This is a genomic window from Symplocastrum torsivum (assembly GCF_059505465.1).
Map to the genome: position 1 here is coordinate 274,280 of NZ_JCACKQ010000045.1, position 56,563 is coordinate 330,842.

The 56,563-nt window shown below is 46.5% G+C and carries 60 protein-coding genes and 2 pseudogenes (1 of these 62 only partly in view); 25 read left to right on the forward strand and 37 right to left on the reverse strand.

Annotated elements, in window-relative coordinates:
* Positions 1-286, forward strand: a 286-nt coding sequence (locus AC5JL3_RS14955) for a hypothetical protein (RefSeq protein ID WP_496075221.1), incomplete at its 5' end; no start/stop codon positions are given.
* Positions 287-409: 123 nt separating this feature from the next.
* Here AC5JL3_RS14955 and AC5JL3_RS14960 read toward each other — a convergent pair.
* From AC5JL3_RS14960 to AC5JL3_RS14990, 7 genes are all read right to left on the reverse strand, one after another.
* On the reverse strand, positions 410-583 hold the full coding sequence (locus tag AC5JL3_RS14960; RefSeq protein WP_496075222.1) for a hypothetical protein: 174 nt from the start codon (positions 581-583) through the stop codon (positions 410-412).
* Between the two features lie 185 nt (positions 584-768).
* Positions 769-1,272 carry a DUF4214 domain-containing protein gene (locus AC5JL3_RS14965; RefSeq protein WP_496075223.1) on the reverse strand — a complete coding sequence of 168 codons (504 nt, stop codon included), beginning with the start codon at positions 1,270-1,272 and terminating at the stop codon, positions 769-771.
* 508 nt (positions 1,273-1,780) lie between these two features.
* Entirely contained in the window at positions 1,781-2,035 is a 255-nt protein-coding gene (locus AC5JL3_RS14970) for a hypothetical protein (RefSeq protein WP_496075224.1), read from the reverse strand.
* A gap of 17 nt (positions 2,036-2,052) precedes the next feature.
* The gene (locus tag AC5JL3_RS14975; RefSeq protein ID WP_496075225.1) at positions 2,053-4,353 is read right to left on the reverse strand and encodes a heavy metal translocating P-type ATPase; all 2,301 of its coding nucleotides are present in this window, start codon (positions 4,351-4,353) and stop codon (positions 2,053-2,055) included.
* Between the two features lie 190 nt (positions 4,354-4,543).
* Complete coding sequence (locus tag AC5JL3_RS14980) at positions 4,544-5,287, reverse strand: DevA family ABC transporter ATP-binding protein (RefSeq protein WP_496075226.1); 744 nt, start codon at positions 5,285-5,287, stop codon at positions 4,544-4,546.
* A gap of 84 nt (positions 5,288-5,371) precedes the next feature.
* On the reverse strand, positions 5,372-6,538 hold the full coding sequence (devC, locus tag AC5JL3_RS14985; protein WP_496075227.1) for an ABC transporter permease DevC: 1,167 nt from the start codon (positions 6,536-6,538) through the stop codon (positions 5,372-5,374).
* 53 nt (positions 6,539-6,591) lie between these two features.
* The gene (locus tag AC5JL3_RS14990; RefSeq protein WP_496075351.1) at positions 6,592-7,374 is read right to left on the reverse strand and encodes a hypothetical protein; all 783 of its coding nucleotides are present in this window, start codon (positions 7,372-7,374) and stop codon (positions 6,592-6,594) included.
* A 9-nt stretch (positions 7,375-7,383) separates the two neighbouring features.
* Here AC5JL3_RS14990 and AC5JL3_RS14995 point away from each other — a divergent pair, with 9 nt between their 5' ends.
* The 3 genes from AC5JL3_RS14995 (at position 7,384) to AC5JL3_RS15005 (ending at position 8,907) form a co-directional block, all read left to right on the forward strand.
* Positions 7,384-7,641, forward strand: coding sequence for a calcium-binding protein (locus AC5JL3_RS14995; protein WP_496075228.1), 258 nt, complete (start codon positions 7,384-7,386; stop codon positions 7,639-7,641).
* A gap of 342 nt (positions 7,642-7,983) precedes the next feature.
* Positions 7,984-8,376, forward strand: a complete 393-nt coding sequence (locus tag AC5JL3_RS15000) for a hypothetical protein (RefSeq protein ID WP_496075229.1) — start codon at positions 7,984-7,986, stop codon at positions 8,374-8,376.
* 312 nt (positions 8,377-8,688) lie between these two features.
* Entirely contained in the window at positions 8,689-8,907 is a 219-nt protein-coding gene (locus AC5JL3_RS15005) for a ring-opening amidohydrolase (RefSeq protein ID WP_496075230.1), read from the forward strand.
* Between the two features lie 139 nt (positions 8,908-9,046).
* Here AC5JL3_RS15005 and AC5JL3_RS15010 read toward each other — a convergent pair whose 3' ends face one another.
* Entirely contained in the window at positions 9,047-9,418 is a 372-nt protein-coding gene (locus AC5JL3_RS15010; protein ID WP_496075231.1) for a hypothetical protein, read from the reverse strand.
* 428 nt (positions 9,419-9,846) lie between these two features.
* Between AC5JL3_RS15010 and nrtS the strand changes: the two genes are divergently transcribed.
* Entirely contained in the window at positions 9,847-10,086 is a 240-nt protein-coding gene (nrtS, locus tag AC5JL3_RS15015) for a nitrate/nitrite transporter NrtS (protein ID WP_496075232.1), read from the forward strand.
* A 58-nt stretch (positions 10,087-10,144) separates the two neighbouring features.
* On the opposite strand, the gene AC5JL3_RS15020 is transcribed toward nrtS, so the two are convergent.
* The 3 genes from AC5JL3_RS15020 to AC5JL3_RS15030 all read right to left on the reverse strand — a co-directional run bounded on the left by AC5JL3_RS15020 (position 10,145) and on the right by AC5JL3_RS15030 (position 12,476).
* A complete protein-coding gene (locus AC5JL3_RS15020) occupies positions 10,145-10,267 on the reverse strand; it encodes a hypothetical protein (RefSeq protein WP_496075233.1) in 123 nt (40 codons plus the stop codon).
* Between the two features lie 40 nt (positions 10,268-10,307).
* A complete protein-coding gene (locus AC5JL3_RS15025) occupies positions 10,308-10,832 on the reverse strand; it encodes a DM13 domain-containing protein (RefSeq protein WP_496075234.1) in 525 nt (174 codons plus the stop codon).
* A 207-nt stretch (positions 10,833-11,039) separates the two neighbouring features.
* Positions 11,040-12,476 carry a sensor histidine kinase gene (locus AC5JL3_RS15030; RefSeq protein ID WP_496075235.1) on the reverse strand — a complete coding sequence of 479 codons (1,437 nt, stop codon included), beginning with the start codon at positions 12,474-12,476 and terminating at the stop codon, positions 11,040-11,042.
* A gap of 291 nt (positions 12,477-12,767) precedes the next feature.
* Between AC5JL3_RS15030 and AC5JL3_RS15035 the strand changes: the two genes are divergently transcribed.
* Positions 12,768-13,823 (forward strand): DMT family transporter, encoded by a 1,056-nt coding sequence (locus AC5JL3_RS15035; RefSeq protein ID WP_496075236.1) that lies wholly within the window; start codon positions 12,768-12,770, stop codon positions 13,821-13,823.
* A gap of 51 nt (positions 13,824-13,874) precedes the next feature.
* On the opposite strand, the gene AC5JL3_RS15040 is transcribed toward AC5JL3_RS15035, so the two are convergent.
* From AC5JL3_RS15040 to AC5JL3_RS15055, 4 genes are all read right to left on the reverse strand, one after another.
* Positions 13,875-15,233, reverse strand: coding sequence for a GAF domain-containing sensor histidine kinase (locus AC5JL3_RS15040; RefSeq protein ID WP_496075237.1), 1,359 nt, complete (start codon positions 15,231-15,233; stop codon positions 13,875-13,877).
* A 179-nt stretch (positions 15,234-15,412) separates the two neighbouring features.
* Complete coding sequence (locus tag AC5JL3_RS15045) at positions 15,413-15,568, reverse strand: hypothetical protein (protein WP_496075238.1); 156 nt, start codon at positions 15,566-15,568, stop codon at positions 15,413-15,415.
* 278 nt (positions 15,569-15,846) lie between these two features.
* On the reverse strand, positions 15,847-16,575 hold the full coding sequence (locus AC5JL3_RS15050) for a DUF4079 domain-containing protein (RefSeq protein ID WP_496075239.1): 729 nt from the start codon (positions 16,573-16,575) through the stop codon (positions 15,847-15,849).
* A 127-nt stretch (positions 16,576-16,702) separates the two neighbouring features.
* Entirely contained in the window at positions 16,703-17,173 is a 471-nt protein-coding gene (locus tag AC5JL3_RS15055) for a DM13 domain-containing protein (protein WP_496075240.1), read from the reverse strand.
* Positions 17,174-17,371: 198 nt separating this feature from the next.
* Between AC5JL3_RS15055 and AC5JL3_RS15060 the strand changes: the two genes are divergently transcribed.
* Positions 17,372-18,046, forward strand: coding sequence for a response regulator transcription factor (locus AC5JL3_RS15060; protein WP_496075241.1), 675 nt, complete (start codon positions 17,372-17,374; stop codon positions 18,044-18,046).
* Positions 18,047-18,092: 46 nt separating this feature from the next.
* Here the strand turns inward: AC5JL3_RS15060 and AC5JL3_RS15065 are convergent, their stop codons facing one another.
* Positions 18,093-20,081, reverse strand: a complete 1,989-nt coding sequence (locus AC5JL3_RS15065; protein WP_496075242.1) for a heavy metal translocating P-type ATPase — start codon at positions 20,079-20,081, stop codon at positions 18,093-18,095.
* A 208-nt stretch (positions 20,082-20,289) separates the two neighbouring features.
* Between AC5JL3_RS15065 and AC5JL3_RS15070 the strand changes: the two genes are divergently transcribed.
* Together AC5JL3_RS15070 and AC5JL3_RS15075 are read left to right on the forward strand one after the other, a co-directional pair.
* Positions 20,290-21,408, forward strand: coding sequence for a precorrin-8X methylmutase (locus AC5JL3_RS15070; RefSeq protein ID WP_496075243.1), 1,119 nt, complete (start codon positions 20,290-20,292; stop codon positions 21,406-21,408).
* A 292-nt stretch (positions 21,409-21,700) separates the two neighbouring features.
* Positions 21,701-22,939 (forward strand): DUF4336 domain-containing protein, encoded by a 1,239-nt coding sequence (locus AC5JL3_RS15075; protein ID WP_496075352.1) that lies wholly within the window; start codon positions 21,701-21,703, stop codon positions 22,937-22,939.
* Between the two features lie 69 nt (positions 22,940-23,008).
* Here AC5JL3_RS15075 and AC5JL3_RS15080 read toward each other — a convergent pair whose 3' ends face one another.
* Both AC5JL3_RS15080 and pyrG read right to left on the reverse strand, forming a co-directional pair.
* Positions 23,009-23,428 carry a hypothetical protein gene (locus AC5JL3_RS15080; RefSeq protein WP_496075244.1) on the reverse strand — a complete coding sequence of 140 codons (420 nt, stop codon included), beginning with the start codon at positions 23,426-23,428 and terminating at the stop codon, positions 23,009-23,011.
* Positions 23,429-23,504: 76 nt separating this feature from the next.
* Positions 23,505-25,217: a CTP synthase gene (gene pyrG, locus AC5JL3_RS15085; RefSeq protein WP_496075245.1), complete on the reverse strand. Its 1,713-nt coding sequence runs from the start codon at positions 25,215-25,217 to the stop codon at positions 23,505-23,507.
* 237 nt (positions 25,218-25,454) lie between these two features.
* On the opposite strand from pyrG, the gene AC5JL3_RS15090 reads away from it, so the two are divergent.
* Entirely contained in the window at positions 25,455-26,000 is a 546-nt protein-coding gene (locus tag AC5JL3_RS15090; RefSeq protein WP_496075246.1) for a pyridoxamine 5'-phosphate oxidase family protein, read from the forward strand.
* A gap of 164 nt (positions 26,001-26,164) precedes the next feature.
* Complete coding sequence (locus AC5JL3_RS15095; protein WP_496075247.1) at positions 26,165-27,934, forward strand: N-acetylmuramoyl-L-alanine amidase family protein; 1,770 nt, start codon at positions 26,165-26,167, stop codon at positions 27,932-27,934.
* A gap of 161 nt (positions 27,935-28,095) precedes the next feature.
* On the opposite strand, the gene AC5JL3_RS15100 is transcribed toward AC5JL3_RS15095, so the two are convergent.
* The 4 genes from AC5JL3_RS15100 to coaD form a co-directional block, all read right to left on the reverse strand.
* Positions 28,096-28,824, reverse strand: a complete 729-nt coding sequence (locus AC5JL3_RS15100; RefSeq protein ID WP_496075248.1) for a DUF3891 family protein — start codon at positions 28,822-28,824, stop codon at positions 28,096-28,098.
* A gap of 433 nt (positions 28,825-29,257) precedes the next feature.
* Positions 29,258-30,601, reverse strand: a complete 1,344-nt coding sequence (gene gor / locus AC5JL3_RS15105) for a glutathione-disulfide reductase (RefSeq protein WP_496075249.1) — start codon at positions 30,599-30,601, stop codon at positions 29,258-29,260.
* 152 nt (positions 30,602-30,753) lie between these two features.
* Positions 30,754-31,455 (reverse strand): F0F1 ATP synthase subunit B, encoded by a 702-nt coding sequence (locus AC5JL3_RS15110; RefSeq protein WP_496075250.1) that lies wholly within the window; start codon positions 31,453-31,455, stop codon positions 30,754-30,756.
* Positions 31,362-31,916 carry a pantetheine-phosphate adenylyltransferase gene (coaD, locus tag AC5JL3_RS15115; protein ID WP_192217268.1) on the reverse strand — a complete coding sequence of 185 codons (555 nt, stop codon included), beginning with the start codon at positions 31,914-31,916 and terminating at the stop codon, positions 31,362-31,364. The genes AC5JL3_RS15110 and coaD overlap by 94 nt, the downstream gene beginning before the upstream one ends.
* 326 nt (positions 31,917-32,242) lie before the next feature.
* On the opposite strand from coaD, the gene AC5JL3_RS15120 reads away from it, so the two are divergent.
* Together AC5JL3_RS15120 and AC5JL3_RS15125 are read left to right on the forward strand one after the other, a co-directional pair.
* The gene (locus tag AC5JL3_RS15120) at positions 32,243-34,345 is read left to right on the forward strand and encodes an ATP-binding protein (RefSeq protein ID WP_496075251.1); all 2,103 of its coding nucleotides are present in this window, start codon (positions 32,243-32,245) and stop codon (positions 34,343-34,345) included.
* A gap of 169 nt (positions 34,346-34,514) precedes the next feature.
* Positions 34,515-34,895 carry a hypothetical protein gene (locus AC5JL3_RS15125; protein ID WP_496075252.1) on the forward strand — a complete coding sequence of 127 codons (381 nt, stop codon included), beginning with the start codon at positions 34,515-34,517 and terminating at the stop codon, positions 34,893-34,895.
* 219 nt (positions 34,896-35,114) lie between these two features.
* On the opposite strand, the gene dpsA is transcribed toward AC5JL3_RS15125, so the two are convergent.
* Positions 35,115-35,669 carry a DNA starvation/stress protection protein DpsA gene (gene dpsA, locus AC5JL3_RS15130; RefSeq protein WP_496075253.1) on the reverse strand — a complete coding sequence of 185 codons (555 nt, stop codon included), beginning with the start codon at positions 35,667-35,669 and terminating at the stop codon, positions 35,115-35,117.
* A gap of 302 nt (positions 35,670-35,971) precedes the next feature.
* On the opposite strand from dpsA, the gene AC5JL3_RS15135 reads away from it, so the two are divergent.
* The 5 genes and pseudogenes from AC5JL3_RS15135 to AC5JL3_RS15155 all read left to right on the forward strand — a co-directional run bounded on the left by AC5JL3_RS15135 (position 35,972) and on the right by AC5JL3_RS15155 (position 38,939).
* A complete protein-coding gene (locus AC5JL3_RS15135; protein WP_496075254.1) occupies positions 35,972-36,220 on the forward strand; it encodes an Asr1405/Asl0597 family protein in 249 nt (82 codons plus the stop codon).
* A 153-nt stretch (positions 36,221-36,373) separates the two neighbouring features.
* Entirely contained in the window at positions 36,374-37,489 is a 1,116-nt protein-coding gene (locus tag AC5JL3_RS15140; protein ID WP_496075255.1) for an ABC transporter ATP-binding protein, read from the forward strand.
* A gap of 162 nt (positions 37,490-37,651) precedes the next feature.
* Positions 37,652-37,813 (forward strand): annotated as a pseudogene (locus AC5JL3_RS15145) (DUF29 family protein); the annotation flags it as partial.
* A gap of 83 nt (positions 37,814-37,896) precedes the next feature.
* Positions 37,897-38,655: a PAP/fibrillin family protein gene (locus AC5JL3_RS15150; RefSeq protein WP_496075256.1), complete on the forward strand. Its 759-nt coding sequence runs from the start codon at positions 37,897-37,899 to the stop codon at positions 38,653-38,655.
* Between the two features lie 20 nt (positions 38,656-38,675).
* Entirely contained in the window at positions 38,676-38,939 is a 264-nt protein-coding gene (locus AC5JL3_RS15155) for a hypothetical protein (RefSeq protein WP_496075257.1), read from the forward strand.
* Here AC5JL3_RS15155 and AC5JL3_RS15160 read toward each other — a convergent pair.
* The 6 genes from AC5JL3_RS15160 to AC5JL3_RS15185 all read right to left on the reverse strand — a co-directional run bounded on the left by AC5JL3_RS15160 (position 38,929) and on the right by AC5JL3_RS15185 (position 42,959).
* Entirely contained in the window at positions 38,929-39,090 is a 162-nt protein-coding gene (locus tag AC5JL3_RS15160) for a hypothetical protein (RefSeq protein ID WP_496075258.1), read from the reverse strand. The genes AC5JL3_RS15155 and AC5JL3_RS15160 overlap by 11 nt on opposite strands.
* Before the next feature lie 57 nt (positions 39,091-39,147).
* Positions 39,148-41,007 carry a tetratricopeptide repeat protein gene (locus tag AC5JL3_RS15165; protein WP_496075259.1) on the reverse strand — a complete coding sequence of 620 codons (1,860 nt, stop codon included), beginning with the start codon at positions 41,005-41,007 and terminating at the stop codon, positions 39,148-39,150.
* Between the two features lie 188 nt (positions 41,008-41,195).
* Positions 41,196-41,810 (reverse strand): PAP/fibrillin family protein, encoded by a 615-nt coding sequence (locus tag AC5JL3_RS15170; RefSeq protein WP_496075260.1) that lies wholly within the window; start codon positions 41,808-41,810, stop codon positions 41,196-41,198.
* A gap of 41 nt (positions 41,811-41,851) precedes the next feature.
* Complete coding sequence (locus tag AC5JL3_RS15175) at positions 41,852-42,196, reverse strand: hypothetical protein (protein WP_496075261.1); 345 nt, start codon at positions 42,194-42,196, stop codon at positions 41,852-41,854.
* Between the two features lie 269 nt (positions 42,197-42,465).
* A complete protein-coding gene (locus AC5JL3_RS15180; protein WP_496075262.1) occupies positions 42,466-42,675 on the reverse strand; it encodes a hypothetical protein in 210 nt (69 codons plus the stop codon).
* Complete coding sequence (locus AC5JL3_RS15185) at positions 42,672-42,959, reverse strand: hypothetical protein (RefSeq protein ID WP_496075263.1); 288 nt, start codon at positions 42,957-42,959, stop codon at positions 42,672-42,674. Before AC5JL3_RS15185 ends, AC5JL3_RS15180 begins: the two co-directional genes overlap by 4 nt.
* A gap of 194 nt (positions 42,960-43,153) precedes the next feature.
* Between AC5JL3_RS15185 and AC5JL3_RS15190 the strand changes: the two genes are divergently transcribed.
* Complete coding sequence (locus AC5JL3_RS15190) at positions 43,154-43,525, forward strand: helix-turn-helix transcriptional regulator (protein ID WP_496075264.1); 372 nt, start codon at positions 43,154-43,156, stop codon at positions 43,523-43,525.
* A gap of 42 nt (positions 43,526-43,567) precedes the next feature.
* Here the strand turns inward: AC5JL3_RS15190 and AC5JL3_RS15195 are convergent, their stop codons facing one another.
* Both AC5JL3_RS15195 and AC5JL3_RS15200 read right to left on the reverse strand, forming a co-directional pair.
* Entirely contained in the window at positions 43,568-44,809 is a 1,242-nt protein-coding gene (locus tag AC5JL3_RS15195; protein WP_496075265.1) for a 5'-methylthioadenosine/S-adenosylhomocysteine nucleosidase family protein, read from the reverse strand.
* A gap of 211 nt (positions 44,810-45,020) precedes the next feature.
* Entirely contained in the window at positions 45,021-45,155 is a 135-nt protein-coding gene (locus tag AC5JL3_RS15200) for a nucleotidyltransferase family protein (protein WP_496075266.1), read from the reverse strand.
* Positions 45,156-45,306: 151 nt separating this feature from the next.
* Here AC5JL3_RS15200 and AC5JL3_RS15205 point away from each other — a divergent pair, with 151 nt between their 5' ends.
* Both AC5JL3_RS15205 and AC5JL3_RS15210 read left to right on the forward strand, forming a co-directional pair.
* Entirely contained in the window at positions 45,307-45,600 is a 294-nt protein-coding gene (locus tag AC5JL3_RS15205; protein ID WP_496075267.1) for a UPF0175 family protein, read from the forward strand.
* A complete protein-coding gene (locus AC5JL3_RS15210) occupies positions 45,597-46,079 on the forward strand; it encodes a PIN domain-containing protein (protein ID WP_496075268.1) in 483 nt (160 codons plus the stop codon). The genes AC5JL3_RS15205 and AC5JL3_RS15210 overlap by 4 nt, the downstream gene beginning before the upstream one ends.
* 51 nt (positions 46,080-46,130) lie before the next feature.
* On the opposite strand, the gene AC5JL3_RS15215 is transcribed toward AC5JL3_RS15210, so the two are convergent.
* Both AC5JL3_RS15215 and AC5JL3_RS15220 read right to left on the reverse strand, forming a co-directional pair.
* Complete coding sequence (locus AC5JL3_RS15215; protein WP_496075269.1) at positions 46,131-46,280, reverse strand: hypothetical protein; 150 nt, start codon at positions 46,278-46,280, stop codon at positions 46,131-46,133.
* Positions 46,281-46,416: 136 nt separating this feature from the next.
* Entirely contained in the window at positions 46,417-47,706 is a 1,290-nt protein-coding gene (locus AC5JL3_RS15220) for a DEAD/DEAH box helicase (RefSeq protein ID WP_496075270.1), read from the reverse strand.
* A 94-nt stretch (positions 47,707-47,800) separates the two neighbouring features.
* Between AC5JL3_RS15220 and AC5JL3_RS15225 the strand changes: the two genes are divergently transcribed.
* The gene (locus tag AC5JL3_RS15225) at positions 47,801-47,944 is read left to right on the forward strand and encodes a hypothetical protein (RefSeq protein WP_496075271.1); all 144 of its coding nucleotides are present in this window, start codon (positions 47,801-47,803) and stop codon (positions 47,942-47,944) included.
* A gap of 205 nt (positions 47,945-48,149) precedes the next feature.
* Here the strand turns inward: AC5JL3_RS15225 and crtO are convergent, their stop codons facing one another.
* The gene (gene crtO, locus AC5JL3_RS15230; RefSeq protein ID WP_496075272.1) at positions 48,150-49,844 is read right to left on the reverse strand and encodes a beta-carotene ketolase CrtO; all 1,695 of its coding nucleotides are present in this window, start codon (positions 49,842-49,844) and stop codon (positions 48,150-48,152) included.
* A gap of 415 nt (positions 49,845-50,259) precedes the next feature.
* Here crtO and AC5JL3_RS15235 point away from each other — a divergent pair, with 415 nt between their 5' ends.
* Complete coding sequence (locus AC5JL3_RS15235; protein WP_192217295.1) at positions 50,260-50,586, forward strand: STAS domain-containing protein; 327 nt, start codon at positions 50,260-50,262, stop codon at positions 50,584-50,586.
* Positions 50,587-50,616: 30 nt separating this feature from the next.
* Here AC5JL3_RS15235 and AC5JL3_RS15240 read toward each other — a convergent pair whose 3' ends face one another.
* Entirely contained in the window at positions 50,617-51,762 is a 1,146-nt protein-coding gene (locus AC5JL3_RS15240; protein ID WP_496075273.1) for a PP2C family protein-serine/threonine phosphatase, read from the reverse strand.
* Positions 51,763-51,999: 237 nt separating this feature from the next.
* On the opposite strand from AC5JL3_RS15240, the gene AC5JL3_RS15245 reads away from it, so the two are divergent.
* Positions 52,000-52,428, forward strand: a complete 429-nt coding sequence (locus tag AC5JL3_RS15245) for an ATP-binding protein (RefSeq protein WP_496075274.1) — start codon at positions 52,000-52,002, stop codon at positions 52,426-52,428.
* A gap of 64 nt (positions 52,429-52,492) precedes the next feature.
* On the opposite strand, the gene AC5JL3_RS15250 is transcribed toward AC5JL3_RS15245, so the two are convergent.
* Together AC5JL3_RS15250 and AC5JL3_RS15255 are read right to left on the reverse strand one after the other, a co-directional pair.
* On the reverse strand, positions 52,493-53,875 hold the full coding sequence (locus tag AC5JL3_RS15250; RefSeq protein ID WP_496075275.1) for a cytochrome P450: 1,383 nt from the start codon (positions 53,873-53,875) through the stop codon (positions 52,493-52,495).
* Between the two features lie 91 nt (positions 53,876-53,966).
* Positions 53,967-54,305, reverse strand: a pseudogene (locus AC5JL3_RS15255) (cytochrome P450); the annotation flags it as partial.
* Between the two features lie 302 nt (positions 54,306-54,607).
* Here AC5JL3_RS15255 and AC5JL3_RS15260 point away from each other — a divergent pair.
* Positions 54,608-56,563: the 5' portion of a phosphoketolase family protein gene (locus AC5JL3_RS15260; protein ID WP_496075276.1), read on the forward strand. The gene runs 243 nt beyond the window's last position; only the first 1,956 of its 2,199 coding nucleotides appear in the window; its start codon is at positions 54,608-54,610; the stop codon falls past the right edge of the window.

A 56,563-nucleotide genomic window follows, 5' to 3' on the forward strand; every position in this document is an offset into this window, starting at 1 on the left:
GCAGACTGCCAATGATGATGACCAGGATGATGACCAGCAGACTGCCAATGATGATAACCAGGATGATGACCAGCAGACTGCCAATGATGATGACCAGGATGATGACCAGCAGACTGCCAATGATGATAACCAGGATGATGACCAGCAGACTGCCAATAATGATGACCAGGATGATGATGAGACAGTCGCTGCTTATGAGCTAGTTGGTCCATCTAGTCGGTGTTTCCCTGGTTTAGTCGGTTTGCAGCAAATTCCTGATTCTGAAGTTAACAATATCGAGCAGTAAAACTTTGACAATCCAACGGGATGACGAGCCAGTCTAAGCCTAGCCAGCTCAGGATTGAAGTAAGTTGTAGTAGAAGATGGGTTGGGTTTAATCAACAAGACCCATCTTCATAACAAAGCTTCTCTATTTGTGTTCGACATCAGCGATCGCACCCTTCCCCAGACCGTAATTGGAAGTTGTTCCAGGTCTTGTTGATGAAGGTGAAGCGATCGCTTTTTCTTGCACAGGTATAGCAACCAGACAAAGACCCAGAAGAAAAAACCCGCAACAGACAGCTTCTGCGGGTTTTTCGTTCATTCGATATGATGAAGAGGCTTTCCTCAAATCCTCTTGGTCTAAGCCTAATCAACCCATGTGACGAGCGCGTGACAACCAGATAACAATGTAGCGATCGCTTTTTACCAAGCTAAGTCAGAAAGAGAGAGGAACACTTATCACCCTTTTAGGGAGTCAAGTGAGTAAGCTTTAAATATTGTTGCTCCTTAAGGATTTCTACTCCTCGCTTCATCACTTTCCTGAATCTCACGACGAACATCGTCTAAACTTTCACCATCTTCTAAAGCGCCAGTCCAGGTTTTAAGACCTTCAGGCTCAGCATCTCGACCTAGTACATCCCGATAGATGTCGTTAATCCGATTTTTCGCCTCGTCACTATTAGCAATGCCTTCACGGACATCATCAAGTGAATTACCTTGGCGTATTACCGTCCTTGACCAGTCTCTGAGTCCTCGCCTGTCTGCATCACGACCTAGCACATCTTCATAAACGTCTCTGACTTCCTGACGTACTCCTACCCTTACGCGAATAGGTTGCCTTACGCGAAGAGGTCGTCGATTGTACCGATAATCATCTCTGTTTGTACAACTAACTTGGTTGTAACGAGTCACAACACAAACTCTCTGTGCTTGTGCAGGAGCAGCCAAGGACATTAAACCAGAAACAGTGAGAACACTAAGAAGCACTGAAGTTCTCAGGGTAGTTTTCATAGATTGTTCCTCTCTTTCTTTGACTTATACGGCCTGTTGAACAATTATTAAGGTAAAAGATATATCAGCAAGAGACTTCGCCTCATTAGCTCACCTAATTGGATGAATCGAGGGATATGAATATAGGGTAGTCATTTCCTTCAATTAGCTCGTGGTGGTAGATATTATCCAGTTATTTTCAAAGACGTTAATCGGTACTAAATAGTTGCAAGCTATTCAAGCGGTCTTTCCTTCGCTACTGAATTGATACTTGAGTACAATCTAGGCGATCGCTCTGTTGAAATGAAAATACATTCATTAGTTGTATATGTAGTTTATGATAACGAATCTAAGTCTATTGATAATTAATTCATTTAGATTTTCGATTTTTGTCATATCCTTAGTCAAAGTTAAATAGGCGATCGCTTAATTATGTTGCGCTGCACTACCTTTAGAAGACAGTGCAGCACTAGTTTGTATGGTTTTCTGGAAAACCCCTATAAAAACCAACTGTGAACTGCGAAGATTATCAATCAGCATCCTCATTTGCTCTAGTTGGGGAAGCTCTACTCAGTAAAAACCACCATAGCTCTAATCCGATGAGTGCAGCCCCTCCCAAAGTAACACCAAGTTTTAGCCCCCAAGGCTGCTCAATTTGCCGAAATTGACTTGTTTGTCTAGGCGCTTCTGCTGCGGTAGCTGCCTTTACTGGAATACTGGAAGTGATTGAAATTAATAAGCTTAGCCCAATCAGGCGACCCAAAAATTGACTTTTTTTGAACATGATTTTTACTCCTAGAATTATCTACTGAAGGAAGGTTTAAAGTTTCGCAGTCGTAAGGCATTAGTAACAACCGAAACTGAACTAAATGCCATTGCTCCACCTGCAATAATTGGGTTCAGTAACCAACCTGTAAAAGGAAATAAAATTCCAGCAGCCAGAGGAATTCCGGCAACGTTGTAGATAAAGGCAAAGAAGAGATTTTGGCGAATGTTGTTAATTGTGGCGCGACTGAGTTGTATCGCTGTGACAATACCACGCAGATCGCCAGAAATTAGAGTGATGTCACTGGCTGCGATCGCAACATCTGTCCCTGTCCCAATCGCTATCCCAACATCAGCTTGAGCAAGTGCTGGGGCATCATTGATTCCATCCCCCACCATCGCAACAATTGATTTTTGATTGGATTTCTCCTTCTTCTCCTTCCTTCCTCGTTTCTGTGCCTGAAGAGATTGGATAATTGCTGCCTTTTGATCGGGACGAACCTCAGCAAAAACACGCTTGATGCCAACTTCACTTGCGATCGCATCTGCGGTTTGCTGATTGTCACCTGTTAGCATCACCACCTCTAAACCTAACCGTTGCAATGCTCTCACTGCCTCAGTTGAGGAAGATTTGAGGGCATCAGCAATTCCTACTATTCCCTCAAGTTCTCCATTCACCGCAATCAAGGCTGTTGTTTTACTCGCCGCCTCCCACGTACCTTGATAACGGTTTAATGCTTCAGTACGAATCCCCAGTTGCTGCATCCAGCGAGAGGTTCCAATTTGCACGAATTGGTCATTTACAATACCCTGAACACCAGCACCAGCAACGGCTTCAAAGTCTTTTGCTTCTGGTAATGGAAAATCGACACCTTGCGCTTTGGCGTACTGCACAACAGCTTCAGCAAGAGGATGTTCAGAGTTGCGTTCAATCGCTGCCGCAAGTCGCAGGAGATTGATTTCATTACTGTAGGCGGTTCCTCTAATCGTCACATAGTCCGTTACAACAGGCTTGCCCTCAGTCAAAGTCCCGGTTTTATCCAAAACAATCACTTGAAGATTGTGAGCAATTTCCAGACTGTCCGCCCCTTTAATCAGAATGCCGTTTTGAGCGCCAATCCCCGTACCTACCATTACGGAAGTGGGTGTTGCTAAACCCAAGGCACAGGGACAGGCGATAATTAGCACCTCTACTGTGGTAATCATTGCCAGAGTTAGATTACCTGTAAAGTTAAACCAAATCACGAAAGTTGCGATCGCGATCGCGATTACTACTGGCACAAACCATCCCGTTACCCGATCAGCTAATCGTTGAATCGGCGCTTTCGCACCCTGCGCCTGTTGTACCAACTGAACAATCTGCGCCAATACAGTATCTTTGCCTACCCGTGAGGCTTGGAACTTAAAACTGCCAGACTTGTTAATCGTCGCGCCAATTACCTCATCCCCTGCCTGCTTTTTCACGGGTATACTCTCACCCGTCACCATGGATTCATCGATTGTGGAGGAACCGTCTAGCACTTCGCCATCAACAGGAATTTTCTCTCCCGGACGTACCAGCACGACATCACCAACTTGGACTTCTTGTAGCGGTACATCGACTTCTTTACCCTTGCGAATCAGACGCGCCGTTTTCGCTTGCAACCCAATAAGTTTACGAATTGCTTCAGAAGTCTGTCCCTTTGCCCGACTTTCAAACAGTCGCCCTAGCAGAATCAAGGTAATAACAATTGCAGCCGTTTCATAGTAAACCGCTGGTTCCAACCCTTGCGCTCTAAAAAATCCCGGAAAAAGTGTAACAAAAATTGAGTAAAAATACGCCGCACTGGTACCTAGTGCAATTAATGTATTCATATCAGCCGCACGGCGTTTCACTGACTTAATCGCACCCTGATAAAACGACTGTCCACACCAGAACTGTACAGGTGTCGTCAAAATTAACTGCAACCAAGGGTTATGCAGCCACATAGGAATAAAGGGAATATGCAGCCCTGTCATCATCGGTAGTGAACCCACGAACAAAACTAGACTGATGATGCCTCCCACAATTAGCTTGGTTGTCAGGATTTGCTGTTCGGCGCGACGGGTAGCTTGTTCAGCCTCGTCTTCATTCGTACCGATTTCCTGAAGTGGCGATGCACCGTATCCCGCATCAGTAACCGCTTTTTGAATAGCTTCTAAGTGCGTTTTTTTGGGATTGTATTGAACAGTTGCTTGCTCTGCCCCAAAATTGACATTGCACTCCTCCACACCAGGAACACCTTGAATTGCTTTCTCTACGTTGGACGCACAGGAAGCACAAGACATCCCTCGTAGCTTAAGAGTCAGAGTATCCATATTGACTAGCTCCGGATCGTAGTTACCCTATCTGTAAGGTAAAGTATCTAGTTGACTGGAGAGTCAAGGGGCTAAGCAAAACAGAGTGTACTATTTTCCAGAACTAAGGGTTTCGTCTCGTTCATCGGTCAAGATAAATTGCGATATGTGGGTTAGATAGTGAAGAGCGATCGCTTTCGCTTATTGATCGCTATTCCACGAGTGCAACAGCATCAGGGTTGGCGGCCAAGCGACCATCTTCCATATAAACAATGCGGTCGGCAATATCCAAAATCCGATTATCATGCGTCACTAGCAAAATAGTGGCGCCCTGTTCCTTTGCCAATTTCTGCATCATTTCTACCACATCTCGACCTGATTTTTTATCCAGTGCAGCGGTAGGTTCGTCTGCTAGAACAATTTTCGGATGACTCACCAAAGCACGCGCGATCGCAACCCGTTGCTTTTGTCCTCCAGATAGATTATCGGTGTAGTAATCCACACGATTTCCTAAACCGACTGTCTTAAGAATATCGGTTGCTATCTCATCCATATTTTGGTCTAGATAGCGATCATGTAATTCTAGAGACATTCGCACGTTCTGCTTAGCTGTAAGGAAAGTCAACAGGTTGTGTGCCTGGAAAATATAGCCAATTTGCTGTCGCACTACCCTCATCTCGTTTTTACTCGCTCCATTCATTTCTTGCCCCAGGATTTTCAGGCTACCTTCTTGTGCAGAACGCAAGCCTCCCATTAGTGTTAGTAATGTCGTTTTGCCAGAACCCGATGGACCAGTCATAATTACAATTTCTCCAGAATGGATGTCGAGATTGATGTCAAATAGCGCTTGTTTTCGTAGTTCTCCTTCACCAAAATAGTGATTGAATTGATGGATAGAAATAACAGGTTGAGTGCTTGAAAACTGAGTAGAATTTGAGGAATTTAAAGTATGCATAGCAGCTTAGTTGGAGTTACGGTAATCGTTTGAACTACAAAAGCAAAAGTTGTATGAGGGGTTAAGGGTATTGAGCGTGTGAAGTTAGAAAATATCAGCTGGGTCAGCAGACTGTAATTTCCTCATTGCGATCGCTCCCGATGCAATGCACATCACAAGCGTCAAAGACAGCACGAGTACCAGACGCTCAAGCGACATTTTGACGGGAAGTAGCGTCGCTTGTGCTATTAGTCCGTAAAGCCCAAGTGAAATCCCAAATCCCGGAATAAAACCCAGTATTGCTAGAATCAAAGCTTCTTGAAGCAGAATTCCAACTAGGTAACTATCGCCATAGCCCATTGCTTTGAGGGTGGCGTATTCAGGTAAGTGATCGGAAACATCAGAGTAAAGAATCTGATAAACAATTACCGTCCCCACCAAAAAGCCGACGACAGTTCCGAAGCCAAAGATAACGCCGATAGGACTAACTTGACTCCAATAGTTTCTCTCCCGTTGGATAAATTCTTCTTTTGTCAGAACCAGCACATCATCCGGCAATTTGGCTTTTATATTTGCTTGCACTTGCTTGATGTCTGCACCTGGCTTCAACGTAATTAGACCGACATCGATATCATCGGCTTGGCGTTCTGGAAACAGACGCAAGAAAGTAGAGTCACTCACAATCAAATTGCCATCAGCCGAGAAAGAGGCTCCCATTGTGAAGACACCAGTGACTTGAATTTGTAAGTCATTCAGTTGAGCTGGAAGCGGTTTAGATTGCTGAAGTTGACTAGCAACATTACCCAGATCGGGTCGCGCCGCCTGGTCATAAAGTACATAATTCAACATCTTGAGTTTATTCAATTCAGGTGCAGCATCTGGCACATCCATTGCTGGGTCACTGGGGTTGAAACCATAGATTTGTACTTGCCAGAAGGTTCGATTAGCAGGATTACGCCATCTTCCAATTCCTAGATAGAGAGAGTTGATAGAAGCTACACCATCTGTACCTGCTGCTTGAAATAGCCTAGAACGTGAGAAGGGTTTGATGGTCTGCACGTTATCAGATAGAGAATTTAGCAAGAACAGGTCGCTCCGCAATCTGTAGTGCATTCCCGTAGCAGAAGCGTAGGCAGATTCCATCAGTCCAAGCTGGAAAAACATAAGGATATCGGCGAAGCCAATTCCAGCTAAGGCAACAAAGAGGCGAGTTTTTTCTCGCTTCACCTGAAGCCATGCCAGTGGTGTTTTGCGAAGTAGTTTACGTAGCATAGGTTTCACCAGAGGTGTCACAAAAAAAAATGATATCGGGCAACCGTTATCTTTTACTTCAAACTCATTTCCGGTTGAATGGCTACCTGTACCTGCAAGTTGGTTAGGCTTGCCACTTGTTGACTATCCTTTGAATTGAGGCGAATTCTGACTTCAACGACGCGGCGATCAAGGTTCTGTCCAGGCTGATTGCTGAAGACTTTTTGCTGGCTGACTTGCAACCCAAGTTGACGAACGGTTCCCCGCAGTTCTCCAGAAATCCCCTCACCAGTAACGATCGCTGATTGACCGCTGCGAATCTTGCCAATGTCGCTCTGGTAAATTTCTGCAACCACTTCCATTGGGTCAGTCTTTCCCAGGTCAACAATACCTTCGTCTGCGATCGCCTCGCCGGATTGGGTGTAAACTTCCAAAACTTGCCCTGTGATCGGTGCGCGAATGCTTGCCTCTTTCAACTCAGCCTCAGCGCGTTTAACGGCTGCAATTGCCTGATTAATCTCGGTTTGCGCCACTCGGACATCTTCAGGGCGAACTTCGACAATCTGGTTTAGAGTAGCTCTGGCTCGATTGATTTGGGCACGCAATGGGCCAGCCGTGCGATTCCGATTAGATTTGACTTCGTTGAGTTGTGCTTGAGCAGTTTCCAATGTAAGCCGCCTTTGGTCGAGGTTGGAAGCTGCGATCGCTCCTTCCCGATACAAGATTAGGTAGCGGTTATAGTCGGCTTGTGCGACGTTAACCTCGGATTGCCGACGAGCAATGATGGCGGTTTGACTCGCAATTTCGCCCTGCAACTCTTCTTCAAGATGAGTAATTTCGGCTTCTTGAGCTGCAATTTCCCCAGATTGCCATTAGACAGAAATGACTTTATACTCGGCTACTATGGCAACGACCTTCTCAAGGGTTCGTATGACGATGATGCCCTTTTCGGGGAAGAAGGCAGTGACTGGCTCGTTGGCAGCGATGGGAATGACTACATCAATGGCGGTGGCTCTAGCTACAACAGCAATGAGTACGACATGTTAATTGGAGGCACTGGCGCAGACACGTTTGTCTTAGGTAATAACGCTCCTTTGTCTTCAGGACAGTCCTGTTTGTCCTAGACAATTGGCTCAAGAGACGTGATCTGTGCTTCGCCGCAGCGCTTCGCTATCGCCTTTTTAGTGTCTCTTGTTAGTCTTATCTCAGAACTGAATAGCAGAAGAGATGATCATGGTCAAAATCAGTTGGTGATGGAGAGGGCAAGGGAAACAAGGGGACAAGGAGGAGTTTTCCTTCCAACCAACTACTGATGACCACACCCTGCTGCAAACCGCTTTATTCCCAAAGTTTGATTTATGCCACCCTTCAAGAGCAAACCCCAGAAAGTTTCCTACTATTAAAGAATAGCCTTTCAATTTTTCAAAATCTTTTTTTTATCCTCACTCTCAATACTTTTTACAATTATGTCTCTTAACCCTCAACAAGAAAAAATCCTTACAGCTTTTGTGACCGCCCTTGAAAAGATAGATGAATCTTTGCCACTGGGACTACAAAAGCAGCTCAATGCCATCGGTCAGAACTTGGAAGCTAGGGTTGTGGAACTACCTACCATCGCAGCCAGCCTGCCTTCTTTAAATCAGGCTTACCAGGTAGCTCTAGGAGATACACAAACGGACAAAGGCGGGCATGGCGCAACACTCGTTTCTATGAATCAGGATGGCAGCGCCAAACTTCGCGAACACGCTGCCCAAATTCTCACAGATTCAGACCCAGTTCAAGCTGCTCAGCGAAACCCATATCGAGGGTTAGGGCAAATTGCTACAAACCCACTCAAGCGCTTCTTTGGCAGGGGTTAGGAAAGCAACAACAGAGTTTGCCACTTTGGCTCTCGCAAACTCTTCAATTGGCGGCAGAAATCTTACTAATCAATCCAGAATCCCTCAAATCGCGGGAAGACAGCGCTGTGTACTTAACTGTGTGATGAATATTCACATGACCCAACTACTGATGAAGCTAATTATCGCGGAACTGGTAACGAAGAGTATGGTTTGTCAGGTTCTTAGGGACGAGAACCTTTAGGAGAATACCGTGAAGAAACTACTCCTGTAGATCATTTTGGCATAGCCAATGCGTTTGGCTTATGTGATATGCACGAAAATGTGTGAGTTTTGGCTTGTCGCCACACGATGCTCGATGACTCAGACATCAACGATCCTCGCATGGCAAGAGCCGTTGTAGGAGCTGTTGTGGCATCAGTGGTGCAGAACCCGATGGTTTATGTATCGGGTGGAAGTGAGCATCAAGGTCCACCCGGAGGCGGTTCTGTAGTTGCGATCGCACAATGCAACACAACAGCCTCCTTCGCTTCTACGAATGGAAGTAATTAATTAATGGGGTTGGGATTAAAGTTTGTCGCCAATCTGGTGCAAGAGACTCTATGAACTGCCGTACACAACTCTCTATATGAAAGTCTCTTTGCCCCAATCACCAATCACCAGCCCCCACTCTCAAAACAGATCTCGCATTCTAATTGCGTCCGTCTCGAATTCTCAAGGAGAACATCTCATTACGCATACTCATCATTCGCTCAGTCATTTCATTGGTATTTCTAAGCATCTCCATTGCCATTCTTCTAATTTCAGGATTATCAGACTGAAGTAATGGTAAGGCGGCATCCATCATCTCCATTTGTTGTATGACCATTCGATTGAGTGAGCGCAACTCCTCAAATTGCTTGGCATCAATTTCTCCAGTATCTTCTGCAATCAGGAGCGGCTGGGACTGGACTTGACGAGTCTTCAATTCATTAGACTCAATCGGTTCGACCGCTTTGGCATTGGTCACTAAGGCAAGAGTGAAAAGAGTAGCTAATGCAGAGCTTTTTAGAAGTAAGTTCATGGTAGATTATTCTCTCAATTAGGGTGTTTTGGAAGAGACGGATTCTTGGAAATCTTTCGACTTCTGCTTTAATGTTTAGATTAGGCAGCAAATCTGAGAAATTCCTGAAGATTAGGCTATAAACTTCCTGAGAAAATAGTTAGCTTTAATCCGGCTAAGTTAAAGTGAAATACGAGAAAGCTCTACAGTCCAAAGCGGATGGCAGTAGGTCATTATGGTTGCTTGAGGTATCTCACAACCTTCCTTTTGGGCGAAATAACCCATCCCTCAACTAAGTTACTGGGAGAAAGACGGCTCTTCAATTGACATCAAAAAATATTTGTACCCAAAGGACTATTATGTACATCTCGAACTAACTGGAATGCAATTATCTGCCTATCCTTTAGAGAAAGCTGAACAGGTAGTGCAACTTATAAACTAATCAACAGATGAAAAGTCTAAAAGGGTATGTTGCCAGTCTATTTGATAAAGAATTCATCTCAACAGGTTTAAAGACTTCTTTTTTTGTAGGTTCTCTGCTCTTTTTAATCAATCATGGTTTTGCCTTTTTGCGAGGGGAGATGAATTATGAGCGTTGGATTTCTGTATTGATGACTTACATCATGCCTTACCTGGTCAATGTTTATGGTCAATATTCTTATCGTCGTAAGCTGAGTAAGCGCAATTGAGCTTAACACCTTGACGATAATCTCCCTAATTTGAAAGTGAGGTGAGTTCCTTATCCCTTTAGGTGGAACGGGAGAATATGCTGAATGCTGTACTTTCCGTTGTGACCTTGCCTAAAATGCGATCGCGTCCAACGAAGAGAGGAAAATTGATAGCGCGATCGCACTCATCATTCAACAGCATTCAGCAACTATTCGCAGCTCTACAAAAACTTTGATTTAAGTTACTGAGCGCTAGCATTACTAGAAGGACGCAGGGGGGCGTAGCCAAAAGTGGCATTAGCCATACGGCACCAAATAACGACAGATTTGAAGGAACTCAAATCGACATTGTCAGGAATTGGGTAACGTTGAGCACCATTGTAATCGTGTAAGCTACCTAGGTTGATCGCACTACCTAGATTTTGATAAGTCTGCGGTGGTTGTTCAGGAGTATCCAGGAGAACGTGCAGATCTGGACCCTGATCACTTGTGCTAAAAGCCGCATCAATCTCTAAATAGCGATGCCCATTTTCTGTAACAATCCGAGCCTCGCCAGTAGTAGGCTTTTCCCCAGCCACAAAAGTTCCGGACGCTAGGGCTACAGGCTGACTCTGCACCACAGTCGTACCAGAGTTACTTTGGGTAGAAGTTGGACTAACGGCTCTTGAAGGTGAATTGGCTGACACTCCTGCTACATAGTCTGAGACGGATAAAGCACAGACGGCAAATGAAGTAGTTCCCAGTAGTAGCAATTGATTAAGCTTCATGCTTTCTAACTCGCTTAAGATAATCTTTCTTGAACTCAGTTATGAGGTGAGTTTCTAGGTTCCAAACAAGTTTGAATGAATAAACGTGGTAGAAAATGATTTTTATCTGAGAGTTTTAGTGAAAATCCTGAGAGGAAGCTGAGTTTTTCTTATCTAAAATGTGTATTAAAAGCTTTCTTAAAGCCGTTCAATAAGTTCTTTTCAAAGTTATGTAGGTAAGGTGATTGTAAAGGTACTGCCTTCACCAGGTTTGGATCTCACCGTAATACTACCGCTCATGCCTTCTACCAGAGTCTTCACAATGGCTAAACCCAAACCCTGACCCCCCGTAGAACTGGAACGAGCTTCATCCACTCGGTAGAAGCGGTCAAAAATGCGGCTCTGGTTCTGTAGCCCAATCCCAACGCCGCGATCACACACTTGAATGATTGCCTGTTTATCAACACGCTCTAATTTCAAAACAATTGGCTGTTCGGGAGCTGAGTATTTTACGGCATTATCAATGAGGTTAATCAACACTTGTTTGAGACGATCGCGATCGGCAATCGCCTCAACATCAGTGGTTGTCGTAACTGTAAGCAATCGATTGCTAAACTTTTGTGCCATGCCTGCTACTTCTGCAACCAAATCGTTGAGTAGCACTGATTCCAGATGGAAGTGCATATAACCACTATCGGCACGCGCCAAATCTAGCAAGTCTTCTAGCAAACGCACGGTGCGTTCAGCTTCGGAGGCGGCAGTCTCCAAGGCTTCTCGTTGATAGTCGTTAAAGTTTGTCCCTCGTCGCAGCAAGCTTTGCAAATAGCCTAGTACGACCGTCAACGGCGTTCGCAATTCATGAGAGACATTACTAACAAACTGGCGTTGCTGTTCCCAGGCATCGGAAAGTCGAGACAGCATCATGTTGAAGGTTTGAGCTAGTTCTTTCACTTCACTAGGGGCATGGCTTAATTGCAGCTTAGCCTTGCTTAAACCTTCTGCCGAGATTGCCCCGGCCATCTGGCTCATCTCCTGTAAAGGTTGGAGTGAACGCCGAATCCGAAATGCGATCGCACCCATCGTTACAATCGTTACCAAGATACAAACAATAGCAAGGCTGCGAGTGGCTGCAATTAACTGACGCTGATCGTTCGTCACATCTTGAGCCATGTACACCTTACCGAGGAGTGTTCCCTTGATGATTACCGAACCTTGGCGCAACACTAGGTACTGCTCACCCACTTGGTAGACTTGGGGCTTAAGTGGCATCTCGGCAAGGGACATTAATTGAGCCTTTGGGACAAAGGAAGCATTTAATCCTACTGATTGAGCCAGTAGCTGACCGTCTGAATCTTTGACCCAGATGAGCAAACCCGGCACCGATACATTATCAATCGTCTTTTGCAGTCCGGTTTTTATGGATAGCATTTCGCTATAAAGCTCCACATCGCGGGGAAAGCGAACCGCAATGTATTCAACACTTTGCGTATGCGTCGCAATCAAGATCTGCTGCATTTTCCAGCTTGTCCAAACAGCAACACTCCCTAAGCTCAAAACTGAAACAGCCGCAATTTCTAGCGTTAGACGAAGCTGTAGCGAAGATGGGTCGAGATGTCTTCGCTTGATTTGATTGATTGCTTCCCAGAGTTTGCGGCTTAGTTGCACATGATGCCTTCAGAAGCTAGCAGTCATTTAGCATAAACAGGTTTCGCCCATTCGTTCAATTTTATGTATGAATTCTGTTGAGGCGATATATCCACTCTAGTTGAAGTGCTTTATTGCAGAATGATGTAGCTCTAATGGAAGCCTGAGTTTTTACTGAGAAAACTGAGAGCAGATACGTTCTATCATTTTGTCTCAGCCTACATTCAAGATTCTCTCAACCTAATCTCATCTGCCATCTGTTACAGATTGGTAAGCTCAGAGAGATTAATCACGTCTGTACACAGGAACATTGTGACTCGCCAAGGAAAACTGCATCATTTAACTAACAGAATTCCAGGGCAAATCTATCTCTGGCTTGCCATCCCGATCTTTGGTGCTTCCAGTGCAGTAACGCGAAGACTTACAGAGATTGGTGCCCAAAATTTTGTGAATGGGCAAAATCCAATTTCTCTATGTAATGTTTTATTTGTGGGCAATCTCTGCGCTTTGATGGTTTTGATGTTACTTTACGGGCGAGAGTGGCAGCGGAGAACCTTAAGGCAACTGTCGAGGCAGGATTGGCTCAGTTTAGTTATCGTGGCAATTTTATCTGGCGCACTTGCCCCTGGCTTAATTTTTCAGGCGCTGGCATTAACACAGGTCAACAATGTAGTTTTGATTGGCAGGTTAGAACCCCCACTGACGCTTGCCTTGTCTATTTGGTTCTTAGGAGAACGGGTGAATAGGTGGGAAATTGTGGGTGCGATCGCTTCTTTTATTGGTGTTGTCCTGACCATCTTCCTGCAACCGCCTGAAACAAACATGATGCAGGTGGGAGGATTCAGCATCGGGGTTGGTGAATTGTTAGTTGCGATCGCAGCGCTGGCGCTTGCCGTCTCTACGATTATTGGCAAAAAACGGCTCTCCAAAGTACCGTTAGGAATCTACAGTATTGTTCGGACTGGCTTGGGAACGGCAGTCTTCTTCGTGTCTGCTCTGGTACTTTACGGCAGTCACCATTTTATGGATGTCCTTTCACCGTTTCTGTGGCAGTGGATGCTAGCGTATGGTGTAGTAATTGTCGTCGTCGGTCAATCGTTGTGGACGGCTGGCTTGAGAGCCTCTACGGTTTCTACCGCATCGATCGTTAGCTCCTTTACGCCAGTTGCAGGTATCGTAGCTGCTTATCTCGTTTTGGGAGAAGTCCCAAGCGCCGCTCAATATCTTGGCGGTAGTGTAATTTTAATCGGCATCATTGTGAGTCAAGTTGGTATTCATAAAAAGACCTCACGTAGAGTTACCGAAACAGTGAACTCTATGCAAGCGGAGCAAGCGATCGCAGGTAAAGTTGGATTCAAGGGTATTTGAACCACTCTTATGTTTTTATCAGTGTTGATGAGGCATGAACACTGATAAAAATCAGTTGCCTAGCCTCGGTAGCTGAACGCTGACAATAGTTCCGATGCCTACTTCAGACTGAATTATTAACTCACCAGCATGGGCTTTGACAATTCGTTTAACAATCGCCAATCCTAATCCGTTACCACAGGGCTTGGTGGTAAAAAACGGCGTACCGAGCTGGGAGAGGATGTCCATGGGAATGGGAGTGCCTGCGTTGTGAATGCTGATGCAGACTCGATCAGGACTTATGCCAAAATCAGTACGCCAAGTGATAACTTCGTCGTCAGCAACAGCTTCGCAAGCGTTTTCGATTAGGTTGATAAATACTTGTTTGAGTTTGTCGCAATCACCGAAAATCCAGGCTGAAGGCAACATTGAAACAAGTTCAATTCTTCGTCCTTTAGCGGCGGGAAGTGTACGGATCGAATCAAGCATCCCAGCTACAAAATCGTTTACCTCCAGTGCCTGACATTCAAGTACCTGGCGTTTGGCGTAGAGCAAAATTTCATCCAGTAAACGCTTCAGTCGATCTGCTTCTTCAAGAGCTAGTACCAGACGGAGTTGGGCGTGTTCCGGGAGTTCTATCCGTCCTAAAGCACTCAGCCCCATCAGCACAGTCGTCAAGGGATTGCGAACCTCATGCACGATCATCGCCGCCAGCTCTCCAATTTCAGCTAAACGGGCAATCTCTTGCTCAGCCTGTTTGCGCTCATTCATTTCCGCTTGCAATTGCTCATTCGTCTGCCGAAGTTCAGCCGTTCTCTGTTCGACTTGAGCCTCCAATCGATTATTGGCTTCAATCAGTTGCGCCTGAGCCATCTGTAGTTCTTTGGTTCGTTGGGCAACTTCTGCCTCCAAGATTTGATTGAACTGACGCTGCTGCTGATAAAGCTGATAGTTGTCGATTGCCATCGCTGCTCGCTCAGCAAAGATTTCAGCTATTCGTACTTCTTGGTCTGTGAAACAGCGGGGCTGTCGCTGGAACGAGCAAATTGTCCCAATGACTTCTCCTATAGATGTCCGCAAAGGTACACCTAAATACGCTCGGTAGCCCTCTGGAGCTTGCCCATAATCTGTGCAGGCTTTGGCATCTTCAACGACCAGAGGAGCGCCAGTTGCAATGACAGTCCCTGTAAGCGTACCGTGCAGATTATAAGCCCGATCTCCGGCTTCACCCAAATCGAGCGTACTGGATAGGATTCGTTCTTGCCCGTCCTGACAAAGCGTTACCACAGACCAATCTAGCCCAATTAGTTCACTCACTCCTCGCGCCACGGCTTGGAGGTAATCCTTGAGTTCATCTGTCCGGTAACTCAGAGAGGACAGAACCTCTAATGCGTGCTGCTCTTGCTGCCAACGAAATGTATCTAGAGACACGACAACTCACTCCTCGACAAACTCGCGGCAATAGAACTCTGGGAAGTCGTTCACTCACTTTCACTTTCCCACATCGGCTATCGATACTTTAAACATGAATTTGTTAGGCAGTTTGTCAAACTGCTAACCAGACTGCAACAAACATGGCTACCGATGTACCAATAAAGTTGAAGCTCAGATTAATGTTGGTTTAAGTCTGTAGAATGCCTAGCGGCTTCTGTTTGTTGTTCCTGTTTTACTCTACGAGAAAGTTGGGCAAATGTGGCTTCTAACAATTCGAGTTGTTGAGTAATTTGCTTGAGGCGTTGAATGAGCAGGTCGAGAGGCGGTTTCATGTTAATAATTGTTCCAAAGTTACTTCATCGTTGAGAGAACGGTTTTTGTTGGCATAGTTCTAGGATGTACCTCAAATTTTAAGATTCTCCGATTAATAACTGACAATCTTCTCAATGAGAACCGCTATAGGTACTTTACCTATTTGGGCAGTTGGCTAATTTTCTACAGAAATTATGTATCTTGAGTCTTAAGTAATAGACTTGTCTTGAAAATAAAGGCTGAAACGACGGAAAATAGTTCTCATTTGGAACTATTTTTATCCTTGTGTAGTGGTTAACTAAGGTGCTTTATGAACAGCAGGTGCCTGAATGGTGCAAGGCTTCATCTCACACTGCTGTTCATAAAGCTTCTGCACGTAAGGCTCCTGCCAACTCAGTGGAACTTCCAACAAATCTCGTGTTCCAGTGATACCTTGTCCAAGAAATAGTAAGAGGGCAAGACAACTCACAGCGATGTGAACGCTGCGCCAGCGATTTTTCCGGTCTTGGTAAATGTTTTGTACGATTGCTAGGGAAAAAATCATCAAGAGCGCAGCTATCATACCGTAATAGTAGTGAGAAATGTACCACTGATCGGTTTTACGATAGATTCCATCTTGACAGCCAAGCACAACTAAAGCTATCCCAGTTAGTGTGGCAAAGATTCCCCGCCATAGTGCTGGCTTTGCTTGGTAGAGCAGGACAAGGGAGGAAATCGCCACGGCAAAGATTAGTCCGATCAAGGCTACTTTGAAGGGTTCTTTACTCCAAACTTGGTTGTCTAAAATACTGCCACTAATATCGACAGCTAATGCCACTAAAACAATACCAACAACAGCACCTGTGAGCCAACGACCAAGCTGGACATGATCCTGTCCCACAACTGGCGGAATCTTACTTTTTCCTTGGAGGGTTTGCAATCGCCGCTGTCGAACTTGCCAAGCGCGGTTCACGACAACTCCAATCAATGGAAAGACTACAACTACGGCAAAGAACGGATGCAGTAATACAAGCAAATCTTTGTTCATCTGAAACCTCTAGCAGAAGTGGGGACTCAAGGCAGCATGAACTAGGCAAAGATTAGGAATGTTGAACCTAGAAAATGAAGCAGATCGTGTGACAAATCTGCTGAGTAGTCGTGGAACTGAGCAAAATTTACGAGCTAAGCGCAGCGTATCCAAAGGTGGCATTGAATTGGCGGCACCAGATGGACACAGACTTGTAATCCTCTAGTTTGACATCGTCAGGAATGAGGTAGCTCTGAGCACCATTGAACTTCTGTAAGCGGCCCAAACTTACATAATCTCCCTCTTCAATGGAAGCGGGTGGTGCTTCGGTGCGATACAAGATCACGTATAAATCGGGTCCTTGACTAGAAGTTTCAAAGACTTGATCAAGCTCCAAAACCTGCTTACCATCGCGAGTCACGATTTGCGCTGTGCCAGTAGTCGGATGCTCAGCTTTGACGAAAGTCCCAGATCTTATTGCATTCTGATTCTGTGCAATCGGTTCAGCCGCTGTGGGTTGTTCCGCCTGAGTCAAGGGCTGATTGGTCAGTGTTGCTCCACAGCTACTCAAAGTCAACACCAAGACAGCACCAAGCATTGTGAAATAGTTCAATCTCATTAAGACACCATCTAGAAGTCATCCACTTATTTGTCATCATGAGCGCTGTCACTGAAGTGCATCTGAAACTAAACTAGACTTTCTCTGAATTTAATCCTTAAGAAGATTTAGCCTAATCTCAGGATTCTCTCAGGCAACTGTGGTGTTGTCATGTGACATTAAGTGCATTTCTCGAAAAAGTTAGAGTCGTTTATTGTTATGACTGCACATATTCTCTTGGTCGAAGATGAAGTCAAGTTGGCTCGGTTCATAGAGTTGGAACTGCACAGCGAAGGCTACCGCGTCAGTGTAGCGCACGATGGGATGGCAGGGTTGACGCTAGCGCGAGAGTCAGCGCCGGAGTTGATGATTCTTGATTGGATGCTGCCAGGGTTATCTGGAATAGAAGTGTGCCGTCGCCTTCGAGCAACCGGAAACAACGTCCCTGTGATTTTGCTAACGGCAAGAGATGAAGTGAGCGATCGCGTGGCGGGTTTGGATGCTGGTGCTGATGATTATCTGGTTAAACCTTTCAGCATTGAAGAACTGTTAGCCAGAGTCCGCGCTCATCTGCGTCGCACTCAGGAAGTTGACTTGGATGTGTTGCAGTTTGAAGACTTGAGCTTAAATCGCCGCACCCGTGAAGTTTTTCGAGGCAAACGGGCGATCGAGTTAACTGCAAAAGAATTTGACTTACTCGATTACTTACTCTCGCATCCCCGGCAAGTGTACACGCGAGACCAAATTTTGGAACGGGTCTGGGGTTACGACTTTGGAGGTGATTCCAATATCATTGAAGTCTATGTTCGCTACCTGCGCCTCAAGCTCGAAGAAAACAACGAAAAGCGCTTAATTCACACTGTGCGTAGTGTTGGATATGTATTAAGGGAGTAGTAATATATCCTTTGCATAGAGTGATGAAAGAGGGTTAGTCTTCAATTCAATTTCTCAGTAATCGCAAACCACTTAAGGTTACGAGTACTGTAGACCCTTCATGTCCAATTACACCTAAAGGCATGGTGATACTACCAGCAAAATTAGCTATCAATAGTAAGACAATAAAACTCAAAGCAAAGGTAATATTTTGTTTGACAATGCTTTGTGAACGTCGTCCTAAGCGAATTGCGTGTTCTAGTTTTTCCAAACGATCTGCCATTAAAACAATATCAGCCGTTTCTAAAGCAACATCACTACCCGCTACTCCCATTGCAATGCCGACAGAGGCTTGAGCGAGAGCTGGTGCGTCGTTGATACCATCTCCTACCATGGCAACAGTTTGATATTGCCGTTGTAAGCGTCGAATCACACTGACTTTATCTTCAGGCAGGAGTTCAGCATAAACTTGGTCAACTCCTAGTTGTTGGGCAACGCTTTCGGCTGTACGCTGATTGTCACCTGTTAGCATGACAATCTGTTCAATACCTAGCTGTTTTAAGCGCTTAAGGGTAGTGGCAGCACTAGGTCGAATTGTATCTGCGATCGCAATAATTCCGAGCAGTTGTCCTGCATAAGCGACCCAAATAACCGTTTTTCCTTCTGCTTCTAGTTGCTGTGCATGAGTGTGGAGAGTTGAAGACGGTAGATTTTGTTGAGAAGTAATTTGTTTTCCAGTAAGAGTATTTTCTAAACCTGCTCCTACATGAATTTTCTGCTTCTCTACAAAAGCCGCTTTCCCTGCTAGAACTAGTTGCCCCTCAACCTCACCACTAATCCCTTGACCAATTTCGGCTTTGACGTTGGCAACTGGTGGTAATTCTAGCTTTGAAAGCTGAGCCGCTTGGGCGATCGCTTGTCCGATAGGATGTTCTGAATATGATTCCAACGCTGCCCCAATTTGCAAGACACGATTTTCTGTTTGCCCTGCGGCTGGGATAATTTGAACGACTTGGAGATTGCCAGTTGTCAGCGTACCAGTTTTATCAAATGCGATCGCTTTTACTCGACCCATCATCTCCAACTGAGCGCCTGTTTTAAATAAAATCCCTTGTCGTGCGCCATTGGCAATTCCCGATAGCAGTGTCGGCATAATCGAAGCCATCAACGCGCAAGGTGACGCGACTACCAGAAAAATTAAGGCTCGATAAATAGTCGTTTCCCAATCCCAATTCAGCAAAAGTGGCGGTAGAGTTGCTAGCAGTATCCCAGCAATTACAATAACCTGAGCATAGCCTCGCTCAAAGCGTTCTATAAACAATTGAGAAGGAGGCGCTTCAGTTTGCGCTTGCTTCACTAGTTGAATTACCCGTTGAATTAAGCTACTTTCTGGTGGTTGATGCACCCTCAGCCGTAAAGCACCAGTACCGTTAATCGTGCCAGCAAAGACTTCATCTCCTACCGTCTTCTCCACAGGTAGAGACTCACCCGTAATTGATGCCTCGTTCAAAGCGCTGTACCCTTCTACAACAATCGCATCTGTAGGAATCAGTTCTCCTGGCTTGACTAATACTTCGTCTCCCACTTGGAGTTTTTCAACAGGAATCATCTGTTCAGTCCCAGGCAGCAATACCCTTGCGGTATCGGGCGTTACCGCCATCAAGCTGCGGATATTGCGCTCCGTTCGCTGCATTGCGTAGCCTTCTAATGCACCACTAAAGGCGAAGATTAAAATTAGCACTGCGCCATCAACGATTAAATAGTATTCCTTTCGCCACAATCCTAAAGAAGCTGCTCCCAGTGCAGCGACAATCATTAATAGGTCAACATCAAGTTGTTTTTCTTCAAAAAGGGTAGTGAGTCCCTCGCGAGTGCTTTCATAGCCTCCGATGACGTAAGCGGCTGGGAGAACTAGCAACGCCAGTCCAACCCAATTTAGGTGTAGTGCAAGCCAGCCAAGGAGGACAAGAATTCCACAAATAGCGGCGGCTACAGCATCGGGATGTTCTTTGAGCAGTTGGCTGAGGTGGGGGGTTGAGACAGAACGTTGAGCCATCGGAGGAGTAGGTGCAATCTGACGACTCCCTCAGCCTAAACCTTGACATCAGTGTTAATGTCAAGGCATGAGCGTCATTTGTAGGGGCGCACAGCTGTGCGCCCCTACAAGATCTGGCGGTAGTGCGTAGTCCTGAGGGAAAACCCTTTCCCTTTTCCCTAAAACCGATTCGTTGAATAGGCGACTTAAATGCACAACAGCTTAGCCCATGCAAAATCAGTACTTAACGATTAAAGAACTTACCGAAGCGGTTGGTGACGGGATTACTCCTAGAATGGTGCGGCATTATCATGCGTCTGGATTGTTGCCTCCAGCCGTGCGATCGCAAAGTAACTACCGTCTTTATTCCCAAGATGATGTCAGACGCCTGCAACGGATTGTTGCCTTGAAAAAGCAAGGCTTTCAGTTATCGCATATTGGGAATTTACTTGATGCAGATTCAGATACTGCTGTTGACACCCTGACTACTCAACTACAGCAGCAATATCACTTAGTGATTCAGAAACTCGGACGACTGCGGCGCACCGCCTCAGCGCTGGAAGGATTGCTAGGACGCGATCGCCATTGCCAAGAGGTTCAAGCGGAAGCACTGGCTCAACTACGACACCTTGATGTTGAGAGTAAAGATGCCTCTCTAGAAGATGGATTAGATGCATTAGAGCAACTTTGGGATGGCTTGGATGCAGCGACTGACGCTCACCCGGAAGCCTTTACCGAATCGTTGCAACAGCTTTTACCTGATTTATCCGACCGTTCGGAGATTGAAGTAGACTTGCTCTCAAAACTGGTATTAGCGACGGGAGATGTAAGTTTAGTGCAGTTTGTACGAATTGGCGAAGGTGCGATCGCCGCCTCGCGTGAAGCTCTCAAAGCGGGTTGCCAAGTTATTGCTGATGTTCCAGCAGTCGGGAGTGCCATTGACCAAACTCGCCTCGCTCATTTAGGCTGCAAGCTAGAAACCCTAATTGCTAATCCTCACATCACTACAGCAGCAGAAGCCGAAACTACCTTCTGGCATCATGACCAATGGCAAGAACGATTGCAACACTTACCATCAGGCTGTGTTTTGGTAGTTGGGTATGCTCCTTCTGTTCTCATGTCAGTAGTTGTTGCAATTGAAAAAGGTCAACTACAACCCGCCTTGGTGATTGGGATGCCAATTGGGTTTAGCCATGCACCAGCCGCAAAGCGACGGTTGATGCGTTCAGGCGTTCCTTTTATCACGATTGAAGGAAGCTTAGGTGGCGGATTGCTTGCAGCGGTTTCCCTAAATGCTTTAGCTGAATCTTTGATCGAGAAACCAGACTGTCATTGTTATTTAAAGTGAGTTTGACGCGAGGCTCATGATATTAGACTTCTTGCTGTCTTTTTCCCCAATCCCTCTCCCCTACCACCTACCACTTATTTTCTAGATAGATCTACCAAAGGGTGATGCATCACCTTTACCTAAAGTCTAATTATTATGAATGTCTAGAGTTTAGATATCAGGCAGGTTATCAAGTCAAAAATCTGCTTTCCTCCAGCATCTAGAGAATAGACAAAAATAGGCGTGAGCATTTGTGAATCAGGAGGGGGTCGTGGAGTGGATAGAGCCACTAAAGAAAGCACACCAGACGCATATGTTGAGGACACAGTTAATTCCGCAGGAGCAACAGGATAGTCCGAGTATCAGTCGTGGAGACTGGTCATGGCGTTTTTGGCTGGCTGTGCCACTCTACCCATACAATAGGCGGCGGACAGTTCGCAAAGAAGTAGTTAAGGACACAATCTGGACGTTCGACCAGTTGCAGGGCATCCTCTACACTGTTGTACCAATTCGCATGAGTGTCGTGAAGCTCGAAAAAGGAGGACTCCTTGTCTATGCGCCAGTTGCGCCGACAAAAGAGTGTATCCGGCTGGTTAAGGAGTTGGAAGCGAAGCATGGTGAGGTGAAGTACATCATCCTGCCAACTGCCTCTGGCTTAGAACACAAGGTCTTCGTTGGCCCTTTCGCCAGACAGTTTCCTGCTTCACAGGTTTTCGTGACGGCAAACCAGTGGAGCTTTCCGCTAAATCTGCCACTTAGTTGGCTCGGTTTCCCCACTAAACGGACTCAGATACTCCCGGAGGCTAGCGGTGATACCCCTTTTGGTGATGAGTTTGACTACGAGGTGCTGAGCATCAATCTCGGACGGGGTTCTTTTGAAGAAGTGGCATTATTTCATAAGCGATCGCGCACTCTACTAGTAACAGATTCCGTGCTTTCTGTGCCGGAGAAACCACCAGAGATTGTCCAAGTTGACCCATACCCCTTACTCTTCCACGCCAGAGACAATGCATTCGAGGTGGTTGAAGACACTGAGGCAAACCGCCGCAAGGGATGGCAGCGCATTTCACTGTTTGCTTTGTACTTCGGCCCAAGCAGGTTGGAGACGATTGGGCTGGGGCAGGCATTTCGGGAGGCTCTCAAAGCGCCAGATCGATCTAGAAGGGCGTATTTTGGTTTGTATCCATTCCGATGGAAGAGCGACTGGAAGCAGTCATTCCAGGCGCTGCGAGGAGGCGGTCGTCCCTTTGTCGCACCGATTCTCCAGATGTTCATTTTCACCCAAGGACAGAGGGAAGTACTCGACTGGGCGGATAAGGTGGCGAAGTGGTATTTCAATCGGATTATCCCCTGCCACTTTGATGCGCCCATTGAGGCAGGACCGCATCACTTCCGGCAGGCGTTCACTTTTCTTGAGAAGAAGCCCTCCGGTGAGGACACGTTGGGAAGTGGAAGTCAGCCTCTACCTGAGGAGGACTTAGAATTTATAAGGAAACTCGAAGAGAACCTGACCAAGAGGGGCATCACGTCGCCAGCGAAGGACAATGTATGAGGCGGTGATTTTTTGCGATCGCTTTCCTGCTCGTCTAATAATGGCATGAAAGACAGCTTTAGGGAACCCTTAAGTTAGGATATGCCCGGTCTTGCGCTTAATGTAATCTAGGAGTTTTTGGTAAGTATCTGGGTCTTTTTGCTCATTAATAATGATTGGGATCGAACTATCTGGCAACCAAAATGTTAATCGACCACTAGCAGAGTGACAAAAACTACTGATGCGGTTGAGGTCAATGACATAATCATTGCGCTCATAACTCACTTGTAGCCAAGACCCCGATAGTGCGTGTGCTGATACATTTTGGATGTAGTCAAAAACTTGTTGATAATCCTCTGGGTCAGTTTGCTGGTTGATGATAATCGGGATTCCACTGTTGGGCAACCAGAACGTTATCTTGCCATTTGGGGCGCACACAAACGCACTGAGACGGTCAAGATCAACGACATATTCTTTGCGATCGTAATTAACTCTTATCCAGTACGCCACAAAACCTCCTCACTTACAAAGTGAGTTCTGGCAGAACAAACGCTTTTGGTTGCCCAATCACAGGAACAAGCATGGTTCAAGATACCTCTGCTGGAGATGGTTGTGTTGAGACGGTGCTAGAGTGGGCAACACTCTCATCCATAAGCGACTTCTGTGCCTCTTCGCCATGTGCTGTGCCTGACGACACCCCTTCGGCAAGGCGAATTGCGGCTTGCACAAACCCCTGGAACAAAGGATGGGGAGTACTAGGGCGAGAGCGAAACTCTGGGTGGAACTGAGTCGCAATGAAGAAGGGATGACTAGGAAGTTCAATCATCTCTACTAAGCGACCATCCGGTGATGTTCCACTAATCACATAGCCAGTATCCAAAAACAGATTGCGATAAGCGTTATTAAATTCATAGCGGTGGCGGTGACGTTCGTAAACCACCTCATCCTGATACAGCGAGAACGCCAGCGTATTCGGCGCTACACGGCAAGGGTATAGACCTAATCGCATTGTGCCGCCTAAATCCACGACATCTTGCTGTTCTGGTAACAGGTTAATCACCGGATTTGCCGCATTAGGAGCAAACTCTGCACTGTTTGCCTCTTCCAGTCTCGCGACGTGCTGTGCCCATTCAATCACAGAACACTGCATCCCCAAACACAAGCCAAGGAAAGGAATTTGATTTTCACGGGCATATTGAATCGCTGCAATCTTACCATCAACCCCACGGACACCGAAGCCACCAGGGACAACAATACCACTTACACCAGCCAGAAAATGTTCAGCCCCGTAAGATTCAAGCTCTTCAGAACTTACCCAACGCACGTTTAGGTCACTTCCCATTGCGATCGCAGCATGGCGTAAAGCTTCCACAACCGAAAGATAGGCATCACTTAACCTTATATATTTACCAACCAGCGCAATCTCAATCTGGCGCGTTGGAGAATAAAGACGCTCTACCAGCGTTTGCCACTGCCTCAAGTTGGGTTCGCGTTGCGGTAGATGTAATAACTGTAGGGCTTGCTGTGCCAGTCCTTCTCGCTCCAAAATTAGGGGGACTTCATATATACTCCTGGCATCCGGAGACGTAATCACTGACTCGACGGGGACATCACAGAATTCTGAAAGTTTCTCTTTTAATCCAGGATGTAAGGGGCGATCGCATCGGCAAACTAAAATATCTGGTTGAATACCAATTGAACGCAGTTCCTTCACCGAGTGCTGCGTCGGCTTGGTTTTCATCTCACCTGCTGCCGGAATCCAGGGAAGCAGCGTCACATGGGTATAAAGCACATTATCACGCCCAACATCCTTACGAAACTGACGAATCGCCTCCAAGAACGGCAAGGATTCAATATCACCCACCGTTCCGCCAATTTCTGTAATCACCACATCTGGATTCGTATTCCTCGCAACCCGATGGATACGCTCTTTAATTTCATTTGTAATATGGGGAATGACTTGTACCGTACCCCCCCTGTAGTCGCCGCGACGCTCTTTATTGATTACCGCCTGATAAATCGAGCCTGTAGTAACACTATTGAGGCGCGACATGGATGTATCTGTAAAGCGCTCATAATGCCCTAAATCCAAATCTGTCTCCGCACCATCTGCCGTCACAAACACTTCCCCGTGCTGAAAGGGACTCATGGTACCGGGATCGACATTAATATAGGGGTCTAGCTTAAGAATCGAAACCGAATAGTCCCGTGACTTGAGCAAACGTCCTAAGCTGGCGGCAACGATCCCCTTACCGATGCTAGAGACAACGCCCCCTGTTACAAAGACAAACTTAGTCATAAAATTTTTAAGAATACAAGACTTTTAGAGATTCACCCCGTCAATTGTGCCACACTCTTCAAGAATTGTTGGTTGCTGGTGGTACGCTCTGCCCTAGCAATTGGGCAAAAGGGCAATTTTATGCTTCTCCCTTTTACGTTCGACGGCAGACAGACGATAATCACCGCTATTCTGAACGTTAACAAATCGCTGCTGACTTTTACGAAAGTATTACATTCTTTTTAAGCAGGTTACACAATGGCTAAGTTTTACCCAGATATCACTGCACCGTTGCAAGATTTCATCAAAGACCAAAAGGTTTTTTTTACAGCAACAGCACCGCGACAAGGTCGCATCAACTTATCACCTAAAGGTATCGATACATTCCGCTGCATTGATAACAAAACAGTCGCTTATCTTGATTTAACGGGCAGTGGTAATGAAACAGCCGCTCACTTAAATGAAGATAGTCGAATGACTATTATGTTTTGTAGCTTTTCAGAAAAGCCTTTAATTCTACGTCTTTATGGTCAAGGGAAAGTAATTCATCCAAGAAATGAAGATTGGCAATCCTTCTATCCACTATTTAACCCTGTGCCAGGAGAACGCCAAATTATTGTCATGGACGTTGATTCGGCACAAACGTCTTGCGGATTTGGTGTACCGCTTTATGAGTTTAAAGAAGAACGAGAAACTCTTATCCAATGGGCGGATAACAAAGGAGAACAGGGAATTCATGAGTATTGGAAAACTAAAAATCTGAAAAGTATTGATGGTCTACCGACTAAACTTTTGGAAGATTAAGGATAAGTTCCAAATACATCGAATTTGTCTAATTAATTAATAGATTTTTGTTGATATTTGACGTTAAGTGTTGACTGATGAATGATTAACATTTAACCTAAAACAACTGAATCTATAAATTTAGAAGAAGTTATCTGGATTTTAAATAATTTGTCGGGTTAAGAATGAGAACTATTCTGGGATTGGCGTTGTTAGGAACTTTCATTACCTCTCCGGCTTGGGCAGAACAACCGCTTTATGTTGCCTATCCTCCCACTAAACATCAGACAACTGCCGATCGCATTTTCCTAATTGGCACAGCACCAGCAGCAGGAGAAGTGTTGATCAATGGTTCTCGTGTTTCCCGGAGTGCAGCAGGAAATTTCGCACCGAGTTTCCCGTTGCAACTGGGAGAAAATTTGTTCACGGTACGCTATCAAAACCAGGAGATTCAGCTTCGAGTCACGCGGCAATCCACTCAACCAGAAGTACCAGTTGGCTTGACATTTGGTAAAGATTCGCTGACACCAACGGTAGATATTGCCAGACTACCAGGAGAACTGATTTGTTTTGGCGCGATCGCACCTCCAAATGCTACGGTATCCGTCAAGTTAGGTGAACAAACAATTCCCTTGCCGCAACAATCCCAAGCGGTTCAGCTACCACCTAATTCAGCAATATTGACAGCACAAAATCGACCAACTGAAACGTCAGCAAGTGGTCAATATCAGGGTTGCGCCACAGCTTCGGCAGCCGTTAACTTAGGACAACCGCAATTTCAGCTCACATTGAATGGTAAAACAACAACCCAACCTGCACCAGGAAACGTGTCGATTCTCTCTCCGGCAAAACTAGAGGTTGCAGAAGTAATTGCCGAAGCGGGTGCAGCCCGAACAGGCCCAAGTACAGATTACTCTCGCCTAACACCCTTACCAAAAGGTGTTCGGGCAACGGTTACAGGACGAGAAGGGGAATGGGTACGCCTTGACTATGGTGCTTGGATCAAGGCATCAGAAGTCCGTATTCTGCCAGGTGCGGTGCCGCCGTTGTCACTGATTCGCAGTATCAGCGCCCGTCGGGTTGAAGGGGCAACAGAAGTCGTGTTTCCGCTACAAACACCTGTACCCGTAAGTGTCCAGCAAGGCGATCGCACGTTTACCCTAACGCTTTACAACACGACTGCCCAAACCGATACAATTCGCCTAGATGATGACCCTGTAATTTCCCGTCTGGATTGGCAACAGGTGAACCCGACGCAGTTGCAATACACCTTTAACCTTAAATCACAACAACAGTGGGGTTATAGCCTCAGATACGAAGGAACCAGCCTAATCCTGTCTCTTCGTCATCCGCCAAGAATGGGACGTGGGGGAAGACTCACTCAGGCAAATCAGCCGCTAAGGGGAATGAAAATATTGGTCGATCCAGGGCATGGCGGCACAGAAACGGGTTCGATTGGGCCAAATGGTTATCCAGAAAAAGATGTCAACCTTGTGGTGTCTAAGCTGCTGCAAGAACAGCTAATTGCACGAGGGGCAACAGTATATATGACACGGGAGGAGGATAAAGAGGTATCGCTTGCCGATCGCATGAAGATGATCGATCAACTACAACCTGCGATCGCTCTTTCAATTCACTACAATGCCCTACCTGATAGTGGTGATGCGATAAATACGAAAGGTATTGGTACCTTCTGGTATCACCCCCAAGCCCATAATCTAGCGATGTTTCTGCACAACTACTTAGTTGAAGAGTTAAAGCGTCCGTCATACGGTGTGTTTTGGAATAACCTGGCTTTGACTCGTCCTTACAGTACCCCATCAGTGTTGCTGGAACTGGGTTTTATGATCAATCCAGAAGAATTTGAGTGGGTGATCAATCCGCAAGAACAAGAAAAATTGGCAAATGCGATCGCAGATGGCGTTACACAATGGATGACAACTCAAGCCAAGTAGAGGGAAAGGGGAATGGGGAATGGGGAAATTTTCCTTTTCCCCTTTCTCCTTTAAGATATAGCTGTCGCCATAAAGGTTAGGACAGATTTAAAGGTCTAAACAACCACGTACTAGTAATAAACCTTCTGCCCTCTGCCTTTTGCTATAAGAAGCCTTACCTATCAGTCTTTGACAAATGTCCACTCTAGTATCTTGAGTGGTGCGGTTTGCAGGGCTTGCCTGAGGCTAGCGTTATCCTCAAATTTCACTTGCGAGAGGTAGCAGGCTTCAACGTTGACGGTAAACGGTTCCTCTTGAAACGGCCAAGGTTTGACAGTGACTTTTTCATCTTTGAGTTGAACTACGTCATAGCGTGTGCCGTCTGCGCCTTTGCAAATTTCTAAAGCCCGCTCACCCATCGGTAAAGCGTCCTGGCAGAGGATAAGAGAAAGGCGATCGCAAAATTGCATAAAAGCATAGGCAGATTCAACCTCTTCCTTTTTCAACTTCAACTCTTTCTGCCAGCGCTTTTGATTCTCAAGTTGCTCGTCAAGAAACTGATCCATTTCCTTTGACTCTCCGCGTTTGCCTTCATTGAGAAAGCTCATATGCTTCGAGATGAGTAAGGCAACCCACCGTCCTCGGTATTGGGAATTCTTGGTCATTTCTCTCAACTTGTCGAGCGAAGTCGATTTGTCGAGGGTAAAGTCAAGGGGTGTACCCGCAGGTGTAAGTTCGTTACTTTCCCATTCACGTTCTAAATCGTCGTGGTGGGAGATTGCCGCGATTGTTTCATATAAGCGAACTGGAGAATCTTCTTTCTTCCAATGTCCCGCTAGTTGAGCAGCAAGCAAGGCGTGGGCGCGATGGTAAATCACTTCCCAACCATTTTCATCTTGGTTGACAATCACGAAATGATTATTCTCCTTATTTTTGTAATCCTTTAGCCGATTCAGTAATCGCCGTCCTCAGGTGATTCGATTAGTGGTTAGTTGCTAGAGATGTTGCTTCCTAATCACGCTTCGGGTTTATCACCAGGGAAACGAGAACTATGAATCGCTGTTACAGGTTACCTAGAGAATTGAGCGTTTCCTACTGCATCAAGACAGAGATGATGAACCTGTCCAAATTTCCCTTTACTTTGTAGGAATTCGGAAAACCTAACCCCCTAGCCCCCTTCCCTATTATGGAAGGGGGAGCCGGAAAGCCTCTCCCCGTTTCAGGGAGGGGGCACACACGAGAACTAATTGACCAACAGCATCCTTCCAGTCGTCGTTAGGGCTGATGTTGACACTAATGGCAAGACGCAGCGTCCCTACAATGCTGCACTAAGGGATACGAGGTTTAGCGCATTGTGACGAACTCTTCCGCGATCGAAGGATGAAGTCCGACGGTAGCATCGAAGTCTTTTTTCGTTGCTCCCATTTTGATCGCGATCGCAACTCCTTGAATGATTTCTGCTGCCTGTTCGCCGACCATGTGGGCACCGAGTACCTTTTCGGTATCCTCCTCAACGACTAACTTCATCATGATTCGTTCGTCCCGACCACTGAGGCTATGGTACGTGGGTTTAAACTTGGCGCGATACACCTTCACCGCCTCAGCGTACTGTTCCCGTGCTTGGGCTTCTGTTAACCCTACTGTTGCCGCTTCCGGTGTCGAAAAAACGGCAGTGGGTATATTGTCGTAAGCCATTGTCCGGGATTTACCGCCAAACTGCGTATCGGCAAAGGCACGACCTTCGTTAATCGCTACAGGTGTTAGATTCATGCGGTCAGTGCAATCGCCTACGGCAAAAATATTTTCTTGCGAAGTTTGGCTGTATTGATCAACTGCGATCGCACCATTGTTAATTTCTACACCAGCATTCTCTATCCCTAGGTTCTTGAGCTTCGGCTTACGACCTGTAGCTGCAAGAATGGTATCTACAATTATGGTTTCGTTGTGCTTACCTCCGAGCGTTACCTTCAGCCCTTCTGCTGTCTTTTCAATGATTGGAGGGTCAGTAATCATCAGCATCCGGATTCCATGCTTTTGCATCCCCTGTTGAATCTCAGCACGAATATCGTCGTCAAATCCTCGCAAAATCAGGTCATTCCGGATAATCTGTGTCACATCGGAACCCAAGCCATTCATAATGCAGGCAAATTCCACACCGATGTAGCCACCACCCATAATTAAGAGTCTCTTGGGTTGCTCTTCGAGGAGGAACATCTCATCCGAGGTAATCGCATATTCCATGCCTGGAATATCTGGCTTAACTGGATATCCCCCGACAGCAATCAAAATCTTATCCGCTGTCACTTTACGGTCTCCGATTTCCAGGGTATGGGGGTCGAGGAACTTCGCATAACCCCGAAACAGTTCCACGCTTGCTTTATCCAGCATGTTTTGATACACCCCGTTGAGGCGTTCCAGTTCCTTATGAACGCCAGTAATCATCTTTTTCCAATCAAGGGTACTTTGTACGGGACTCCAGCCAAAGCCTTGAGCATCCTCAAACAGGTCAGGGAAATGGGAGGCGTAAACCATCATTTTTTTGGGAATACAGCCCCGATTGACACAAGTACCACCCAAGTCCTTGAATTCTGCGATCGCAACCTTAGCTCCATATTGAGCCGCCCGTCTTGCCGCCGCAATTCCCCCAGAACCCGCCCCAATCACAAATAAGTCGTAATCGTATGTCATTTGGTAACCTCCCTCTACTCTTCAAGTGTAAGAACTAGGGCAGTAGTATGACACACCCTTACTAGCACAAGAGGGGTGATGAGGCGATAAGTGAAAAACTCCAAAATTTTATGTGTATGAACTTCCGACCGCCCCATCTTCCCCATCTCCCCTCACTTCTTAGGCGGAGGTACCGAGCTTCTTGGTACTGAGTTACCAGAATCTGTCTGGCTTGGATAGTCGTCCTCCGGTTGTAACTGCTGTCGTCCGTTCCGAATCACCCGAAGCATATCAGTAAGCTGCTGCTCGATACTAAGCAATACTGAATCGGCGTATTCGTCAGCACCGTTTTGAATATCCTCACAATCGGCAAGCGTTAATTGGCGCATTTGCTCCAATTCTTGTTGAGATTGTAGGCGCATCCGCTCAATCTCAGCCAGAGTTTGCTCTTGAACTGCCTCACACTCTTGCTGAACCCGTTGTCGGATTTGACTCGCTTCGAGTTCTGCCTGCTGAATAATGCCCATTTCATCCAAAAGCTGATCAGCCCTTCGCTCAGCAGCTTCCATAATTTCTTGGGCATATTCTTCCGCTTGCAAGAGAATTTCTTCACGCTGGCGGACAATCTTTTGGGCCGTGTCAAAGGCGTCCGGCAGATTCTCCCGAATCAAATCCAGTTGAGCCAGCAATACCTCTTCATCCACCAACGTGCGCTTAGTGAAGGGGATATGAGGGCTATCAAAAAGAATCTCCTCAATCCGGTTGAGTTCCTGCTGTATGTCTACACCTCCTGATCGACTCGGAGGCGGGTCGTTGGGGTTGCTGGGTTCGTCGCGGTCGGGGGGGTCGATCCTGGATGAGTCTCGGCGTAACATCGGTAAATATCTAGGGCAACAGCATGGGGAACAAGATGATCGACAGAGCCGCCAAACCTGGCAACCTCTTTAACCACGCTACTGCTTAAGAAGCTGTACTCGTTAGACGTGGCGAGAAAAACGGTTTCGATCTCATCCCAGAGGGTTTCATTGGTATGAGCCATCTGGAGTTCTTTTTCAAAATCTGAAAGTACCCGTAGCCCCCGCAACAGCACTTTAGCATTCCTCAGTCTTGCATATTCCACGGTCAAACCAGCAAAACTGTCAACTTCTACATTAGGTAGATCTATTGTGCATTTACGAATCTGCTCAACTCGTTCCTGCACTGTAAATAAGGGAGATTTGTCGGGGTTACGAAGTACGGCAACAATCACCTGCTCGAAGAGCTTAGAGCCACGCTCTATGATGTCGAGGTGACCTAAGGTGATGGGATCGAAGCTACCCGGATAAATTGCAATCACGAGAAAAGAGCATCAGGGAAGTTACTCAGGTGATTATACCGATACCAGTCAACCTCAACACGATTATTGGAAGACGATTAGTAATGAGATTTTCCTATCGCTGGTGTCTATACGGCTAGGAAAGCCGTTGCCGTGCTTGTTGATGAAAAAATGCTTAAACAACATTTAGCGATCGCTTCTTAACTATCAACGTTAACGGCTGGTAAAGATTTCCTGTCATATTTGATGACTCAACACCATCCTCTATCCATCCGTGCTTGGTCAAAACTCCATCAAAGTAGGTTAAACAAAGAGTATTGACTGCAACTAAATCGAGAGGGCACCCAATGTCATCATCACTGGCAGAACGTCTCAGTGAGGCAAGGCATAGTCGGTTTGTTGGGCGTGCTTTGGAGCTGAAGCTATTTGAGTCGGTAATTCTCCCAACCAGACACAACGCTGACACCGTTGATTTACCGTTTCAAGTCCTGCACGTCTTTGGGCCGGGTGGTGTTGGTAAGACAACTTTGCTGAGTGAGTTTACTCGGATTTGTGAAAAAGCCCAAACCCCGACTGTATCCATAGACGCTCGTAATGTCGAACCGGCTCCTGAGTCTTTTTTAAGTGCATTGCGGTTCGCCATGAACCTGAATCCCAACGACTCACTTCCGGTTCTCGCTGCCGAATTGGAACATAAAGTTCTTCTAATCGACACCTACGAAACCTTTGCACCCCTTGATGACTGGCTACGAGAAGTCTTCTTACCTCAATTGCCAGCCACAACCTTAATTGTTCTCGCTGGACGGCACTCTCCCTCCTCAACTTGGAGAGCTGACCCAGGTTGGCAAGCTTTAATCCATATCTTGCCATTGCGTAACCTCAGCCCAGAGGAAAGCCGCACCTATTTGAGCAAACGAGCTGTCCCACCTGTCCAACACCGCTCAGTTCTAGATTTTACCCATGGTTATCCTCTAGCTCTTTCCCTAGTGGCTGATGTATTTGCTCAGAAAGGGGATATCCAATTTCAGCCTGATGCTGTACCGGATGTAATTAAGGCGTTGTTGGAAAAATTTGTACAACAGGTTCCAAGCACCTCTCACCGCATGGCATTGGAGGCTTGTGCTTTGGTGCGCCTGACGACAGAAGCCTTACTTGCCAGAATGTTAGGGATGCCTGATGTTCATGAGTTATTTGATTGGCTGCGAGAGCTATCATTTATTGAACCGGGTCAACAAGGACTATTTCCTCATGACTTGGCGCGTGAAGTCTTAATTGCGGATTTGCGTTGGCGTAATCCTGACTGGTATGCCGAACTTCACGGACGTGCTCGAACCTACTACACCAGCCGTTTGGAGCAGACTCAAGGTCAGGAGCAGCATCGGATTCTATTCGACTACATTTTCTTACATCGGGATAATCCAGCCGTTAGACCGCGTTTCACTTGGCAGGAAAATAGCACTCTCTTGACGGATTCCTTTCGGGAAACAGACAAACCAGCACTGCTACAGATGGTTACTGAGTATGAAGGAGAGGAATCAGCGCGTCTGGCGGCTTACTGGCTAGGACGGCAGCCGCAAGGGGTGTTGGTGTTTCGGGACGCTCAACAGCAGCCAGCTGGGTTTGTGATGATGGTGGCGCTACATCAGGCGAGTAACGAGGACTTAACTGTAGATCCAGCGGCACGTTCAACATGGCATTACCTACAAAACCAAGCACCGTTGAGAACTGGGGAAGGGGCAACCCTGTTTCGCTTCTGGATGGCGCGGGAGACTTACCAAACAACGTCACCAACTCAAAGCCTGATTTTTATTAACTTTGTGCAACATCATCGCCTCACAGCAGGACTTGCGTTTACCTTCTTTCCTTGTGCGGAACCGGAGGATTGGGCGGCAATGTTTGCCTATGCTGACTTGGCACGTCTTCCGGAAGCAGATTTTGAGGTAGGAGGGCGACGCTATGGAGTATATGGGCATGACTGGCGAGTGTTACCCATGAAGGCGTGGCAAGCGTTGCTGGCACAACGGGAGATTGCAGCTTCGGCACAAGCGATCGCATCATCTCAAGTAAGTGAACCGTTGGTGGTTCTCTCGCAAGCTGATTTTATGGGGGCGGTACGCGATGCCCTGCGAGATTTTTCTCGTCCGGATGCGCTACAGAATAATCCGTTGTTGCGATCGCGTTTAGTAATGGAGAAAGTGGCTGTCACCGCTGAAGGGACTGAGGCAATTGCAGCTTTACAGGGTTTGCTACGAGAATCGGCTGAATCATTAGAGGCATCCCCTCGTGATGCTAAATGCTATCGGGCGCTTTATCACACCTATCTACACCCAGCACCAACTCAGGAACAAGCGGCTGAGTTACTCAATTTACCCTTTAGTACGTTTAGGCGTCACTTAAAGAATGGCATAACGCGAGTAGCAGAAATCCTCTGGCATCAAGAAATTAACTGATTAATCTATTGGGTTATGTCAGTGAGAAGGCTTGCTGCAATAGCTAAGTATCAGGACACTCGATAAAGCGATCGCTTTTTCTCATCTATACCAATTGGCAGAGGGCAACAGACAATCAGTTTGAGAGCTTGGTAAGGACTGGCTTAATGCCTCTTAATTCTCTAAGAAAATGATGAAACTCAAATTCTTACCATTAATAGTTGGGCTAATTGCAGCCGCCGCTATTTCTGCGACTCCCCTCACCGCTTTTGCTCAAGATACCGCGCCACAATCTCAGCCAACAAGAACTCGCATTCAACTAAGCGACCAACAACAAGCTCAATTTCAGCAACTTGAGGCAAACGCTATTACCGCGATTGAAAATATCCTCACCCCAGATCAAAAAACTCAGTTTGCTCAGGCAAGACAGAATGGTCAAGGACTGAATGCGATCCAAGGTCTTACGGACGAGCAGAAACAGGGCATTGTTGGGGTTATTGAAAACTTGAACACCCAAATCGGAAATCTCCTGACACCAGAGCAAATTCAGCAAATTGAACAGGGTCAGTAGTTCAGGATAATCTTGAACTCCTGAACTTCTGTATTCTTTTTGTTGAATTCAAAGAACAGCTATATAAAACCCGCCCTCTTCTCAGTCGGCTGAGTGGGGCGGGTTTTAGGTGTTGAGTTTTCTGTGGTTCAAAATTATTCGCTACACTCGTCCCTACAATCATCTGCCATCTGGTTAACCAACAAGGACTTCATTCAGTCTGTAGGCGCACGAGAACAGCTAATTGCGTGAGGCTGCAACAAAACCTAGCGTTAAGCTGTCATGAGCCAGGAAGTGGGCAAGATGATAAGCTCTTTCCTCAGTTTTCAAGAGAATTGTTTCGTATAGATAGCGAGTAGCGCGATCGCCTAAACTCTCTGCTTGTCCAGCTTGACGCCGAATCAATTGAATAACTGCTTGTTCAGCGGCTAAGTCATTTTCTACCATCTGGCGGCAAGGAAAGACACCATCCGCTTCGGGTGAAAAGCAGCACAATTGCGCCAAGGCACTAAAGCTAGCAGCGGGTACTCCACCGAGTCCATCCAAGCGCTCTCCAATGTCATGAACATGACCTTGTACTTGTTCGTAGCCCTCATTAAAAAACTCATGTAAAGAGTAAAATTCGCTGCCCTCTACAACAAAGTGATGTTTCTGATATTGCAGGTAAAGCCCTTGAAAACTGGCTAAAGCAATGTTTAATCCTTCACAAACAGGTGCCGTGACACTGTGATCGAGTAAGACAGGATTGTCGTAGACTTCGCCAAATGTGCGTAGTAAACCCTGAGTTTCTGACATAAGCGTAGTTTCCTTTCATTAAGGAAGTTTTATTGCAATGAAAGTCTAACACGCCCTCTTCAGAAATTTCAGCAGGTTTCGCCTTTACCTTAATAAAGGTTATGTGCTGGCTTCTGGGTTTTTGCGCGAGTTGGGTGTAATCCCGGATATATTTAGTTGTATTAGTTGAGAATCTATAGCATTTGCATTATATCTATTTATGAGGGGTAATTAGAAAAAACTCTTTTCCAGCTAAGCTTCCTGGAAAAGCCGGAAGCTTTATTGAAGCGACTAATGATAAAATATTGCATTTTTTGAAACGCATGAATTCATCTAGTTCCAACCCAGAAGTCGAGCAAGTGATTGAAATAGCTTTTGCAGATCGGTGGCAAGTTTATAGACGCCTACAAGAGCTAGGAATTTCTTGTCAGTGCAGGACAAACCAGCCTTTAAGCGTAAAGGCTGATAACGTTGTTGAGGCGATTCAACTCTGGAGCGTTGTTCGGCAACTGACGCTTGGACGTCGTGAATTAGCTTCCTGGTTGGAAAGCTGCTGGCAAATTCATGATTAGGGAATGGGGAAGAAGACAAGGAAAAATCTTTCTTGTCTCTACGAGTCTCTGGTCTACTGAAAGGTAAAAAAACTACACCCGTAAGTTCCCTACTCTCCATCCCGCCCCAGAGGGACTGTCTTACTAACCTTTATCCAAAACCAAACATACTTCATGGCACAATCGGCAATTCTGCATTTAGAGGGTATTACCAAGCAGTTTGAGCAAGCAGCTTCCCCAGCCGTTGCAAATGTTACGTTGACGTTGCAACGGGGGGATTTGCTAGGGTTACTCGGTCCCTCTGGCTGCGGTAAGACCACGCTGTTGCGGATTGTAGCGGGTTTTGAGCAACCTCAGTTAGGAACCGTGGAATTGGCTGAGCGTTTGGTGGCGGGTGCAGGTTGTTGGGTACCGCCAGAACAACGGGATACGGGTATGGTGTTTCAGGACTATGCTTTGTTCCCTCACCTGAATGTCGCCCAGAATGTTGCCTTTGGGTTGAAAAAGAGTCGGGGTAAAACTACTGGGGTATCTATCAAGGAACGCAGTGCAGAAGCGATCGCACTGGTTGGATTAACAGGGCTGGAAAAACGCTACCCTCACGAACTTTCAGGGGGTCAGCAGCAGCGTGTTGCCCTTGCCCGTGCCTTAGCCCCACGACCCGCTTTAATTTTGCTGGATGAACCCTTGAGCAACCTTGACGTTCAAGTGCGTTTACGACTACGCCACGAAGTACGCTCAATCCTCAAGGAAACAGGGACTTCGGCGATTTTTGTCACCCACGACCAGGAAGAAGCACTTTCCATCTCAGATCAAGTGGGTGTGATGCGACAGGGACATTTAGAGCAGTTGGGTACACCAGAAGATATCTATACTCATCCCAAGTCGCGCTTTGTTGCAGAATTTGTGACTCAGGCAAACTTCCTTCCCGCCCAACGTCGAGGACACCTTTGGGAAACGGAGGTGGGGTTATTTGAAGTTGGGAGACTCGACACACAAGACACTTCATTGGATGCGGGTGAATTAATGCTGCGTGAAGAAGACGTGAGCCTAGTGCCCGATGATGATGCTAATGTTACTGTTTGCGATCGCCACTTTTTAGGCCGTGAGTACCGTTACTTTTTAGAAACTCCCTCTGGTAAAAAATTGCAAGTTCGCACAACACTAAACACTCAGATTCTAGTAGGAACACGGGTAAAGCTGAGTGTCGCTAGCTCATCAATACAAATTTTTTCAACCACTGCGCCAATTTCCGAAAATACCCCAGCACTGCCTTCAAAAATCGCCTAACTCGTCCTGAACTTCTGTATTCTTTCTGTTCAAAATTTAACAATGAAGCAGAATAAAAGCAATGCTCCTACGGGTTCGTTACGCTAATACACGAACTACAATGTGGAAACATCTGGGTTCCTCTGTCAGTTGCTTGTAAAAAAATCCTCTATGGAAACTGCTATGCCTTCTCCAAAGGTCGATCTCCAAACTCCATATGAATCAGATTACCTGCAATGGATAGAAACGACTGTAGAAAAATTGCGGAGTCAGGACTATGCAAGTGTGGATTGGGAGAATCTGATTGAGGAAATCGAGGACATGGGGAGGAGTGAACGGAGAAGTTAATAGATGATGAGTTTTTACCAGAGTCAAGCACGCACCAGATGTGAGCATTACTGTGAAAGGGAAACACTGACAATTGCTAGATGGATATTGAGGCTCAAGATAGGAAAGTAGCGAAGACAAGGTTGAGGGAAGCACTTGCTGCTTACGGGGGTGAGACTAAGCACGAATCTGTAGCCGTAGCAATTGAGAAACTTGTACACCTCAACCCAACAGCAGCACCTACTCGCAGTGACGCGCTAATGGATGGGCAATGGCTATTGATTAGTGCGCCCAACTTTCCCAATGGAGAACTGCGAAGTGATGGAAAGTATGTTTATACCCTCGGTCGGCTTGCCTTTAATCTGTTTCAACCCACCAGCTTAAAAATTGTAATTGATCGGGTACTGCAACCTGTAGTTCCGGTAGGCGAGGGTCAACAACGGACTCATGACATCATTGTTGAATTCACGACAGTAGACGAGAATACTCCTACGCTACAAGGCATCGTTCACAACCAAGGGATTTGCTCTCCTAGTGATGACAACACTCTGCAAGTGCAGTTCACAGGGGGAGAACTGGCACCGAAGGAGCCAAATGAGATAGAAGCATGGAAAGCCGTATTTGGAGAGCAGTCCAAACCTTCAACAACAGGTCTAAAAGAAAGGCTGATGACCAGCGTTTTGAGGATGATGTTCGGGATTGTTCCACCACAAGGAATGGATCGAAACACGGGGCGAGTTTCTTTCAAAATGCGGAGGTCTCCTAAAGGTAATCTCGAAGTGCTTTATCTCGATGAAGAGTTGCGTATCACACGAGGGGAGCGAGGTACTGTTCTGGTGTGTGAGCGCCTTCTTGAGTAGGTTTGCAGGAGACTTCTAAAATGAATGAACCCTCTTCCCAAAGTATTGTGGAACAACTGCTTGCCGATCTCAGGCAAGAGCAACAATTGGTGAATTCAATAATTAGAGGATGTATTGAGCATCGCTGGGCACTGGGAGAGGAAGAAACAGAGCTTACTGAAGCGATGATTTACAATGCCTTTGAGGCATATGCTGTCGCTAGAGGTATGCCTCTTTCAGAGGCAGAGAGATTTTGTGAACAGTATCTAGATGAATTAATTGAGCGTGTTCAAGCTATACTTTAGTTCGCTTAATGTTGCATTCCTCCATAATGAAGTTCATCGTATTTTCCTGATAAGCGATCGCTTTCCCCATAATCGCTGAGTTGATGGAAAGCTCTCGTCCAGAACGGCCAACTGACTCACGGGCGTTGCACAAACAGATTACCTGTTGCACCTCGTCCTACCCTGATTTCTGGGTATTTGCCAGTTACCGAGTAGAGAAGGGAGATAATCAAGGTGGAGTGAGTGTGGGAGGCGAAATAGCGCGAACAATTTTTAGGGCTTGCTCTAGTAACTTTACAGCTTCCTCAGTCTGCTCGGCTTGAGCGTATTCACGAGCGATCGCACTGAGAGCCTTAACCCTCCTATAGTTACCAAATTCATCCGAACTCATCATATCAACAGCTTCAATCGCACGGTCGAACTGCCTTAACTCAGCGTACTCACGAGCAATTCCCAGCAGCAATTTATTGCGATAGAAACGAGTCTCATTCGTCGCTCCATCGATTGTTTGACCAATTGCTTGAGTTGTCTGCTTTGTCCAATCCATTGTCTGAGTTGCTTGCACCGCCCAGTTTAGTTCTCCTGCGTTAATAGCCTGTTCGATGATGCTGTAAATAACGTTGGTTTTATTTTGAACTTCCAGACCCTTAATCATTAGAGCCGTTTTAAGTGCTTGGGCATACTGCCCTTTTGATGCATATTGTTCGGCAATGCGAAGAAGCGCCTCGTCTCGATGACCTCTACCAAGGGTATTAGCAAGCTGGAGTGCCTGTTCAAACTGCCCATTTTGTGCATAGAAGGCGACAATAGGTGGCATCAAACTTTGGTAGGCAAAGTTGGAGTCTACTGGAACTTGAGAAAAGTCGGAGGCGGCAAGATTCAGTTTGCCAGTTTGAACGAGTTGAGCCACTTCGAGTGCCCGATCGATTTGTCCAATTCTTAAGTACCCAGCAATAATTTCTTCAAGCGCACGACTCGCCTCAAAAGGAGCATCCGAGCGTAAATTTTCTGCACCTGCTCGTAAATCCGATAGTGCTTTATCCAAAAGCTTGGCTGCTTCTGCATCCTTCTCCACATTTGCATACAGATTGGCAACTGCGGTAAATGTACGCGATCGCGAAATAGGATTGGCAATCTTTTGTGCAGCTACAACTGTTTGTTCAAGAGCCTTAAAAGCCAGTGGAGGAACATCTGCTTGTTCAGCTAGTTCTACTTCCTTGCAAATGTTGAGAATTTGCCTTAGCTGCTCTCGATCTAGAGTTTCTACAATTGTTCTTATTGACAAAAGGGTGTTGGTTTCTTTTTGTGCAAAGCAGCGAAAAAGCTCTGTTTGTGCTTGAGTTTGTGGAGATTGGGTGCTTGAGGAGCTACTCTCGAAGGTTCGCTCAACCTTTGAAGCTAAACTCTGAAGCTCGGCTGCTCGGTCAGGCTGACCTGTCTCGTTATAGTAGTTGACTAGGGAAAGCCATATTTGAACAGCTTTGTCAGATTGCCCTATTCTGTTATAGTAGTCAGCTAATTTTAGCTGTATTTCAGCCGCTCGATCGGGTTGTCGTGAGTCAGTAGTGTATGCATAGAGCAGCCCTTGCAGCATACCTTCAAGATACTTGTCTCCAAAACTCGTTGCGATTCTCAGGGCTATGTCATGGCGACCATCTATAGCGTGTCTTCCCGCCGCTACAAGTACCCAATTCTGTGGATCGTTACGAGCGGATGCAGACGGTTCTGGTCCGCAGTATTGAGTCGTCTCAAGAATCTCTTGAGCTTGAGCAAAAAGTGCAGAACTTTTGGTTTCTTGCCCCGCGAAGGCGTAGTTACCCGCAACATTGGTTAAAATTTCGAGCCTGTGGCAGGGGTTTGCAAGGGTTTGATTGAAAGACAACGCTTCTTCTAGAAGCTGAATGGCTCGGTCAGGCTGCTTAATGGTAGTGTAGCCTCCTGCAAGGGAAGCTAATAATTCTGCTTCAGTTAGAACCTGCTCCGGCTCAGCAGCTAGAACCTGCTCCTGCTTAGTATCTTGTCCAATCACTGCGCTGGCTGGATGAGCGATAGCCAGCAGTAACGCAGCCAACAAAAGTTTGAGATTCACCCCTGTAAACTCCTGCCAGAACTGTAAATATAAGTTGTTATTAACTTGCGAGAAACTTCACTGGATTACTTTGTGAATGCTCTTAATCTGAGCCAATCAGGTTGTCCATAAGCATCATCTTACTCGAACGCGATCGCTTTCCCCATAATCACTGAGTTGATGGAACGCTCTCGCCCAGAACGCCCAGCTTACTCACGACGAAACACAAACAGATTGCCTGTTGCACCTCGTCCTACCCTGATTTCTTGGTCTAAGTAGGAGGTTGTCCACTCTGCCTCATTGCGGAGGAATTCCAACACGGGGATTGTCAGCTCAGGAAAACTCCAGCTTTCCATGCCAAAGAGCTTTGTTGCTTGCATAGAAAAACTGTCAAACGTCACCTTAGCCATCTGCTCAGAAGCACCCCACGTCCAAACGCCATCAGCTCGTAACTGCCATTCTCCTAGTAGGGGTAAGTCAAGCAAAGCACTGTTAGAGGCAGAAATCTTCCCCGTACCGCCTGCCACCAACCTTTGCCACACTCGTTTGATTGTTATTGTTCCCCCAAAATCTGGAATTGATGCGACCTGACGGGTAACGACTGTTCCTTTTGAGGCGTACACTAATTGCCAGTTACCGAGTAGAAAAGGGAGATGGTCGGGGTGGAGTGGGTTTGGGATGGGATTGATGCTTTCTAGCTGTTGCACAATTTCATCGATTGGCTCTCCATCTGATGGAAATAGCGCTTGCTGTAGCCCTAATGCTTCTACTCGTTGCAAGAGTTCAGTTTTTAGGGCAAATCTTGTTGCGTCATTTTCTACCATGTACTGAAATATCCATTGTTTTCTTCTTATTATTATCTCGGTTAGTGACGATGCAAATAGGCTTGTCGTTGTGCGTGAATCTCCCGCAGACGGTTGAACGCTTCTTCTATGTACCTTTTAGCTTCTCGCTCAATGGCTGACCAGACTAGTTTCAGTGCTTTCAAGTCTTGGCAGGCGCGAATTAAGGTGCAGCAAGCGGCTACCCACTGCTCTAACTGGCGGTAGCTGATGAAGTAGCCACCAATGTCTTGAATATGCACCCAAAGTACGTGCTTCCATTTTTCCCAACGCCAAACTCGGCTAGGGTCAGTTTTTAGATAGTTGGCGAGTTGTCTTTTGGTGATGACAAAGGTTTCGGGGTTGATGCGACGGCGCAGGACGTTCATGGTTGTTGTGGAGTTGGTGCAGTCTGTGCTGAATCTGGGAAGAACCCCTCCCCAGCCCTTCCCGAAGCGGGACTATTGTGTATGTACAAGTGACTTGTTTTGCTCAAAGCTCTCCCAGACCTAACCCCCAGCCCCTTCCCTGCAAGGGAAGGGGAGCCATCTTCAAAGCCCCTCTCCGCTTCGGAGAGCCGGAGATGAGAGTGAGGATTTGGGGAGAGGTCTGCCGACTTGTGTGTACGCGGTAGCCCGTTTCGGGGGGATTGAGGGGGTCATTCCGGGGACTTTTGTACGCAGGTTTCTAGCTCATCTGGCATTACGTCAAAAACAATTTCAAAGGGGACGGTTGGCATCATTTGCTTGAGGATTCGCAGATGTCCCTCGGCATCAACTCGGCGGCGAAAGCGTCCGACGATGAGGGTACGCATATTCGGGAAGGGGCGGATGATGCACCAGGGATGCAGGCGTTGTAAGTAGGTCATGATGCTGTCCTAATCAGGTTTGCGGGTTGCTTTTTTATGGCGTGTTGAATGATGACTTCGATAGTTTGGTAGCGGGTATCGTTGTCTTGGGGGTGAAATACCCAAGTGCTGATTGGAGCAGGTTGATAGGTCAGCTTGTAGAAGTAGTCAGGGGTGATGATGACTTTCCAGACTGGCTGTTTGGGTTGTTTGCGAAGTCGATAGCCGCGTTTGTGGAGTGCTGCTTTTATGGCAGCAATGTCTGTGGCGACTCGGAGTGCTTCCGTCGCTTTGGATTTTTTCATTGGTATTCTATTAGTGGAAACTACAGCGATTGCCCAGCAAGCGGTTTACGCTCTAGGCAATTGCTTTTTTTGTTCGGGTCAAACAACAATCAGACAGGTGACGACTCAGAAAGTGGTTTTCTGAGCAGCCTGCCTTTTTAGTGTGTCTGTAGTAAACAGGTTATATACACGTACCGTGTAAACGTATCTATAATATGGCAAAAAATAAAGATGAGCAACCAAAAAATAAGGATGAGCTACTCACGCTGGCACAGCTAAGACAGCGTGCTAATCTCACACAGCGCAAGCTAGCTGATATTCTTGACGTGACGATTAAGACAGTTAGTGCTTGGGAGAGAGGAGAACACGAGCCATATTTGACTTTGACTCAGACTAAAAAGCTGGTGGATGGGTTGCAATGCTCTCTTAATGAACTGATTGCCGCAACGGGAAAGCAATCTTCAACAGGAGAAGATGAGCCACGCCTAAGCTTTACTCAAACTAAGCGTCTGATGGAAATTCTTCAATGCAGTCTTGATGAACTGGTTGCTGCTATGGAGAAGAACCCTCCTCAAGAGGGGAATTAATGTGGCGATCGCTCTCAAGGCTTGAGAATAATCACGTAAACCCTAGAGTGAATCAAGTACAGTCTTTTGGGATAAAACATGATGTACTAGGGAGGTAGCTGCTGCTGCCGCCAAGGGCTGCTCCTTTTTATGCTTTTTCCCGTCTCCCCAGTCACAGATAGACTTGACTAAGATCCAAGGTGTGCCTACACGCCCAGATGCTGCACAAAGTCCCGCTCCTTCCATCTCACCTCCAATTGCTTGTGGAAACTCCTGAAAGAGTTTTGCTTTAAAGTCTGGATCATCGACTAATTTTTCCCCTGATAAAATAGGTCCAACTCTAATACTGCAATATGTTCCGTTTGGGCGAGTGAATTCCCAGTTATGCACATTTTCAAATCGATTCAGTAAAGTTGTATTGCTGGGCGGAATAGGGTCGCGATAGATAATTTTTTCTCCAATACGTTGCTTCTCGTAAGGGATAATCTGTGATGCAACAAGTACATCTGCGAGCTTCTGCTTTGTTGGGTTTCTACCAAAGGCAATACCGACCATGATAATTGCTTTAGGATTCCACAAACGCTGAGCTTGTTCTGTTGCTAGAGTGGCAGCCCCCTCTCCACCAGCCCCCATACGGCATTTAGTCACAACTGTTTTATATTCCCCAAATTTTCCCAGGTAGTATGTCTCTGGTCCAACAAATGCTAGTAAGATGTTTTTTCTTCTAGGAAAAGGTTTTAGTAGGCGCATTACCGCTTTTATTTCAACATCGGTTGCAGTAACAATGGCAATATCAACTTCATTTTTTAGTCGTTCGGTTTCTTCTTTTCCAATTTCCTTGGTTACTGGAAGGCTCGGTGCATACCAATCTTGCTCTTCAATTTGGTACTCCAATTCCTCATCAGGCTCCAACAAGTCAGTTTCAGCCCTCAAACTGAATAACAGCTCATGAGTGTAGTCTTTTGCCATTTTTTCACCAAAAGGAGTAGAGCGTTTATTAATTGGAGTCAAACCAATTAACATTCTTGTTTCGATCTCTAATCTTCTCCTCGAATTCTCGCGCTGTTCAGCGTAGTACCTGCAAGGCTGAGGTGTTTGCACAATATTAATCTCTTTAATATGGCTTGAGTTCCTAATTACTAATCCTCCTACGTTGAATGCTCTATTTTGTATCCAAGGTTCAACAATTTGCTCCCGAATCTGTTGGATAGTGGCATCGTTGAGAAAAGCGTATTCATTGTTTTTAGCACCATTGAGCTGTATTCTACAGTGCCAGAATTTCCCAGGATACTCGACCCATTTCATACCTGTTTTAGTAGCTAATGCGGCGTACTTTACGCTCTAAGGCTAACATATGCTACCGCAGACCTTCACGCCACACCGAAATTAGTATATTGACGTAACTCGGCTGGATGAAAAGCCAAAATGAGTTGAATTTGCAATCGGCTGAGAATTAGTAGAATTAGTAGAATTAGTAGCCTTTGCAGTGAGTTCTTGGGAACGAGCGCCAAGCGCATCAAAGAACCAAGAAGGCGATGTCAAAGTCGTTGATGATTAACTGACAGTCATGGTCAAACATTGATCGCCAAACCGTATTTCCTACCGCACCACCTGCCAACCACCAGTTAGGGAGATTGAGAAGAGCGATCAAGCTGAGCGAATGGCACTATCCAGGTTTTATCTGTCCAATGCTGCCGTCGATTGTCTGTTCGCTGAAGCAAAAGCCTCCTCACTGGCACAATAAACCTAATTCATAATGGCTATAAGCAGCCGAATCACTATGCCAATTGAGGTTAACACTCGTGTCAGTCAGTTCCCAAGAGATTGAAGTCAAGTTCACGATCGCGATTCCTGAAATCGATGAGGCTCAAAGGTTAGAAGCGGAGCGCAAAGCACGGGAAGCCTTTATCATGGAATTGCTCAGACAGGGAAACATCAGTGCTGGACGAGCAGCAGAACTATTAAGCATCGATCGCTGGCAGTTGTCCGATCTCATGGGACTTTATCGAATCTCACCCTTCGCACCCCAAACTTCGGAAGAACTAGAACGCGAAGTTGCTGAAACTGCCCGTCTGTTGGAGCAATCTTCGCAGTGATAATCGTCTCAGACACAACACCCTTGAGCGAACTGGCAAAAGTGGGACAGGTGGCTCTTTTACAGGGTGTCTTTGGGCAAGTTATTATTCCCAAAGAAGTTCATGATGAGTTGACCAAAGGCAACCATCCAGCCATAGTCGCCCTACAGGCAGTTGATTGGATTGAGGTGCGATCAGTCAGCGATTCCCAGAAAGTATCAACGCTTAGAAAACAGACTCAACTTGGCTTGGGTGAGTGTGGAGCTATTATCCTTGCTGAAGAGTTGGGTGCTGTTCGGCTACTGCTAGACGACCAGGAAGCACGCACAGAAGCACTATCTCGCAACTTACCTGTTATTGGTACGGTGGGTGTTCTGCTACTTGCCAAACGGCGAGGACTGATTCCTAGCGTCAGACAAATACTTGATGATCTGATTGCTCAGGGAACATACATTAGTCAAAAACTATATCAAGATGTTCTAACTCAAGCGCAAGAGTAACATGAGTAGTTTAGCCGAAGTCACAAGGCTGCATGGTTCGATATAGCAACCTTAGTCTCTTACTTTGCGATCGCCAATCGTATTTCGCACCGCACCACCTGCCAACCACCAGTTGGGGAAATTGAGAAGAGCGATCGCAGGCAATACAGATCCAACAGGCGAATCAACCAAAATCGTCTGGAGGCGAGTGGCACTATCCATGTTTTGCTCCAGTTTTTCCAGTCATTGAGCCAGTTGTATTTTCAGTCGCGCAGCAAGCGATCGCCAACAGTTCAAATCCCGGACTTCTTTAAGAAGTCCGGGATCTCGCCTTCACTAGGCGGCAATCGCCGAGGGATTAAGCCGTGTGGAGGCGTTTGCGAGGGCGATTCCCTGCTTTTGTGGGCTTTTGGGTGCGGGTTGGTGCCGATGGTGTCTGGGGCTTTGCCCGGTTACTGCGACGTTGATTCGAGCGCTGAGGCTTCGGTTGCTCTGCCTGAGGTTGGGCAATTGATGTTGGCTCGTATCCTGGAATCACTTCTTTAGCAAGGGTTTGATTGAGCAACCGTTCGATGTCCTTCAGAAGTGGATATTCATCGCTACAGACCAGGGAAACAGCTCGTCCTTCGTTGCCAGCGCGACCTGTGCGACCAATGCGATGCACGTAATCTTCTGGTACGTTAGGAAGTTCAAAGTTGACGACGTGAGGAAGCTGATCGATATCTAGACCCCGTGATGCTACATCGGTTGCGACTAATACACGCACTTTCCCTTGCTTAAAGTCTTGCAGGGCACGGGTGCGGGCTGCCTGACTTTTGTTGCCATGAATTGCAGCAGTTTTCAGTCCATCTTTAGCAAGCTGCTCGGCGAGACGATTGGCACCATGTTTTGTGCGGGTGAAGACCAGCACCTGTTTCCAATTGTGGAACCCGATCATATAAGAAAGCAGTTCTCGCTTGCGATCGCGATCGACAGGATGAACCACCTGTTCTACCTGTTCTGCGGCAGTATTGCGGCGAGCCACTTCGATCTGGGTTGGAGACTTTAGCAAAGTGTTGGCAAGTTGCTGGATTTCTTTAGAGAAGGTGGCAGAAAACATCAGCGTTTGCCGAGATGGAGGTAGTTTCGCCAAAATTTTGCGGATGTCGTGGATGAAGCCCATGTCTAACATGCGATCGCATTCATCCAGCACCAGTATCTCTATCTGGGAGAGATCGACAGTCTTTTGCCCAAGGTGGTCGAGCAAGCGTCCGGGTGTGGCGACTAGAATATCAATCCCCCGACGCAGCATTTGAATTTGCGGTCCAATTCCGACACCGCCATAGACCACTGCCGAACGCAGGGACAGGTATTTGCCATAGGTTTTGACGCTATCGTTGACCTGATCTGCTAGTTCGCGAGTGGGGGTGAGGATGAGGGCGCGAGGCGTGCGATGCACCTTGTTGGGGTTGGTGGTGCCCAAAAGTTGCAGTAGAGGCAGAGTAAAGCCAGCCGTCTTTCCCGTTCCCGTTTGGGCACTGGCAAAAACGTCTTGTCCTTGCAGGACGGCGGGAATTGCCTGCTGCTGAATGGGGGTTGGCTCAGTGTAGCCATGGTCAGCAACAGCACGAAGTAGGTCGGTCGAAAGACCGAGGTTACGAAATGTCATGGATGTAATTACTCCTAGTGGTGCCCCTATCCCAAATCAAGTGCCTGGGGCCAGTCTAAGAGCAGGAAATTTGTAATTCAGTTGGATAGCTTGAATGAGCTTTTTCCAATGCGCCAGCAACAGACCGGAATGTACTGGCTTTCGATTCATCTTAACAGAAATTATGGCTCTTCATCTAGAGAAGGTTGGCGATCGCCTAGCATTTGCCCATACATTCGCCCTTTCGCCCTCACCTTAGTCCTTGTAGGATACTGCTGGCGAATGGTGAGTTTGACCCTTCACCCAAACGAATTTACAGGGTTTACTAGGCAAGCTAAATAAGGTGATCGCCAGCCGAAAGCATTAATTTTTCGTTGAAGTGAGGGGTGTTACTCCTGATTCGCAAGCAATATCCTTGTAGGAAAGAGGTTAAAACTGTACCACGCACAAGTGAGAAAGAACCGCTATGTTCGATTAAAGGGTGATGTCAACAGAGATTTGAGAGCATTCCCTGCTTCTTTCACCTTCTGAGCAATTGGCTGCTCAGTATTTAGGAATACACGCGCACAGTTACGCCCTGGCATTCCAGAAATTGAACCACCTGGATGAGTACCTGCACCTGTTAGGTATAAGTTATCAATCGGTGTTTTGTAATTCGCAATTTCCGGTAAAGGACGGAAGAAGACCATCTGATCGAGCGTCATGTCAATGTGGTAGTAGTTACCTTTATAGGCTCCCAACCGCTCTCCCAATTCGGCTGGACTTTCCACACGACGGGCAGTAATCGCATTTTTAACATTCGGTGCGTAATCTGCCAATTTATCAATCACGCGGTCAGCGACTTTGTTCTTCAACTCATCGGTCCAACCTGTCCCCTTCAATCCTGTTCCTTCTGCCCCAGCAATTTGATAAGGCGCAAAGAACTCAATCCAGAGTGTATGCTTCCCGTCTGGAGCCATTGATGGGTCTAGAACTGTTGGCACATCTAGATACATTGAAGGGTTAGAGTCAGGAATCTGCCCCATTGTTGCTAAAGAGTGTGATTCTTCAACATGAGCCACAGAATCAGCAATCAGTACAGAACCAATCAGGTACTCATCTTTGTGGTCGAAGCCTTCAAAGCGCGGTATCTCTGATAATGCACAGTCAATCTTGAGGATTGTTTCATTGTTGTTGACGATACGTCGCTCTACGCGATCGCGTAGATTGGGGTCTGCTGAATCCAGATCAGCTGGATCAACCATTTGGAGGAATAAGCGTCTGGCATCAATATTGGAAATTACGCCTTTGTTAGCGCGATACTCCTTCCCTCCAGCTACCCTCACCCCGACAGCACGACCATCATCTACTAAAACTTGCTCGACGTGTTGGTCTGTTAAGACAACACCACCTTTGCTCTTAACCAGCTTTAATAAGGCTTGAACAAGTGCGCCAGTGCCGCCACGAGGTCGCGCCATACCAGGGTTGTGACGTAGCGCCATCATCATTGCTCCAATCGCAATGGTTTTTTGGGAAGGCGGTGCGCCTAATTCAGCGGCGAGTCTTGCTAGTGGGGCTTTGACAAACTCGGAATCAAACCACTCGTTCAGGATATCTTCTGGACTGGTTAGCATCGTGCGTATCAAGTCCAGTGCCTTATCAACGCCACCCATGAGTGACAAAAGGTCTTGAATGTTTTTCAAGCCATAGTTGCCTGCGATATCGAAAATTGACTTGGGTGGGGCATTAAAGACAGGAGTAATACCTTTAATGACACGCTCCCAGTAATCACTAAATTCGGCGTATTTTTTGGCATCACGTTCGTTAAATCTTGCAATCTCAGCGCAAGTCTTTTCCACCGACTTGTGAGCAAAGAAATAAGTCCCATCTGGATGAGGGCAAAAAGTAACAGGGTCACAGAACAGGTACTCTAACCCGTACTTTTCCAGTTCGAGTTCCTCAACAACAGGTCCTAAGTGAATAAATTCGTGGTCAATCGCACAGAGGTTGAACTTATAACCCGGTGCTTCCTCTGGCATGACTTCTTCGGTCGTTGCTGCCCCGCCAGGGACAGAACGCTTTTCGAGTAACAGGACACTATAACCTGCCTTCAGCAGGTAGGAAGCACAGACCAGACCATTATGACCCGCGCCAATAATAATGACATCGTAAGCTTGCATGTATCTAATAAAGTTCTACTATCTACAACCTAGTAACTTCCTGCATTGTAAAGAAATGAAAACGGACATCTGGTCTATCAGGGGAAGGAGATTGTATTTAGGGAGACTAGGCGAGGGGTAGAAACACTGAGTCTTCACTAATGCTAGGGCTATGATGCGATCGCCATTTTTGGAGCCATGCCAAAAACAGCCAGCTTTGGCAAGCCTTTAAGTTAAATTTATAAAATTATCTCGATAAACATATTGATGTCAAAATCCTAAAATACACTCTGTATCCGCCATCCACCTATTTCATTACCTAAAAGCTAATATAAAATTGCTGTCAAATAAGCCCAATCAGTCTGGCTGAAACTAATTGCCACAGCTATACTGGCAAAGTCTAGACGTTCTGTGTAACTAGCAAGCCTATAGTAGTATGAATCCTGTTGTTGAAGTTGTTCGACCCTCTGGCATCTTAGACGGAACAAAAGCTGGTCAATTTCGTCAAGAGATTAGTAATCTTGTGGAATCTAATGTCGATATCGTATTGATTGATTTCCAAGATGTTACGTTCATGGATAGCTCAGGTTTAGGGGCGCTTGTCCTGGCACTGAAGACAGTTCGTGCTGCCGGAGGCAAGCTTTTTGTTTGCTCAGTCAATGAACAAATAAAAATGTTATTTGAATTGACGAGCATGGATCGTGTTTTTGAAATTTTTCCAACGCGAGAAGACTTCGATAACACTGTTATTGCCAAAAGTTAAGGCAAGATTCCTCTTGCCTAAGGAAGATAATTAATCGAAGTTGATTTCTAGCAAGGACAAATCATCATCAAAATAGTCTTTGGGATTCACAGATTTGAGGGAATGCAACACTTGTTCTAGATTAGAGCTACTTTTATTTCGACAGTCTACTAGTAGCTGAATAAATGGATCGAGTCCCCAGATGGTGCCATCCGCTTGATTAATCTCGTAAATCCCATCACTAAAAATATACAGGGTGCTAGATTTTGCGACTTCGCAGCATTGATCAACATAACTGGCATCCGGAAACATGCCAACGGGTAAACTCATCGTTCTCAAGCGTTGCACTTCCAGGGACGACGTTGTTGTTGGACTTCCACTCAGCAATACAGCGGGTGGATGTCCAGCACTAGAATAGACGAGTTCACGCTTAACCCGGTTATATACCCCGTACCAGATGGTGAAGTACTTATCATTGCGCTGAGTCATCTGGAACGTTTCATTTAATCCCCTCAGCACATCGCTGGGTTGATAGTAATTAATCTTCGGAAGCGCTCGCGACCTCAGCAAATTCAACACCGAAAGTGTTGGCAGCGCGGCCCTCAAACCATGTCCAGCCGCATCCAAGAGATAAATTGCTAAATGCTCTGGATCAAGCCAATAATAATCAAAACCATCACCTCCTAGCTGCCGTGACGGAATGAAGCGCGCATCAATCGTCACTGGCGGTTCGGTCATTTCGTCGGGCAGAATTGAACGCACATATTCAGCCGCTTCAGCGAGTTCCGCCTCCAACAACTGTTTCTGGGCTTGCAACTCGTGGCTAGCTTCATGCAACCGCAAGTTTGCACGCACTCGTGCCTTCAACTCAGGCATTTCAATAGGCTTGCACAGAAAGTCGTCTGCGCCAGCATCCAACCCCTTCACCCGATCTTCAACTGAACCCAGAGAGGTCAGTAAAATAAATATCGTCGTTGAAAGTTCAGGCGTTGCTTTAACTTGGCGACAGACCTCCAGTCCGTTCATGCGTGGCATAATCCAATCGCAAATCACTAGCCCTGGACGTAACTGTCGTGCCTGTTCTAGACCTTCTTCACCGTCGCTGGCAACGGCAACCTCATAACCCTGGTTATGAAGTGTTCGTTTTAACAACATCTGAATAGCTGGGTCGTCATCAATAATCAGAATTTGGTTCATGGTCGATGAGGTACTACAAGTCACTCTTGGAGATTGCAGATGCACTCTGGTTACAACGAGGGCGGTAACTGGATTCAGTTGCGTGTAGTTTAATGAATAGGAAGTGGTACAAGTCTCTAGGTTAAGGTATCAATCCTAGAACAGGGGTGAAATTCAGGCTAGACTGAGATGCTCTACAGTGTATGGGTGCATTTATGACTAGGTTTTAGTGTTGTTGATGTAAAAGGCTTTGAACAGTTGAAGGACCTGAAGAAATCGAGAAAGCAAGTTCTCACAGACCTTACAGCGTTAGACGAGGTTTTATCCTGGTTTAACCAACTCGAACAACCGTCTATTCCCAAAAAGGTTTGGTTACAGTGCCAACTCGCCTTGGCGGAAGGTTTTACCAACGCGGTTCGCCATGCCCATAAAAACCTCTCACCTGATGTTCCCATCGATCTCGAAGTCACTCTATTTCCTGAACATTTAGAGATATGCATCTGGGATCAAGGACAACCCTTTGATTTAGAACAGCATCTTCAGAAATTGGATCGACTTGTCGATGAGCAGGCGGGAGGCGGTCGCGGTATCGCCATTTTGCAGAAAATCGCCGACAAGATCAGTTATACCCGTACAAATAACAACCGCAATTGTCTGTTGATTGTGAAGCGCTATCAGGAGATTTGATGGGAAAAGGGCGTTAAAACTTCAAATCTTTATGGTAGGTGTTTTAATTTTTAATTATTGCTTCTCACTCCTTACCTCGCACAGGCTGAACAGTTTTGGCTGGATGCTCGCCAGTCATAACAACTGAGACACCTCCAGAAGGAACAATCGTAATCCCTCGACGTACTGGTCGCACGGGATGTTGCGTTGTCAAGGCAAGTTGACAACGGGACAATATTGTGCCTATTACTAGTTTCATCTCAAACATTGAAAATGCGGCTCCAATGCAGCCTCGATAACCACCACCAAAGGGGAAATACTCATAGGGCGAAAATTTTTCATTGAGGAAGCGCTCTGGCTTAAACTCTTTGGGATTAGGAAACGTCTCTGAACGTTGGTGAGCAAGATAAATACAAGGAATCAGAATTACACCTGCATCAAAATGGTAACCTGCCAACGGCAAAGGTTCCAAAGTCCTCCGAGGTGTACAAATTAAAGCAATTGGGTTGATACGCAAGGTTTCGGCACAAACAGCAGTGAGGTAAGGCAGTTGCGCTAAAGCGTCTGGATTTAAGGGATTTCCTAGAGAATTCAGTTCTTCTTGCAGCGTCTTGAGTACAGACGGTGAGGAGTGAATCCAGTAAAACGCCCACGCCAGGACAGCGGCTGTAGTTTCGTAACCGAGTAGTAGCAGGGAGACTAACTGATCGCGTAACTCAACATCACTCATCTGCTGACCGTTCTCGTCATGGGCTGACATGAGCAGTGAGAGGATATCTGTACGAGACTCATCGTAGGTTGATCGGCGATCGCTAATTTCAGCATAAATCAGAGCATCAATTTCTTGACGACGCCGTAGGAACTGCCCCCAAGGACTCCATGCGCCTAAATCTCGTTGTAGAGGCGGAAAGAAAAACAGACTGGAATATAAAGGACTGGTAACGTCTTCCAGAAGTGAACTCAGGAGTTTTTCTAACTGCTGATAGCGCGGACCTGGATTGATACCAAAGACAACCCGCAGAATAATCTGGAGGGTAATCTCTGGCATCACCTTATGCATAGAAAAAGAGGAACCTATTGTCCAGGGTGCTGTTGCCTGCTTAGTAATCTCACAAATTAGCTGACCATAACTTCTCATGCGATCGCCATGAAAGGACGGCATCATCAACTGACGCTGACGCTGATGGCTTCGTCCTTCCTGCAAAATGATTGACTGTTCTCCCATTAGTGGCTCAAAGACATGAGTCGCCTTACGAAAGTCTAACTTTGATGAAGGAACAGCAAAAATCTCTTGAATCGCCTGAGGTTGACTGAAAAAAACTACTGGTGGCGAATTTAAACCGAGTACCCGCAAGGTAAAGGGGTCTCCATAGCGCTCGTAACAAGCGTCTAGAAACTCAGTGGGTTGAGCAATTAATTGAATCGTCTGTAGCAAAGACGGTGTCTGAGGGCCGTCGGGCAGTCTCATGAGGGCCTAATAAAACGTTTGCAAGAGTAGCAGAATGCTCTTCTCAGCATAGCGATCTCCCTCTCGAAGCGCACTCATCTTCATACACGCTTTAAACAGAACTAGTTATGCCTTGGGGCGATCGCTTTTTATATTGAGCGGTCAAAACCATCTGCATTCCTGATGGTGGTCCCAAGGTAACGCCACGGCGGACAGGTCGAACAGGACGAGTGTCAGCCATTGCTAGTCCCCAATGAGACAAAATTGTTACGAGTACCAGTTTCATTTCAAACATGGCAAAAGCGGCACCAATACAGCGACGGTTGCTGCCCCCAAAGGGTAAAAACTCAAACGAAGAAAATTGCCGTTCTAAAAAGCGCTCTGGCTTGAAACACTTGGGTTCCGGGTAGATATCTTCGCGGTGGTGGGTGAGATAGATACAGCCAACAATCGAAGATATCGTCATAGCTTTGGGCAGAATTCTCCATGTATTGTAGAGGGCGAGCAATCCATTGAAGCAGTTGCAGAAATTGTGGAGTCTTTGGACCATCTGGCAGTTTGACATTAGTCATAGGAGTTGCAGCAACAAAGGTTGTTCAATTAAATCAATCTAATGAATAAGATATTTCATTGCTAATAATCTCTACTAATGCTCTTGGAAGTGCCCTTTCTCGCCTTGCTCTTCCTGTAGGATCTACCTAATTGAAGCTAACCCTTGCAGGGACGCCGTTATTTGAAGAGGTATCTGAGATTATGACCACTGTTACCCAAGCCCCTAGCTTTTGTGAGGGAATTCAGTATTTTGGTGAAGCATTGCCGGGATTTGAGACGTTTGGCAAGGAAAGTGCGATCGCACAAGGACAAAACGCGATCGCAAACCCTAATGACGAAAGTGCTGTATTCCAAACCCTGCTAGCGGCTGATGCCCTACGCTACTTGATATTGCACGTTACCGCTAGTAAGTCATCAGGACATCCGGGAGGCTTTGCTAGTCAGGCGGAAGCTTACGCAGCTCTAGTAATGCTGGGTTACAAAAATATCTTGACAGAAGTCGGACATCATGCTCCTGGCTTCTATAGTGCCATGTTCCTCGACCGTTCCTTAGAGGATATGGGAATTTCAACAGTACAGCAATTGTGCGATCGCTTCCGGGAACAAGATGGGCTTTTGGGTCATCTTTCCGGTCAAATCCCTGGACTTCTCTCCCCTGCTGGTCCCTTAGGACAAGGACAGCACTTCGCGATGTCGGCGGCTTTACTCAACAACGGCACCCTCTTCCCCTTCACTATTGGTGATGGTGGGATTGGCGAACCCTATGTGATGAGTAGCATGGCTCACTTCCACACAGCGTTTCCCAGTGTGACGAACTTCTTACCCGTGCTGGTGTGGAACGGCTTTAGCCAAGAACATCACAGCATGGTTTCCACCCAGTCCAATGAACGGATGATCGAGTACTGGCGGGGTAACGGGTTTGAAAATGTCATCTTAGTTAATGCTAAGGACTATGATGATGCCAATCAGCCAGGTGATTACGTTGATAGCACGGCTTTCTCCTTTGAACAGCGGCTTGCCTTCACCAAAGCGGTTCTCAATGCGGCTGATGAAGCGGCGAAGTCTGCCCTAGGTGGCACCTTGACTGTGATGATTATCAAACAACTCAAAGGTGCAGGTGTCCATGATCGGGGGGCAAAATCTCACAACCTCTATGCTCACCATACGCTGGAGAGTGAAGATATCGTTGGGGCGCTAAAAGCCCGTGCGCTGACTCCTGAGGCGTGGGAACTGGTACGGACTAACTTTGAACGTGCTGGTGGTGGTTCCGCTAGTCGGGTTGCGGTTACGGAAAAAGTGCGATCGCTTCCAGAACTCGGTAAACTTCCTCTGGAAGAATTCACAGTCGGAGGTGAGAAAAAAGTCGCAACTACAGCAATGGGTGCGATCGTTGGGGCAGTGGGACTGCATGACACCTCGTTTATTGTCACCAACGCTGATGGGAACGAAGCTTCTGGGATTTCCAACATCAACAAAGCGCTGCAAATTCTCCACCCCACCACAGACGATCGCTACTTCCAAAGTCCAGCAGGACGAGTATATGAACCGCTAAGTGAAGATGCCTGTGCGGGTTTAGCCTCTGGGATTGCCCTGATGGGAGGGCGCAGTCTCTGGTGTTCCTACGAAGCCTTTGCAATTAACGGCTTACCCATTTGGCAGACTGTTACTCAAGCAATGGCAGAATTGCGTCGCTCAACGCCATCTAATATTTGTTTGTTCACCGCAGGTGCTTTGGAACAGGGACGTAACGGTTGGACGCACCAACGTCCGGAAATTGAAGCCTATCTTGCCGCGATGATGCGTAACGGCAATATCTTCCCCATCTTTCCCCCTGATGCCAATAGCATCCAAGTAGCGTATGAGTGGGCATTAGGTACCAAGAACAAAGGCATCATCATCACTGCCAGCAAATCTCCTTTACCCATCCATACCACCTTTGAGCAAGTCCGTCAGGGACTTCAGGATGGTGGCATTGTCTTGCATGAGGCAGCAGGTGAGAAAACGGTTGTCTTTGCCGTAGTGGGAGATATGAGTCTCCTCCCAGTGTTTGAAGCGGCTAAACAGCTTGCCTCTCAAGGCATTGGTGTTCGGATTGTCTCTGTAATCAGTCCTCGTCGCCTGTATCGTCCCTCTGATGTCTTGTGGGAAGCGGCTTCC

Bases quoted from the DNA above. Each gene is read 5' to 3' on its own strand.
- dpsA (WP_496075253.1), bottom strand. From the start codon at position 35,669: ATGTCAGAAACTCAGGGTTTACTACGCACATTTGGCGAAGTCTACGAC.
- AC5JL3_RS15175 (WP_496075261.1), bottom strand. From the start codon at position 42,196: ATGAACGTCCTGCGCCGTCGCATCAACCCCGAAACCTTTGTCATCACC.
- devC (WP_496075227.1), bottom strand. From the start codon at position 6,538: ATGCTACGTAAACTACTTCGCAAAACACCACTGGCATGGCTTCAGGTG.
- AC5JL3_RS15055 (WP_496075240.1), bottom strand. From the start codon at position 17,173: ATGAGATTGAACTATTTCACAATGCTTGGTGCTGTCTTGGTGTTGACT.
- AC5JL3_RS15190 (WP_496075264.1), top strand. From the start codon at position 43,154: ATGGCAAAAAATAAAGATGAGCAACCAAAAAATAAGGATGAGCTACTC.
- AC5JL3_RS15135 (WP_496075254.1), top strand. From the start codon at position 35,972: ATGAATTCATCTAGTTCCAACCCAGAAGTCGAGCAAGTGATTGAAATA.
- AC5JL3_RS14980 (WP_496075226.1), bottom strand. From the start codon at position 5,287: ATGCATACTTTAAATTCCTCAAATTCTACTCAGTTTTCAAGCACTCAA.
- AC5JL3_RS15010 (WP_496075231.1), bottom strand. From the start codon at position 9,418: ATGAACTTACTTCTAAAAAGCTCTGCATTAGCTACTCTTTTCACTCTT.
- AC5JL3_RS15000 (WP_496075229.1), top strand. From the start codon at position 7,984: ATGTCTCTTAACCCTCAACAAGAAAAAATCCTTACAGCTTTTGTGACC.
- nrtS (WP_496075232.1), top strand. From the start codon at position 9,847: ATGAAAAGTCTAAAAGGGTATGTTGCCAGTCTATTTGATAAAGAATTC.
- AC5JL3_RS15095 (WP_496075247.1), top strand. From the start codon at position 26,165: ATGAGAACTATTCTGGGATTGGCGTTGTTAGGAACTTTCATTACCTCT.
- AC5JL3_RS15110 (WP_496075250.1), bottom strand. From the start codon at position 31,455: ATGTTACGCCGAGACTCATCCAGGATCGACCCCCCCGACCGCGACGAA.
- AC5JL3_RS15180 (WP_496075262.1), bottom strand. From the start codon at position 42,675: ATGACCTACTTACAACGCCTGCATCCCTGGTGCATCATCCGCCCCTTC.
- AC5JL3_RS14960 (WP_496075222.1), bottom strand. From the start codon at position 583: ATGAACGAAAAACCCGCAGAAGCTGTCTGTTGCGGGTTTTTTCTTCTG.
- AC5JL3_RS15185 (WP_496075263.1), bottom strand. From the start codon at position 42,959: ATGAAAAAATCCAAAGCGACGGAAGCACTCCGAGTCGCCACAGACATT.
- AC5JL3_RS15150 (WP_496075256.1), top strand. From the start codon at position 37,897: ATGGATATTGAGGCTCAAGATAGGAAAGTAGCGAAGACAAGGTTGAGG.
- AC5JL3_RS15220 (WP_496075270.1), bottom strand. From the start codon at position 47,706: ATGACATTTCGTAACCTCGGTCTTTCGACCGACCTACTTCGTGCTGTT.
- AC5JL3_RS15235 (WP_192217295.1), top strand. From the start codon at position 50,260: ATGAATCCTGTTGTTGAAGTTGTTCGACCCTCTGGCATCTTAGACGGA.
- crtO (WP_496075272.1), bottom strand. From the start codon at position 49,844: ATGCAAGCTTACGATGTCATTATTATTGGCGCGGGTCATAATGGTCTG.
- AC5JL3_RS14975 (WP_496075225.1), bottom strand. From the start codon at position 4,353: ATGGATACTCTGACTCTTAAGCTACGAGGGATGTCTTGTGCTTCCTGT.
- AC5JL3_RS15050 (WP_496075239.1), bottom strand. From the start codon at position 16,575: ATGAACAAAGATTTGCTTGTATTACTGCATCCGTTCTTTGCCGTAGTT.
- AC5JL3_RS15215 (WP_496075269.1), bottom strand. From the start codon at position 46,280: ATGGATAGTGCCACTCGCCTCCAGACGATTTTGGTTGATTCGCCTGTT.
- AC5JL3_RS15225 (WP_496075271.1), top strand. From the start codon at position 47,801: ATGAGCTTTTTCCAATGCGCCAGCAACAGACCGGAATGTACTGGCTTT.
- AC5JL3_RS15250 (WP_496075275.1), bottom strand. From the start codon at position 53,875: ATGAGACTGCCCGACGGCCCTCAGACACCGTCTTTGCTACAGACGATT.
- AC5JL3_RS15025 (WP_496075234.1), bottom strand. From the start codon at position 10,832: ATGAAGCTTAATCAATTGCTACTACTGGGAACTACTTCATTTGCCGTC.
- AC5JL3_RS15020 (WP_496075233.1), bottom strand. From the start codon at position 10,267: ATGCTGTTGAATGATGAGTGCGATCGCGCTATCAATTTTCCTCTCTTC.
- AC5JL3_RS15065 (WP_496075242.1), bottom strand. From the start codon at position 20,081: ATGGCTCAACGTTCTGTCTCAACCCCCCACCTCAGCCAACTGCTCAAA.
- AC5JL3_RS15045 (WP_496075238.1), bottom strand. From the start codon at position 15,568: ATGAAACCGCCTCTCGACCTGCTCATTCAACGCCTCAAGCAAATTACT.
- gor (WP_496075249.1), bottom strand. From the start codon at position 30,601: ATGACATACGATTACGACTTATTTGTGATTGGGGCGGGTTCTGGGGGA.
- AC5JL3_RS14965 (WP_496075223.1), bottom strand. From the start codon at position 1,272: ATGAAAACTACCCTGAGAACTTCAGTGCTTCTTAGTGTTCTCACTGTT.
- AC5JL3_RS15125 (WP_496075252.1), top strand. From the start codon at position 34,515: ATGATGAAACTCAAATTCTTACCATTAATAGTTGGGCTAATTGCAGCC.
- AC5JL3_RS14970 (WP_496075224.1), bottom strand. From the start codon at position 2,035: ATGTTCAAAAAAAGTCAATTTTTGGGTCGCCTGATTGGGCTAAGCTTA.
- AC5JL3_RS15140 (WP_496075255.1), top strand. From the start codon at position 36,374: ATGGCACAATCGGCAATTCTGCATTTAGAGGGTATTACCAAGCAGTTT.
- AC5JL3_RS15060 (WP_496075241.1), top strand. From the start codon at position 17,372: ATGACTGCACATATTCTCTTGGTCGAAGATGAAGTCAAGTTGGCTCGG.
- AC5JL3_RS15070 (WP_496075243.1), top strand. From the start codon at position 20,290: ATGCAAAATCAGTACTTAACGATTAAAGAACTTACCGAAGCGGTTGGT.
- AC5JL3_RS15170 (WP_496075260.1), bottom strand. From the start codon at position 41,810: ATGGTAGAAAATGACGCAACAAGATTTGCCCTAAAAACTGAACTCTTG.
- AC5JL3_RS15075 (WP_496075352.1), top strand. From the start codon at position 21,701: ATGTTGAGGACACAGTTAATTCCGCAGGAGCAACAGGATAGTCCGAGT.
- AC5JL3_RS15155 (WP_496075257.1), top strand. From the start codon at position 38,676: ATGAATGAACCCTCTTCCCAAAGTATTGTGGAACAACTGCTTGCCGAT.
- AC5JL3_RS15240 (WP_496075273.1), bottom strand. From the start codon at position 51,762: ATGAACCAAATTCTGATTATTGATGACGACCCAGCTATTCAGATGTTG.
- AC5JL3_RS15120 (WP_496075251.1), top strand. From the start codon at position 32,243: ATGTCATCATCACTGGCAGAACGTCTCAGTGAGGCAAGGCATAGTCGG.
- pyrG (WP_496075245.1), bottom strand. From the start codon at position 25,217: ATGACTAAGTTTGTCTTTGTAACAGGGGGCGTTGTCTCTAGCATCGGT.
- AC5JL3_RS15195 (WP_496075265.1), bottom strand. From the start codon at position 44,809: ATGAAATGGGTCGAGTATCCTGGGAAATTCTGGCACTGTAGAATACAG.
- AC5JL3_RS15090 (WP_496075246.1), top strand. From the start codon at position 25,455: ATGGCTAAGTTTTACCCAGATATCACTGCACCGTTGCAAGATTTCATC.